This is a genomic window from Brachybacterium phenoliresistens, from assembly GCF_039530785.1.
Classification (GTDB): domain Bacteria; phylum Actinomycetota; class Actinomycetes; order Actinomycetales; family Dermabacteraceae; genus Brachybacterium; species Brachybacterium phenoliresistens.
Map to the genome: position 1 here is coordinate 565,207 of NZ_BAAAOW010000001.1, position 55,764 is coordinate 620,970.

General features: G+C 73.5%; 49 protein-coding genes and 1 pseudogene (2 of these 50 cut by a window edge). 20 read left to right on the forward strand and 30 right to left on the reverse strand.

What is annotated here, in order from left to right; genetic code table 11:
• Positions 1–344, forward strand: the 3' portion of a protein-coding gene (locus tag ABD234_RS02605; protein WP_038369998.1) for a hypothetical protein. The gene continues 178 nt to the left of window position 1, outside the view; the window shows 344 of its 522 coding nt (coding positions 179–522); its start codon lies beyond the left edge, outside the window; its stop codon occupies positions 342–344.
• 84 nt (positions 345–428) lie between these two features.
• Complete coding sequence (locus ABD234_RS02610) at positions 429–2,987, forward strand: DEAD/DEAH box helicase (protein ID WP_344353834.1); 2,559 nt, start codon at positions 429–431, stop codon at positions 2,985–2,987.
• A gap of 15 nt (positions 2,988–3,002) precedes the next feature.
• Here the strand turns inward: ABD234_RS02610 and ABD234_RS02615 are convergent, their stop codons facing one another.
• Both ABD234_RS02615 and ABD234_RS02620 read right to left on the reverse strand, forming a co-directional pair.
• Positions 3,003–4,265: an MFS transporter gene (locus tag ABD234_RS02615; RefSeq protein ID WP_344353837.1), complete on the reverse strand. Its 1,263-nt coding sequence runs from the start codon at positions 4,263–4,265 to the stop codon at positions 3,003–3,005.
• Between the two features lie 135 nt (positions 4,266–4,400).
• Positions 4,401–4,958: a glycine cleavage system transcriptional repressor gene (locus ABD234_RS02620; protein ID WP_038369997.1), complete on the reverse strand. Its 558-nt coding sequence runs from the start codon at positions 4,956–4,958 to the stop codon at positions 4,401–4,403.
• Between the two features lie 78 nt (positions 4,959–5,036).
• Here ABD234_RS02620 and ABD234_RS02625 point away from each other — a divergent pair, with 78 nt between their 5' ends.
• Complete coding sequence (locus ABD234_RS02625; RefSeq protein ID WP_038369996.1) at positions 5,037–5,354, forward strand: putative quinol monooxygenase; 318 nt, start codon at positions 5,037–5,039, stop codon at positions 5,352–5,354.
• A gap of 210 nt (positions 5,355–5,564) precedes the next feature.
• Here ABD234_RS02625 and cimA read toward each other — a convergent pair whose 3' ends face one another.
• From cimA to ABD234_RS02650, 5 genes are all read right to left on the reverse strand, one after another.
• Positions 5,565–7,220 carry a citramalate synthase gene (gene cimA / locus ABD234_RS02630; RefSeq protein ID WP_344353842.1) on the reverse strand — a complete coding sequence of 552 codons (1,656 nt, stop codon included), beginning with the start codon at positions 7,218–7,220 and terminating at the stop codon, positions 5,565–5,567.
• Between the two features lie 57 nt (positions 7,221–7,277).
• Positions 7,278–8,378 (reverse strand): branched-chain amino acid aminotransferase, encoded by a 1,101-nt coding sequence (locus ABD234_RS02635; protein ID WP_038369995.1) that lies wholly within the window; start codon positions 8,376–8,378, stop codon positions 7,278–7,280.
• Between the two features lie 73 nt (positions 8,379–8,451).
• A complete protein-coding gene (locus tag ABD234_RS02640) occupies positions 8,452–9,501 on the reverse strand; it encodes a 3-isopropylmalate dehydrogenase (protein ID WP_344353845.1) in 1,050 nt (349 codons plus the stop codon).
• A 19-nt stretch (positions 9,502–9,520) separates the two neighbouring features.
• Positions 9,521–11,125: a phosphoglycerate dehydrogenase gene (gene serA, locus ABD234_RS02645; RefSeq protein WP_038369993.1), complete on the reverse strand. Its 1,605-nt coding sequence runs from the start codon at positions 11,123–11,125 to the stop codon at positions 9,521–9,523.
• A gap of 90 nt (positions 11,126–11,215) precedes the next feature.
• Positions 11,216–12,178 carry a TetR/AcrR family transcriptional regulator gene (locus tag ABD234_RS02650; protein ID WP_344353850.1) on the reverse strand — a complete coding sequence of 321 codons (963 nt, stop codon included), beginning with the start codon at positions 12,176–12,178 and terminating at the stop codon, positions 11,216–11,218.
• Between the two features lie 105 nt (positions 12,179–12,283).
• On the opposite strand from ABD234_RS02650, the gene ABD234_RS02655 reads away from it, so the two are divergent.
• Complete coding sequence (locus tag ABD234_RS02655; RefSeq protein ID WP_038369992.1) at positions 12,284–13,153, forward strand: ABC transporter ATP-binding protein; 870 nt, start codon at positions 12,284–12,286, stop codon at positions 13,151–13,153.
• Positions 13,150–13,932, forward strand: coding sequence for an ABC transporter permease (locus ABD234_RS02660; protein ID WP_344353855.1), 783 nt, complete (start codon positions 13,150–13,152; stop codon positions 13,930–13,932). The genes ABD234_RS02655 and ABD234_RS02660 overlap by 4 nt, the downstream gene beginning before the upstream one ends.
• Positions 13,933–13,998: 66 nt before the next feature.
• Here the strand turns inward: ABD234_RS02660 and ilvC are convergent, their stop codons facing one another.
• From ilvC to ABD234_RS02675, 3 genes are all read right to left on the reverse strand, one after another.
• Entirely contained in the window at positions 13,999–15,030 is a 1,032-nt protein-coding gene (gene ilvC, locus ABD234_RS02665) for a ketol-acid reductoisomerase (RefSeq protein ID WP_038369989.1), read from the reverse strand.
• A gap of 126 nt (positions 15,031–15,156) precedes the next feature.
• Positions 15,157–15,690, reverse strand: a complete 534-nt coding sequence (gene ilvN, locus ABD234_RS02670) for an acetolactate synthase small subunit (protein ID WP_051486339.1) — start codon at positions 15,688–15,690, stop codon at positions 15,157–15,159.
• A gap of 2 nt (positions 15,691–15,692) precedes the next feature.
• Positions 15,693–17,456, reverse strand: a complete 1,764-nt coding sequence (locus tag ABD234_RS02675) for an acetolactate synthase large subunit (RefSeq protein ID WP_038369988.1) — start codon at positions 17,454–17,456, stop codon at positions 15,693–15,695.
• A 319-nt stretch (positions 17,457–17,775) separates the two neighbouring features.
• On the opposite strand from ABD234_RS02675, the gene ABD234_RS02680 reads away from it, so the two are divergent.
• The 7 genes from ABD234_RS02680 (at position 17,776) to ABD234_RS02710 (ending at position 26,418) form a co-directional block, all read left to right on the forward strand.
• Complete coding sequence (locus tag ABD234_RS02680; RefSeq protein WP_038369987.1) at positions 17,776–19,512, forward strand: nitrite/sulfite reductase; 1,737 nt, start codon at positions 17,776–17,778, stop codon at positions 19,510–19,512.
• Complete coding sequence (locus tag ABD234_RS02685; RefSeq protein ID WP_038369986.1) at positions 19,509–20,351, forward strand: phosphoadenylyl-sulfate reductase; 843 nt, start codon at positions 19,509–19,511, stop codon at positions 20,349–20,351. Before ABD234_RS02680 ends, ABD234_RS02685 begins: the two co-directional genes overlap by 4 nt.
• Positions 20,348–21,277 carry a sulfate adenylyltransferase subunit CysD gene (gene cysD / locus ABD234_RS02690; protein WP_344353866.1) on the forward strand — a complete coding sequence of 310 codons (930 nt, stop codon included), beginning with the start codon at positions 20,348–20,350 and terminating at the stop codon, positions 21,275–21,277. The genes ABD234_RS02685 and cysD overlap by 4 nt, the downstream gene beginning before the upstream one ends.
• Complete coding sequence (locus ABD234_RS02695) at positions 21,277–22,599, forward strand: sulfate adenylyltransferase subunit 1 (RefSeq protein ID WP_051486338.1); 1,323 nt, start codon at positions 21,277–21,279, stop codon at positions 22,597–22,599. The genes cysD and ABD234_RS02695 overlap by 1 nt, the downstream gene beginning before the upstream one ends.
• Before the next feature lies 1 nt (position 22,600).
• Positions 22,601–23,521: a sulfite exporter TauE/SafE family protein gene (locus ABD234_RS02700; RefSeq protein WP_344353869.1), complete on the forward strand. Its 921-nt coding sequence runs from the start codon at positions 22,601–22,603 to the stop codon at positions 23,519–23,521.
• Between the two features lie 102 nt (positions 23,522–23,623).
• On the forward strand, positions 23,624–25,207 hold the full coding sequence (gene cobA / locus ABD234_RS02705; RefSeq protein ID WP_232226137.1) for a uroporphyrinogen-III C-methyltransferase: 1,584 nt from the start codon (positions 23,624–23,626) through the stop codon (positions 25,205–25,207).
• Positions 25,208–25,230: 23 nt separating this feature from the next.
• Positions 25,231–26,418, forward strand: coding sequence for an epoxide hydrolase family protein (locus ABD234_RS02710; RefSeq protein ID WP_038369984.1), 1,188 nt, complete (start codon positions 25,231–25,233; stop codon positions 26,416–26,418).
• On the opposite strand, the gene ilvD is transcribed toward ABD234_RS02710, so the two are convergent.
• Positions 26,388–28,220, reverse strand: coding sequence for a dihydroxy-acid dehydratase (gene ilvD / locus ABD234_RS02715; protein ID WP_038370416.1), 1,833 nt, complete (start codon positions 28,218–28,220; stop codon positions 26,388–26,390). The two genes, ABD234_RS02710 and ilvD, sit on opposite strands and share 31 nt — an antisense overlap.
• Positions 28,221–28,298: 78 nt before the next feature.
• Here ilvD and ABD234_RS02720 point away from each other — a divergent pair, with 78 nt between their 5' ends.
• The gene (locus ABD234_RS02720; RefSeq protein ID WP_038369983.1) at positions 28,299–29,159 is read left to right on the forward strand and encodes a helix-turn-helix transcriptional regulator; all 861 of its coding nucleotides are present in this window, start codon (positions 28,299–28,301) and stop codon (positions 29,157–29,159) included.
• On the opposite strand, the gene ABD234_RS02725 is transcribed toward ABD234_RS02720, so the two are convergent.
• From ABD234_RS02725 to ABD234_RS02735, 3 genes are read right to left on the reverse strand one after another with little or no spacing between them, the layout of a single operon-like run.
• Positions 29,075–31,438 (reverse strand): GNAT family N-acetyltransferase, encoded by a 2,364-nt coding sequence (locus tag ABD234_RS02725; RefSeq protein ID WP_051486336.1) that lies wholly within the window; start codon positions 31,436–31,438, stop codon positions 29,075–29,077. The two genes, ABD234_RS02720 and ABD234_RS02725, sit on opposite strands and share 85 nt — an antisense overlap.
• A complete protein-coding gene (locus tag ABD234_RS02730; protein ID WP_038369982.1) occupies positions 31,435–32,757 on the reverse strand; it encodes a lysine N(6)-hydroxylase/L-ornithine N(5)-oxygenase family protein in 1,323 nt (440 codons plus the stop codon). The genes ABD234_RS02725 and ABD234_RS02730 overlap by 4 nt, the downstream gene beginning before the upstream one ends.
• Positions 32,754–34,277, reverse strand: coding sequence for a pyridoxal phosphate-dependent decarboxylase family protein (locus ABD234_RS02735; RefSeq protein ID WP_051486335.1), 1,524 nt, complete (start codon positions 34,275–34,277; stop codon positions 32,754–32,756). The genes ABD234_RS02730 and ABD234_RS02735 overlap by 4 nt, the downstream gene beginning before the upstream one ends.
• A gap of 127 nt (positions 34,278–34,404) precedes the next feature.
• Between ABD234_RS02735 and ABD234_RS02740 the strand changes: the two genes are divergently transcribed.
• Positions 34,405–35,208: a carbon-nitrogen hydrolase family protein gene (locus ABD234_RS02740; protein WP_038369981.1), complete on the forward strand. Its 804-nt coding sequence runs from the start codon at positions 34,405–34,407 to the stop codon at positions 35,206–35,208.
• On the opposite strand, the gene ABD234_RS02745 is transcribed toward ABD234_RS02740, so the two are convergent.
• Both ABD234_RS02745 and ABD234_RS02750 read right to left on the reverse strand, forming a co-directional pair.
• Positions 35,187–36,401, reverse strand: coding sequence for an aminotransferase class I/II-fold pyridoxal phosphate-dependent enzyme (locus tag ABD234_RS02745; protein ID WP_038369980.1), 1,215 nt, complete (start codon positions 36,399–36,401; stop codon positions 35,187–35,189). The two genes, ABD234_RS02740 and ABD234_RS02745, sit on opposite strands and share 22 nt — an antisense overlap.
• Positions 36,402–36,411: 10 nt before the next feature.
• Positions 36,412–37,980: a DHA2 family efflux MFS transporter permease subunit gene (locus ABD234_RS02750; protein ID WP_232226136.1), complete on the reverse strand. Its 1,569-nt coding sequence runs from the start codon at positions 37,978–37,980 to the stop codon at positions 36,412–36,414.
• Between the two features lie 85 nt (positions 37,981–38,065).
• On the opposite strand from ABD234_RS02750, the gene ABD234_RS02755 reads away from it, so the two are divergent.
• Entirely contained in the window at positions 38,066–38,659 is a 594-nt protein-coding gene (locus tag ABD234_RS02755; RefSeq protein WP_198025311.1) for a TetR-like C-terminal domain-containing protein, read from the forward strand.
• A gap of 116 nt (positions 38,660–38,775) precedes the next feature.
• Here the strand turns inward: ABD234_RS02755 and gatB are convergent, their stop codons facing one another.
• Genes gatB through ABD234_RS02775 form a run of 4 tightly spaced genes read right to left on the reverse strand, consistent with a single transcriptional unit; the run spans position 38,776 to position 42,894 of the window.
• A complete protein-coding gene (gene gatB / locus ABD234_RS02760; RefSeq protein ID WP_038369979.1) occupies positions 38,776–40,284 on the reverse strand; it encodes an Asp-tRNA(Asn)/Glu-tRNA(Gln) amidotransferase subunit GatB in 1,509 nt (502 codons plus the stop codon).
• Positions 40,281–41,795, reverse strand: coding sequence for an Asp-tRNA(Asn)/Glu-tRNA(Gln) amidotransferase subunit GatA (gatA, locus tag ABD234_RS02765; RefSeq protein ID WP_038369978.1), 1,515 nt, complete (start codon positions 41,793–41,795; stop codon positions 40,281–40,283). Before gatA ends, gatB begins: the two co-directional genes overlap by 4 nt.
• A gap of 4 nt (positions 41,796–41,799) precedes the next feature.
• Positions 41,800–42,096, reverse strand: a complete 297-nt coding sequence (gene gatC, locus ABD234_RS02770; RefSeq protein ID WP_038369977.1) for an Asp-tRNA(Asn)/Glu-tRNA(Gln) amidotransferase subunit GatC — start codon at positions 42,094–42,096, stop codon at positions 41,800–41,802.
• 9 nt (positions 42,097–42,105) lie between these two features.
• Positions 42,106–42,894 (reverse strand): GNAT family N-acetyltransferase, encoded by a 789-nt coding sequence (locus ABD234_RS02775; protein WP_051486332.1) that lies wholly within the window; start codon positions 42,892–42,894, stop codon positions 42,106–42,108.
• 36 nt (positions 42,895–42,930) lie between these two features.
• On the opposite strand from ABD234_RS02775, the gene ABD234_RS02780 reads away from it, so the two are divergent.
• On the forward strand, positions 42,931–43,305 hold the full coding sequence (locus ABD234_RS02780) for a nuclear transport factor 2 family protein (RefSeq protein WP_038369976.1): 375 nt from the start codon (positions 42,931–42,933) through the stop codon (positions 43,303–43,305).
• A gap of 12 nt (positions 43,306–43,317) precedes the next feature.
• Here the strand turns inward: ABD234_RS02780 and map are convergent, their stop codons facing one another.
• A complete protein-coding gene (map, locus tag ABD234_RS02785) occupies positions 43,318–44,094 on the reverse strand; it encodes a type I methionyl aminopeptidase (protein WP_344353891.1) in 777 nt (258 codons plus the stop codon).
• A 57-nt stretch (positions 44,095–44,151) separates the two neighbouring features.
• Here map and ABD234_RS02790 point away from each other — a divergent pair, with 57 nt between their 5' ends.
• Complete coding sequence (locus tag ABD234_RS02790) at positions 44,152–44,415, forward strand: helix-turn-helix domain-containing protein (RefSeq protein ID WP_038369973.1); 264 nt, start codon at positions 44,152–44,154, stop codon at positions 44,413–44,415.
• Here the strand turns inward: ABD234_RS02790 and ABD234_RS02795 are convergent.
• Complete coding sequence (locus tag ABD234_RS02795; protein ID WP_038369972.1) at positions 44,384–44,944, reverse strand: zeta toxin family protein; 561 nt, start codon at positions 44,942–44,944, stop codon at positions 44,384–44,386. The two genes, ABD234_RS02790 and ABD234_RS02795, sit on opposite strands and share 32 nt — an antisense overlap.
• A complete protein-coding gene (locus ABD234_RS02800; RefSeq protein WP_038369970.1) occupies positions 44,934–47,405 on the reverse strand; it encodes an NAD-dependent DNA ligase LigA in 2,472 nt (823 codons plus the stop codon). The genes ABD234_RS02795 and ABD234_RS02800 overlap by 11 nt, the downstream gene beginning before the upstream one ends.
• Positions 47,406–47,438: 33 nt before the next feature.
• On the opposite strand from ABD234_RS02800, the gene ABD234_RS02805 reads away from it, so the two are divergent.
• Positions 47,439–48,074 carry a GNAT family N-acetyltransferase gene (locus ABD234_RS02805; RefSeq protein ID WP_344353897.1) on the forward strand — a complete coding sequence of 212 codons (636 nt, stop codon included), beginning with the start codon at positions 47,439–47,441 and terminating at the stop codon, positions 48,072–48,074.
• A gap of 38 nt (positions 48,075–48,112) precedes the next feature.
• On the opposite strand, the pseudogene ABD234_RS19155 reads toward ABD234_RS02805, so the two are convergent.
• A pseudogene (locus ABD234_RS19155) lies at positions 48,113–48,301 on the reverse strand (MerR family transcriptional regulator); the annotation flags it as partial.
• A gap of 59 nt (positions 48,302–48,360) precedes the next feature.
• Here ABD234_RS19155 and ABD234_RS02810 point away from each other — a divergent pair.
• Complete coding sequence (locus tag ABD234_RS02810) at positions 48,361–48,963, forward strand: RBBP9/YdeN family alpha/beta hydrolase (protein WP_344353899.1); 603 nt, start codon at positions 48,361–48,363, stop codon at positions 48,961–48,963.
• Here the strand turns inward: ABD234_RS02810 and ABD234_RS02815 are convergent, their stop codons facing one another.
• Positions 48,964–49,878: a LysR family transcriptional regulator gene (locus tag ABD234_RS02815; protein ID WP_038369964.1), complete on the reverse strand. Its 915-nt coding sequence runs from the start codon at positions 49,876–49,878 to the stop codon at positions 48,964–48,966.
• A 70-nt stretch (positions 49,879–49,948) separates the two neighbouring features.
• Between ABD234_RS02815 and ABD234_RS02820 the strand changes: the two genes are divergently transcribed.
• Entirely contained in the window at positions 49,949–51,007 is a 1,059-nt protein-coding gene (locus ABD234_RS02820) for a YeiH family protein (protein ID WP_344353902.1), read from the forward strand.
• Positions 51,008–51,115: 108 nt separating this feature from the next.
• Here ABD234_RS02820 and ABD234_RS02825 read toward each other — a convergent pair whose 3' ends face one another.
• The 5 genes in view from ABD234_RS02825 to ABD234_RS02845 are tightly spaced (at most 42 nt apart) and all read right to left on the reverse strand, a layout consistent with a single transcriptional unit that may run on beyond the window.
• The gene (locus ABD234_RS02825) at positions 51,116–52,195 is read right to left on the reverse strand and encodes a hypothetical protein (RefSeq protein ID WP_038369963.1); all 1,080 of its coding nucleotides are present in this window, start codon (positions 52,193–52,195) and stop codon (positions 51,116–51,118) included.
• Positions 52,192–53,277, reverse strand: coding sequence for a tRNA 2-thiouridine(34) synthase MnmA (gene mnmA, locus ABD234_RS02830; RefSeq protein ID WP_038369961.1), 1,086 nt, complete (start codon positions 53,275–53,277; stop codon positions 52,192–52,194). Before mnmA ends, ABD234_RS02825 begins: the two co-directional genes overlap by 4 nt.
• A gap of 42 nt (positions 53,278–53,319) precedes the next feature.
• Positions 53,320–54,486, reverse strand: coding sequence for a cysteine desulfurase family protein (locus ABD234_RS02835; RefSeq protein WP_038370409.1), 1,167 nt, complete (start codon positions 54,484–54,486; stop codon positions 53,320–53,322).
• Positions 54,483–55,388 carry a hypothetical protein gene (locus tag ABD234_RS02840; RefSeq protein WP_038369960.1) on the reverse strand — a complete coding sequence of 302 codons (906 nt, stop codon included), beginning with the start codon at positions 55,386–55,388 and terminating at the stop codon, positions 54,483–54,485. The genes ABD234_RS02835 and ABD234_RS02840 overlap by 4 nt, the downstream gene beginning before the upstream one ends.
• Positions 55,389–55,421: 33 nt before the next feature.
• A protein-coding gene (locus tag ABD234_RS02845; RefSeq protein WP_038369959.1) for a vWA domain-containing protein crosses the window boundary here: on the reverse strand, positions 55,422–55,764 show its 3' portion. The gene runs 656 nt beyond the window's last position; 343 of the gene's 999 nt are visible here — the last part of the coding sequence; the start codon falls outside the window, past its right edge — the gene reads right to left on this strand; its stop codon occupies positions 55,422–55,424.

Below are 55,764 nucleotides of genomic sequence, written 5' to 3' on the forward strand. Positions count from 1 at the left end.
GGGGTCTCACCGGGGTCGCCATCACCCTCCTGCTGCGCCCGGCCTTCGAGGTGCGCGCCGACGGGATCGTCGACCGCCGGTATCTGGGCGGGCGGCGCATCCCCTGGGAGGAGATCACGGTGATCGAGGTGGACCGCTCGCTCATGAACCGCGGAGGAACCGTGGTGGTCCTCCACGACGGCCGCCGGCTGCGCCCGGCGATCACGAACGCGCGCTTCGCGATGAGCCGCGGCGAGTCGACCTCCGACCACGGGCCGGACCTCCTGCAGCCGGCCCGGCCCGCCCGGGCGGCGATCGACGGCCACCGCCGCTGGCTGCGCGGGGAGCGCCCGCCGCACGGATGAGCCGCCGGCGGCCAGCCCGGGCGGCGGGACCGGCGGACCGCTGAGCGTCCGCGGGCGTCGCCGCCCCCTGGCAGACTGGACCCCATGCCTGCCCTCTCCCCCTTCCTGCCCGAGCCCGATGCCGATCAGTCCCCGGACGCGATCATCGACGCGTTCATCGCGGCGCAGGCGGAGCTGGGGCGCAGCCTGTACCCCCATCAGGAGGAGGCGCTGCTGGCGATCGCCGCCGGCGACCACGTGATCGCCGCGACGCCCACCGGTTCCGGCAAGACCACGATCGCCTATGCCGCGCTGTTCGCGGCGCTGTCCCGCGGGCAGCGCGCGTACTACACCGCGCCGATCAAGGCGCTGGTCAGCGAGAAGTTCTTCGAGATCGTGTCGATGTTCGGCGCCCAGAGCGTGGGCATGATGACCGGCGACGCGGCCGTCAACCATGAGGCCCCGATCATCGTGTGCACCGCGGAGATCCTCGCCCAGCACGCCCTGCGCGAGGGGCCCACCAGCGATGTGGGCCTGGTGGTGATGGACGAGTTCCACTTCTACGGCGACTCCCAGCGCGGCTGGGCCTGGCAGGTGCCGCTGATCGAGCTGCCGCGCACCCAGTTCGTGCTCATGAGCGCGACCCTGGGCGATGTGTCGTTCTTCGAGGAGGACCTCGCCGAGCGCACCGGGCGGCCGGTGAGCACGATCGCCGATGCCCCGCGCCCCGTGCCGCTGGACTTCCGCTGGTCCGACGTGGCCCTCGAGGACACCCTGCAGGAGATCCTCGAGGACCGCGACGCGCCCGTCTACGTCGTCCACTTCACCCAGAAGGACGCGCTCGAGCACGCCCAGGCGCTGCAGGGCAGCAAGATCCTCACCGCCGAGGAGAAGGAGAAGGTCCGTGAGCTGATCGGCGACTTCCGCTTCTCGAAGGGATTCGGCACGGTGCTCTCGCGCCTGGTGCGCCAGGGCATCGGCGTCCACCACGCCGGGATGCTGCCGAAGTACCGGCGCCTGGTGGAGCGCCTGGCCCAGTCGGGCCTGCTGAAGATCGTCTGCGGCACCGACACCCTGGGCGTCGGCATCAACGTGCCGATCCGCACCGTGCTGCTGACGGGCCTGGCGAAGTTCGACGGCCGCCGCCAGCGCCTGCTGAACTCCCGCGAGTTCCACCAGATCGCCGGGCGTGCGGGCCGCGCCGGATTCGACACGGTCGGGCACGTGGTGGTGCAGGCTCCGCCGTGGACGGTCGAGTTCGTCAAGGAGCAGGCCCGGGCCGCCGCCCGGGCGAAGACGGGCCAGGCCCCCAACAATGCGAAGAAGCGCAAGAAGGAGCCCAAGCCCCGGATCCCCGACGGCGCCGTGAACTGGTCCGAGGCGAACCTGACCAAGCTCGTGGAGAACGCCCCGGAGGCGCTGCGCCCCCATCTGCGGATCACCGTGTCGATGGAGCTGGCGCTGATCGCCCGTCCCGGCAGCGCGATCGCCGCCGCGCGCCACCTCATCATGACCAGCCATCAGACCCGCACCCAGAAGCTCAGGCTCGTCAAGGACGCGGTGGAGATCTTCCGCAACCTGCTCGAGGCGGAGATCGTCGAGGTCCGGGCGGAGCCCGACCACCTGGGCCGGCGCATCGGCCTGGTGGACGACCTGCAGCTGGACTTCACCATGAACCAGCCGCTGGCCCCGTTCGCGATCGCCATGATCGACTCCCTCGACGAGGAGTCCGAGACCCTGGCGATGGACACCGTCTCCATCATCGAGGCGATCCTCGAGGACCCGATGCAGGTGCTGCTGGCCCAGCAGAACGCCGCCCGCGGGGAGCTGGTGGCCGAGCTCAAGGCCGACGGCGTCGAGTACACCGAGCGCATGAAGCTGCTCGAGGAGGTCACCTGGCCCAAGCCGCTGGCGGAGGACCTCGAGGCGGCCCTGGCGATCTACCGGGCGAAGAACCCGTGGGTGCGCGAGAGCGACCTCTCCCCCAAGTCGATCGTCCGGGAGATCTACGAGACCGGGCAGACCTTCAGCGAGTTCGTCCAGCGCTACCAGCTGACGCGCTCCGAGGGCATCGTCCTGCGCTACCTCTCCGACGCCTACCGGGCCATGCGCCGCACGATCCCCCAGGACCTGCGCACCGAGGGCCTCGACGACGTCATCGAATGGCTGGGGGTGCTGGTGCGCGGCATCGACTCCTCCCTGCTGGACGAATGGGAGTCCCTCACCCATCCCGAGGATCTCGGGCCGGACACGGCCACCGAGGTGCGGCCCACCACGCCGCGCGGCCTGTCCGCGCAGACGAAGGTGCTGCGCACGATGGTCCGCGCCGCCATGTGGCAGCGGGTCGAGCACTTCGCCTTCGAGCGGGAGGCGCGCCTGGCGGAGCTCGACGGCGCCTCGGGCTGGGACACGGCCCGCTGGGCGGAGGCCATGGACGCCTACTACGACGAGTACGACGAGGTCGGCATCGACGGGCCCGCCCGCTCCCCTCAGCTGCTGCACATCTCCGAGGAGTCCAAGGTCTGGCGGATCCGCCAGGTGCTGGACGATCCCGAGGGCAACCACGACTGGGCCATCGAGGCGGAGCTGGACCTCGAGGCGACCGACGAGGCGGGAGAGCCCGTCCTGGCCGTCACCCGCGTCGGCGAGATCGGCGGGCGCTGACCGGGACGGACCGTCTCAGGCAGCCGCCGGCCGATCCCGCCGCCCCACGTGGGCGGTCAGCGCGAGGGCGCCGACGGCCGCGGCGAGCAGCGCTGCGAGCGCCGGACCGTAGGTGCCGAAGGACTCCATCGAAGCCGCCATCAGCAGCGGCGGGACGAAGCCGCCCAGCCCGCCCGCGGCGCCGACCACGCCGGTCACCGCGCCGATGGACTGCGGCGGCGCGACCCGGGCGACCAGCGCGAACACGGCTCCGGCTCCGAGGCCCAGCCCGCCGGCGGCCAGCAGGAACGCGGCCGTCCCCCAGGGGGCCAGCGGCGGATGCACCATGAGCACGCCGGCGGCGAGGGCGAGAGCCGCATAGGAGACCAGCAGCGTCCGGGCGGCGGTGAAGCGATCCGCGAGCACCCCGCCGAAGGGACGCAGGATCACGGCGACCACCACGAACCCGGCGGTGCGCAGGGCGGCGTCCCCGGGAGAGAGCTCGTACCAGCCCACCAGCAGGGTGGGCAGGAACACGGTGAAGGCGACGTACCCGCCGAAGGACAGGGCGTACAGCGCCCCGGTCTGCCAGGTGATCGGCAGGCGCAGGGCGCCGGCCGTCTGCCGCAGCGGGTTCGCGGTCGAGGGGCGCCAGCCGGGCGCGGGGCGCATCAGCACGGCCGCCACCCCGGCGTACAGGACCAGCGCCGCGGCGGAGGCGAGGAACGGGGCGGCCGGTCCGGCCGCGCTGACCAGCGGGACGGTGGTGAAGGCGGCGATGGCCGTGCCGCCCATGCTCGCCCCGTAGATGCCGGTGGCCATGCCGCGCCGCTCCGGAGGGAACCAGGAGTTCACGAACGGGATGCCGATCGCGAAGATGGTGCCGGCGATGCCCAGCAGCAGTCCGCCCAGCAGCAGGCCGGCCAGGGAGTCCTGGCCGACCAGGCCCAGGAACAGCACCGGGACGACGGCGGCGAGGGATACGGCGGGGAACATGATCCGCCCGCCGAAGCGGTCGGTCAGCGCGCCGATCGGGATCCGGCCGACGGCCCCGACGAGCACGGGGATCGCCACGACGAGGGAGGCGTCGGCCACGGTCCCCCGCTGGACGAGGACCGGGCCCAGCGGGCTCAGCAGCGCCCAGGCCCAGCAGCTCACGCCGAAGCCGAGGGTCGCGAGCACCAGGGCGCGCACCGCCCCGGCGGGCAGGGGACGTGCGGCGGGGAGCGTTCCCGTGGGAAGGCTCCCGGTGCGCGGAGCGGTGGTAGGGGCGGGGGGCGCGAGCGGATCTGCGGTCATGAGGGGCCTCTGCTCTCCCGAGGAACGGCAGGTGAGCCCTCAGAATCTGCGAGACCCCGGTCTCCTTCCACCCTGCGGTCCGCCGGCAAGACCGAACATCACGGTTCGGTCACGGCGGGCCGCCGCGGCGGCGTCTCAGGCCTGCTCGTCCAGCTCCAGATCGACCATCAGCTCGTCGGCGATCGGCTCGAGCGCGGCACGCACGACCTCGATCTCCAGCCCGGCGGGGACGCTCACCACGGACTCCGCCTCGAACAGCACGCCGCCGCCCTGCGGCGCGCTCGAGGTCCAGGACCGGAAGCTGCCGATGCTCACCCGCTGCTCGGCCAGCGCCGTGGAGATCTGACGGACCAGCCCGGGGCGGTCCAGGCCCACCAGGCGCACGGCCACCGCCCGGGCGGCCTGCGCATCGGCGGCCGATGCCGGAGCCTCCGCGGCCTCCGGGGATTGGGCCCGGCCCTGCGTCACCTCGACCGCGAGGCCGACCTCGCCCTCGAGCGCGGCGGCGGCCGCGGTGAGCTCCTGGACCCCGGAGGCCGGGATCTCGATCAGGACGATGCCGGCGAACTTCCCTGCCAGGTGGGAGAACTGGCTGTCCAGCCAGTTCCCGCCATGGGACTCGACGGTCCGCGACAGCGCGGAGACCAGTCCTTCCCGGTCGTCGCCGATGGCCGTGAGCACGAGATGGGTCATGGCCGTCACAGTAGCCGACCGGCTTCTGGAATGCTGGTCGGGACCGCACATTCCCGATCCCTGCCAGGAGGAGCCCTGATGTACGTCATCGTCGTCAAGTACGCCGTCAAGCCCGAGAGCGCCGAGGCGTTCCCCGAGGCCGTCCGCGAGTTCACCGAGGCGACGCGGGCGGAGGAGGGCAACCTCTTCTTCGAATGGTCCCGCAGCCTCGAGGACCCGCTCGAGTTCGTCCTGGTCGAGGCGTTCACCGACGAGGGCGCCGCACCGCACGTGAACAGCGACCACTTCGCGAAGGGGCTGGAGGCGATGCGCCCGCACCTGCGCGAGACCCCGAGGATCATCTCGCGGCAGGTCGAGGGCGAGGGCTGGGACACGATGGGCGAGCTGCAGATCTGAGCTCGGCCCGGGCTCCCGCGGCCCCGGCTCTCGCGGCTCCCGCGCCGGTCCACGAGCCGGTTCCCCGGCGCGGACAGTCACCCGGACTTCCCCCTGCGAGGCGCAGAGGGAAGCCCGGGTGACCGTTCGTCGCGGAGGCGCCGGATTCAGGGGGGGCGGCCGGCGACTGACCGTCGCGGACCAGGCGGGGTCAGGGGCGCGGCCCGGCGCTCAGATCCCGGCCTTGTGGAATCCGTACGTGTAGGCGTCGGTGATGGCCTCCCAGGAGGCCTCGATGAGGTTCGGGCCGATGCCGACCGTCTGGAACTCCAGCCCCAGCCCGGCGGTGCGCACGAGCACACGGGTGGTGGCGTCGGTGCCGTGGTGCGCATCGAGGATGCGGACCTTGAAGTCGATCAGCTCGAAGTCGTCCACCTGCGGGAAGCGCGAGCGCAGCGCGGCCCGCAGGGCGGTGTCCAGCGCATTGACCGGTCCGTTGCCCTCGGCGATGGTGACGGTGCGCCGGCCCGCGGCGTCGTCGTCGCCGGCCGTCGGGGACGGGGCGAGCTTGACGGTCGCCTCCGTCTCGAGGCCGCCGTCGCGCAGCTGGTGGGAGGTGGTGCGCCAGGACTCGACCTCGAAGTAGCGCGGCACGCGGCCCATCTCGTCCAGCAGGAGCAGCTCGAAGGAGGCATCGGCCGCCTCGTAGGAGTAGCCCTCCGCCTCGCGCTGCTTGACGCGCGCGGCGAGGCGGGCCAGCAGGGCCTTCTCGCCCGTGAGGTCGAAGCCGAGCTCGCGGCCCTTCAGCTCGATGGAGGCGCGCCCGGCCATCTCGGAGATGATCATGCGCATGTCGTTGCCGACCAGGCGCGGGTCGATGTGCTGGTAGAGATCCGGGTCCACCCGGATCGCGGAGGCGTGCAGGCCCGCCTTGTGGGCGAAGGCGCTGGCGCCGACGTACGGCGCGCGCGGGGAGGCCGCCATGTTGACGATCTCGCCGATGGCGTGGGCGATGCGGGTCGCCTCGCCCAGCGACTCCGCGGGGACGAGCTCCACGCCCATCCGCAGCTGGAGGTCCGCCAGCATGGTCACGAGGTCCGCGTTGCCGGTGCGCTCCCCGTAGCCGTTCACGCATCCCTGCACGTGGGTGATCCCGCCGCGCACCGCGGTGAGGGCGTTGGCGACCGCGCAGCCCGAGTCGTTGTGGGTGTGCACGCCCAGGCGGCCCTCGCCGGCGCCCGCGGCCTCGAGACGGGAGCGCAGCTCCGCGACGATCTCGGCTACGTCATGGGGCAGCATCCCGCCGTTGGTGTCGCACAGGACCACGGCCGCGGCGCCCGCGGCGAAGGCCTCCAGGGCGACGGCCGTGGCGTGCTCGGGATCGGCCCGGAAGCCGTCGAAGAAGTGCTCGGCGTCCACGAACACCTCCCGCCCGAGGCCCACCAGGTGGGCGACGGTGTCGCGGACCATGGCGAGGTTCTCCTCGCCGGTGGTGCGCAGGGCGCCGTGGACGTGGCGGATGTCCGACTTCGCCACCAGGGTGATGGTGGGGGTGCTCGCCTCGACCAGCGCGCGGACCTGCTCGTCCTCCTCCACGCGGACCCCGGCGCGGCGCGTCGCGCCGAAGGCGGCCAGGCGGGCGCTGTGCAGGGTCAGCTCGTGCTGGGCCCGGCGGAAGAACTCGGTGTCCTTGGGGACGGCGCCGGGCCATCCGCCTTCGATGTAGGTCACGCCCAGCTCGTCGAGCAGGCGGGCGACGGCCAGCTTGTCGGCGACCGACAGCGTCAGGCCCTCCTGCTGGGAGCCGTCGCGCAGCGTGGTGTCGTACAGGTGGAAGGCGTGGTCCTGCCGGGGCGGGGTCACGGGTGCGGGATGCGGGGCGGACATCCTCGGCCTCCTAGGGGTCTCGGTCTCGCGTGCGCGGGGCGAGCGCACGCCATCGGCTCAGACGAGCCGGGTCAGCCAGCCGTAGCGGTCCTCGGCACGGCCGTACTGGATGTCGGTCAGCTCCGAGCGCAGCGCGAGGGTGAGCTCGCCGGAGCCGCCGTCGCCGACGGTCCACGCGCCCTGCGGGGAGCGGAACTCGCCGATGGGGGTGATCACGGCCGCGGTGCCGCAGGCGAACATCTCGGTGATCTCGCCGGAGGCGACGCGGGCGAGGACGTCCTCGGCGACCATCCGCGTCTCGACGACCTCGAGGCCGCGGTCGGCGGCCAGGCGCAGCAGCGAGTCCCGGGTGACGCCCTCGAGGATCGACCCGGTCAGGGTCGGGGTCTCGATCCGGCCGTCCCGGGTGAGCGCGAAGACGTTCATGCCGGAGAGCTCGTCGATGGCGGTGTGCGTCTCGGAGTCCAGGAAGAGGACCTCGTCGGCCCCGTTCTGGGCGGCCTCGCGCTTGCCCAGCAGGGAGGAGGCGTAGTTGCCGCCGCACTTGGCGGCGCCCGTGCCCCCGGCGCCGGCGCGGGCGAAGGCGTCGGTGATCCACACGACCAGCGGCTGCACCCCGCGGGGGAAGTAGTTCCCCGCCGGGGAGGCGATGACGTAGTAGTCGACCTGCTGGGCGGCGCGCACGCCGAGGAACTCCTCGGAGGCGAACATGAACGGGCGCAGGTACAGCGAGGCCTCCCCCGCCTCGCCCCCGGCGGTCGGCACCCACGGCTCGTCGGCCGCGACCAGCTCCCGCACCGAGGCGAGGAAGTCCTCGGTGGGCAGCTCCGGCAGCGCCAGGCGGCGGGCGGAGCGCTGCAGGCGCTCGGCGTTCTTCTCGGGGCGGAACGTCCACACCGAGCCGTCGGCGTGGCGGAACGCCTTCATCCCCTCGAAGATCTCCTGGGCGTAGTGGAGGACCGCGGTGGCGGGCGAGAGGCTGATCGGCCCGAAGGGGATCAGCTCTCCCCCGTGCCAGCCTCCGTCGATGCTCCAGCGGGCGTGGGCCATGAAGTCGGTGAAGTGCTGTCCGAAGCCGGGGGCGGCCAGGACGGCATCGCGCTCCTCCTGCGAGATGCGACGTGCAGCATCGGCCAGCGGGAAGGTGAGCGCGGTCATCGGGACTCCTCGGAGGGCGTAGGGGTGGCGGGGCGGGGTGCCGGGACGGGCCCGGCACCCCGGGATGGGGGCGTCAGGCCGATCGTACGGCCGCGACGAGGGCGTCGCCGACCTCGCTCGTGGAGCGGGCGCCGAGGTCCGCGCGGACGGCGAGGTCCGCGTCGACCGCGGCGCGCACGCGGCCGGCCGCCTCGGCGTGGCCGAGGTGGTCCAGCAGCAGCGCGACCGAGAGCACCGTCGCGGTGGGATCGGCGAGGCCCTGGCCGGCGATGTCCGGGGCCGAGCCGTGCACGGGCTCGAACATCGACGGGAAGTCGCCGGTGGGGTTGATGTTGGCGCTCGCGGCCAGGCCGATGCCTCCGCCGATGGCGGCGGCCAGGTCGGTGAGGATGTCGCCGAAGAGGTTGTCGGTGACGATCACGTCGAAGCGCGAGGGATCGGTGACCATGTAGATGGTGGCCGCGTCCACGTGCGCGTAGTCGACCGCGACGTCCGGGTGCTCGGCGCCGACGCGCTCGACGATGCGGCGCCACAGGTGGCCGGCGTGGACGAGCACGTTGTGCTTGTGCACGAGCGTCAGCTTCTTCCGGCGGCGCTCCGCCTGCGCGAAGGCGTAGCGGACCACGCGCTCGACGCCGACGGCGGTGTTCAGCGACACCTCGGTGGCGACCTCGAGGTCGGTGCCCACGCGCATGGCGCCGCCGTTGCCGACGTAGGGGCCCTCGGTGCCCTCGCGGACGACGAGGAAGTCGACCTCGCCGGGATCGGCCAGCGGCGAGGAGACGCCCGGCACCAGGCGGGTCGGGCGGAGGTTGACGAAGTGGTCGAAGCCGAAGCGGAGCTTCAGCAGGAGGCCGCGCTCCAGGACGCCGGAGGGGACGTCGGGGTCGCCGACGGCGCCGAGCACGATCGCGTCGTGCTGGGCGAGGGCCTCCATGTCCTGGTCGGTGAGGGTCTCCCCGGTGCGGTGCCAGCGGCCCGCGCCCAGGTCGTAGCCGGTGGTGCGGACCTCGATGCCGGATCCCTCGAGGGCGGCCTCGAGGACCCGCAGGCCCTGGGGGACGACCTCGTGGCCGATGCCGTCGCCCTCGATGACGGCGAGGTCGAGAACGGTGCTGCTCATGGGGTGGATCTCCTCGTGCTCAGTAGCTGACGTCGACGGCGCGGCAGGACACGGCGCCGATCTCGGCACCGATCGCCTCGGCAAGCTCGTGCGGGACGGCCTCGTCCAGGTTCAGGACCACGAGGGCCTCGGATCCCGAGTCCCCCGCGCGGGAGACCTGCATGCCGGCGATGTTCACATCGTTCTCGCCCAGCAGCGCGCCGTAGCGGCCCACCAGTCCGGGGCGGTCCTCGTAGCGGATCACCAGCAGGTGGTCCGACAGCGGGGTGTCCAGGGCGTGCCCGCCGAGCTCGACGAGCTTGTGGACCTGGCTGACGCCGGACAGGGTGCCGGAGACGGAGACGACCTCGCCGTCGCGCAGGGTGCCGCGCACCTGGACGACGTTGCGGAAGGTGTCCGAGTCCTCCTCGGTGACGAGGTCGACGCGGATCCCGCGCTCCTCGGCCAGCACCGGGGCGTTCACGTAGCTGACCTGGTCGGTGACGATGTTGCGGAAGACGCCGCGCAGCGCGGAGAGCTTGATCGCGGTGACGTCGCGGGAGGCGATCTCTCCGCGCACGACGATCTCGAGCAGCTCCGGCCCGGAGTCGGCGAGGGCGGTGAAGATCTGGCCCAGGCGGTCGGCGAGGGCGATGCCGGGGCGGACCTCGTCGTCGATCGCGCCGCCGGCGACGTTGACCGCGTCGGGCACGAGCTCGCCGGCCAGCGCCAGGCGCACCGAGTGGGCGACGGCCACGCCGGCCTTCTCCTGCGCCTCGGCGGTGGAGGCGCCCAGGTGCGGGGTGAGGGTGACCGAGTCCAGCTCGAGGAGCTTCGCGGCGGTCGGCGAGGTCGAGGGCGGCTCGGAGGTGTACACGTCCAGGGCCGCGCCGGCGATCTTCTTCTCGACGAGGGCCTGGTAGAGGGCCTCCTCGTCGATGAGCCCGCCGCGGGCGGCGTTGACGACGTGGAGGTTCGGCTTGGCGAGGTCGAACTCCTCCGCCCCGATGAGGCCGGTGGTCTCCGGGGTCTTGGGCATGTGGACGGTGACCACGTCGGCCTCGCGCATGAGCTCGTCGAGCTCGACGACGCGGGCGCCGAGCTCCGCGGCGCGGGTGTGGTTGACGTAGGGGTCGTAGGCGAGCAGGTGCACGCCGAAGGGGCGCAGGCGCTCGGCGACCAGCTGGCCGATACGGCCGAAGCCGACCACGCCGACGGTCTTTCCCAGCAGCTCGACGCCGGTGAGCTGCTTGCGCTCCCACTTCCCGGACTTCACCGAGGCGTCCGCGCGCGAGATGTTGCGCAGCGAGGCGAGGATCAGCGACACCGCGAGCTCCGCCGCGGAGACGATGTTGGAGGTCGGGGCGTTGATGACCATGGTGCCGTTGGCCGTGGCGGCGGGCACGTCGACATTGTCGAGGCCCACGCCCGCGCGGGCGACGACGGAGAGGTTCCGGGCGGCCGCGAAGACCTCCGCGTCCACGGAGGTCGCCGAGCGCACCAGGAGGGCGTCGGCCTCGGCCACCGCGGCGAGCAGGGCAGGGCGGTCGGTGCCGTCGACATGGCGGATGTCGACGCCGCTGCCGAGCACGTCGAGGGTGGCGGGCGAGAGCTCCTCGGCGAGGAGAACGACGGGACGCGTCACAGGTGTTACCTCCGGGTGGGGTGCGGCTCGCGGAAGCCGGTCTGGGTCCGCGCACAGGATACGTCGGTGTCCGCCATGCGGATACCGGGGTCAGGATCCGAGACTGCTCCCGTCGGCACGGGCGGCGGCACGGGCCGCGGCCTTCGCGGCGGCGCGCGCCTCGTCCCGGGCTCGACGCGCCCGGTCCTCACGCTTCTCGAGCTCGCGGACACGGCGCTGGGTGGCCTTGCGCAGGGCGGTGACGGCGGCGAGCTCTTCCTGTGCGGCGGTGAGGCGCGCCGCGGGATCGTCGAGCGGCGCGGGCGGGTCGGCACCGGTCGAGGAGCTGTCGAGGACGGCCTCGATGCCGGGCATCAGCAGCTGCAGGGCCACGCCCAGATCGTCGTCGCCCCCGGCCTCCAGGCCCGCCTCCCCGAAGAAGAGACCCGAGTCGATGACGGCGCGGGCGTCGGGGAACCGCCCCTGGGCCACGATCTCGCGCAGCAGGCGCCGCGTGGGCTCCGCCACGGCGCCTCCGTCGCCGGAGACGTCGCGCCCCAGCGCGGCGAAGCCCCGCACCTGCACCGCGACCGCCATGAGCACGCCGAGCTTGGCCTCCGGCGGGGCGGTCAGGGTGCGCAGGGCCCGCATCCCCTGGTCCACAGCATGGACCTGGCCCGGCATGAGGAGCGTCTCCGAGGACAGGGGCAGATCCAGCGCCCAGGGATGGCGCGCGTAGCCGGCGGCGATGGTGCGGGCCCACTGCTCGAGCCCGGTGCGCCAGTCCTCGTCCTCTACCGCCCAGTCGTCCCCGACCACGGCGTCGAGCATGAGCTGGTGCAGATCGTCCTTGGAGGAGACGTAGCGGTACAGGGCCATCGTGGTGAACCCGAAGGTCTTCGCGACGCGCTGCATGGTCACCGCCGCGAGCCCCTCGGCATCGGCGATCGCGATCGCGGCCTCGACGATCCGCTCGTGGCTGAGCTCCCGGCGGGGCCCGCGCTGCGGCGCGGTCGCCACCCCCCAGGCCATGGCGACCAGACGGGAGACCCCGTCGTGCTGCTCCTCGGACATGCGCACAGCGTACGACATACGCAGTGGGCGTTGCGCGGCTTCTGCGTGCGATACATACTGTGTATGTCGCATACCGTGTGCGACGCAGACAGAAGGGGGACGGCCATGGACGCCGCCATCGAGATCGACGACATCTCCAAGAGCTATGCGCACCCCGTGCTGCGCGGGGTGGACCTCACCCACGAGGCCGGCGTGCTCGCGCTGCTCGGCGCGAACGGAGCCGGCAAGACGACCCTCGTGTCGATCCTCACCACCCTGGTGCGCCCGGACGGCGGACGCGCACGGATCGGCGGGGTCGACGTGCTCCGCGACCCGGCCGGGGCCCGGAGGCTGTTCGCGGTCACCGGCCAGGAGACGACGCTGGACGAGCTGCTCACGGGGCGGGAGAACCTCGTGATGATCGGCCGTCTGCTGGGCCTGGGCCGCGACGCGGGCCGACGCGCGGATGCCCTGCTCGAGCAGATGGATCTCGCATCGGCCGGTCGGCGACGGGTCGCGACCTACTCCGGCGGCATGCGCAGGCGCCTGGACCTGGCGGCCTCGCTGCTCTCGCGCCCCGCCGTGCTGTTCCTCGACGAGCCGACCACCGGGTTGGACCCGGTGAGCCGCCGCCGCGTCTGGGACGATGTGCGGGCCCTGGCCGCCGCCGGGACGACGGTGCTGCTGACCACGCAGACGCTCGACGAGGCGGAGGCCCTCGCCGACCGGATCGCGATCCTGCGCGACGGGCGGATCGTCGCCGACGGCACCGCCGCGGAGCTCACCGCCGCCGTCGGCGGGCAGCGCCTGGTGCTGCAGGACGCCACGGGAGCCGAGGTCCGCAGTGCCGACACCGACGGCACCGCGGCGTCCCTGACCCGCGCCCTGGCCCAGCTCGGCCCCGCGGATCAGGACCTGACCGTCGCCCTGCGCTCCCCCACCCTCGACGACGCCTTCCTCGCCCTCGCCCACGGCACCCCGGAGGTGGCCGCATGACCGCCCTGGACGCGCCGCGCGTGCGCGGCACCGGCCCGCTGCGCTCGGGCACCGTCCTCATCGGCCGCAGCCTGCGTCACAGCCTGCGCGACGGGGAAGGGCTGGTGATGGCCGTCGCCCTGCCGGTGATGATGCTCCTGCTGTTCACCTACGTCTTCGGCGGCGCGATCCTCGACGACGGCTACATCGACTTCGTGGTGCCCGGGGTGATCCTCACCTGCGCGGGCTTCGGCGCCTCCTCGGTGGCGGTCGCCGTGAACCGCGATCTGCACCTGGGGGCGATGCGGCGGTTCCGCACCCTGCCGATCCGCTCCTGGACCGTCCTGGTCGGACATGTGGCCGCGAGCGTGCTGCGCAACCTGCTGGCCACCGCGATCGTGATCGCGGTCGCCCTCGCGCTGGGATTCCGACCCACCGCCGGGCCCGGTCGCTGGGCGCTCGTGGTCATCCTGGTGGCCCTGTGGATCCTCGCGATCACCGCGCTGTTCGCCGGCATCGGCATGATCGCCGGCAGCCCCGAGGCCGCCAGCGGCTACGGCTTCGTGCTGCTGTTCCTGCCCTACCTCTCGAGCGCCTTCGTCCCCACGGAGACGATGCCCTCCTGGCTGCGACCGGTGGCCGAGCACCAGCCGATGGGCCCGCTCGTGGACGCCCTGCGGGCCCTGCTGATCGGCGGCGCCGTCGTCCAGCTGCTGCCCCCGATCCTGTGGAGCCTCGGTATCACCGCAGCGGCGGGCGTTCTGGTCACCCAGGTGCTGCGTCGCAGCCAGGACCGCTGAGGACGGCGCAGAGCCCCGCACCGAGCGATCTGCTCGGGGCGGGGCTCTGCGCTGCGGGGCCGGGGATCAGCGCGCGGCGCTGCCCTCGGTGTAGTCCTCGTCCACGGACTGCGCGCTCCAGGAGAACATCTTGCGCAGGTCCTTGCCGACGGTCTCGATCGGGTGCTGCGCCTCCTTCTCGCGCAGCTCCTGGAACTCGACGGCGCCGTTGTCCTGGTCGTCGATGAACCGCTTGGCGAAGGCGCCGGACTGGATGTCCGCGAGGATGGCCTTCATGTTCGCCTTGGTCTCGTCGGTGACCACGCGCGGGCCGGAGACGTAGTCGCCGAACTCGGCGGTGTCGGAGATCGACCAGCGCTGCTTGGCGATGCCGCCCTCCCACATGAGGTCGACGATGAGCTTGAGCTCGTGCAGCACCTCGAAGTAGGCGATCTCCGGCTGGTAGCCGGCCTCGCTGAGGGTCTCGAAGCCGGCCTGCACCAGGTGGCTCATGCCGCCGCACAGCACGGCCTGCTCGCCGAAGAGGTCGGTCTCGGTCTCCTCGGTGAAGGTGGTCTTGATGACGCCGGCGCGGGTGCCGCCGATGCCCTTGGCGTAGGACAGGGCCACGTCCCAGGCCTGGCCGGTGGCGTCCTGCTCGACGGCGACGATGTCCGGGATGCCGCGGCCGGCGACGAACTCGCGGCGCACGGTGTGGCCAGGGGCCTTGGGCGCGATGAGCAGCACGTCGACGCCCGCGGGGACCTCGATGTAGCCGAAGCGGATGTTGAAGCCGTGGGCGAAGGCGAGCGCCTTGCCCTCGCTGAGGTGGGGGGCGATCGACTCGGCGAAGACCTTCCGCTGGTCCTGGTCCGGGGTGAGGATCATGATGAGGTCGGCCCACTCGGAGACCTCGGCGGGGGTGCCCACGCCCAGGCCCTGCTCCTCGACCTTGGCGCGGGACTTCGAGCCCTCGCGCAGGCCCACGCGCACCTCGACGCCGCTGTCGCGCAGGTTCAGCGCGTGGGCGTGGCCCTGCGAGCCGAAGCCGATGATGGCGACCTTCTTGCCCTGGATGATCGAGAGGTCGGCGTTGTCGTCGTAGAACATCTCTGCCACGGTGTGGCTCCTTCGTCTGGTCGGTGCTGGTCAGGTGCCGCAGGGCGGCACCGGCGATGGGAGGGATCCTATCGCTGTGCGTCTTACGTTCTGAGAGGACGTCTCCGGATGCGAGACGCCGCGGTGTCAGGACAGGAGGGTCCGATCGGTGATGGACCGCCCGCCGCGGGAGATCGCCACCGCGCCGGACTTCACGATCTCGCGGATGCCGAAGGGTTCCAGCATCGAGAGCATCGCGGTGATCTTGTCGTCCACGCCGGTGGCCTCGATGGTGACCGCGTCCGGGGAGGCGTCCACCACCTTCGCACGGAACATCTGGACGATCTCCAGCACGGAGGTCCGGGTGGTGTTGTCCGTGCGGACCTTCACCAGCAGCAGCTCGCGCTGGACGGACTGGCGCGGCTCGAGCTGGACGATCTTGAGCACGTTGACGAGCTTGTTGAGCTGCTTGGTGATCTGCTCGAGCGGGTGCTCGGCGACGTCCACGACGACCGTGATCCGGGAGATCTCGGGGTGCTCGGTCGGCCCGACCGCGAGGGAGGCGATGTTGTACCCGCGCCGCGCGAAGAGGGCCGAGACGCGCATGAGCACGCCGGGCTTGTTCTCGACGAGCACCGAGAGGGTCTGGGTGGTCTCGGGGTTGGTGGTGCTGTGGTCCATGGTCAGATGTCCCTCTCCCACTCGGGGCTCATGCCCTGGGCGATCTGGATCTCGTCGTTGGAGACGCCGGCGGGCACCATCGGCCACACCATCGCGTCGGCGCTGACCGTGAAGTCCACGACCACGGGGCGGTCGTCGATCTCCATGGCGGCCTCGATCGTCGCATCGATGTCCTCGTCGCGCTCGCAGCGCAGCCCCGCGCAGCCGTAGGCGTCCGCGAGCTTGACGAAGTCGGGCACCCGCACGGTGCCGTGACCGGTGTTGAGGTCGGTGTTCGAGTAGCGCTTGTCGTAGAACAGGTTCTGCCACTGGCGCACCATGCCGAGGCTCGAGTTGTTGATGACCGCGACCTTGATCGGGATGTTGTTGATGACGCAGGTAGCGAGCTCCTGGTTGGTCATCTGGAAGCATCCGTCGCCGTCGATCGCCCACACCGTCTTCCCGGGCTGTCCGACCTGCGCGCCCATGGCGGCGGGCACGGAGTAGCCCATCGTGCCCAGTCCCCCGGAGTTGATCCAGGTGAAGGGGTTCTCGAAGCGCAGGAACTGGCTGGACCACATCTGGTGCTGGCCGACGCCGGCGACGAAGATCGACTCCGGGCCGGAGATCTCGCCGATCCGGGAGATCACGTGCTGGGGGGCGGAGTGGCCGTCGGCCGTGGCCGTCCAGCCCAGCGGGTACGTGTCCCGCAGCATCCGCAGCGTGCTCCACCAGGCCTCGTAGTCGCGCGGATCGGACTCGGCCTCGGCCAGGCGGGCGCGCACCTCGGCGGCGAGCGAGGCGGCGACCTCGCGGGCCTCGCCGACGATCGGCACATCGGCCTCGATGTTCTTGGAGATCTCCGCCGGGTCCACGTCGGCGTGGACGATCTTCGCGCCGGGCGCGAAGGAGTCCAGCCGGCCGGTGACCCGGTCGTCGAAGCGGGCGCCGATGGCCACGATGAGGTCCGCGCGCTGCAGCGCGGAGACCGCGGAGACGGTGCCGTGCATGCCGGGCATCCCCAGGTGGGAGGGGTGCGAGTCGGGCAGGGCGCCGCGGGCCATGAGGGTGGTGACGAAGGGGGCGCCGGAGACGTCCACCAGCTCGGCGACCTCCTGGGAGGCCCGCCCGCGCAGCACGCCGCCGCCGAGGAGGAACACGGGGCGCTTCGCCTCGAGCAGCATCTGCGCCGCCTCGCGGATCTGCTTGTGGTGGGGCGAGGGCGCCGGGCGGTAGCCGGGCAGGTCCAGGCCCTCGGGCCAGGAGAACTCCGTCATCGCCTGCTGGGCGTCCTTGGTGACGTCCACGAGCACGGCGCCGGGCCGGCCGGTGGAGGCGATGTGGAAGGCCTGCTTGATCACGGAGGGGATCTCCGCGGCGTCGCGCACGAGGAAGTTGTGCTTCGTCACCGGCATCGTCATGCCGACGATGTCCGCCTCCTGGAAGGCGTCGGTGCCGATGAAGGTCGAGCCGACCTGGCCGGTGATCGCGACCATCGGGATGGAGTCCATCTGCGCGTCGGCGATCGCGGTGATGAGGTTGGTCGCGCCCGGGCCCGAGGTGGCCAGGCACACGCCGACCTTGCCGGTCGCGTGGGCGTAGCCGCTGGCGGCGTGCCCGGCGCCCTGCTCGTGGCGCACCAGGATGTGACGGAGCTTCTTGGCGTCCATCAGCGGGTCGTAGGTGGGCAGGATCGCGCCGCCGGGAAGGCCGAAGACGACCTCGGCCCCAGCATGCTCGAGGGACTCGACCAGCGACTGCGCGCCGGTCATCTGCTGTCCGGTCATCGGAACTCCTTCGTCGTCTCGGGACGGGGTGCATGGGCGGCCGTGCCCGGGAGCCCCTCCGTCCCGCGCCCGGATTCGGACACGAAAAAGCCCCTCGGCCTGGGGCTCCTGAGGGGCGCGCGGATGACGAGCTCGAAGTACCGAGAGGGCGTCAGCCGCGCTCGGGAACTACGAGGAGGATCATCTGCATGCCGCAACCATACGGCGGCCGCCCCGTGCCGCACCGTCCGTCCGGATCGCGAGACGCACATCGCATCCGTGTTCACGCAGGGACATAACGACTTGTGCCCCAGGCACATAACGCCGCATTATGGCCAGCATGGTCGACACCGCCCCATCGACGAACCCGTCCGCCGACGTCCCCGCGCCGCCCCGCGTCCGCCCTTCCCGCTCCGGGAAGCCGCAGGGCCAGTGGCTCGTGGACGGCACCGATCCGCTCAACCACAACGAGGAGTTCAAGGCCGAGGACAACGGCCTGAACGTGCGCGAGCGCATCGAGAAGATCTACTCCCGCGAGGGATTCGACTCCATCTCCGGGGACGACCTGCACGGTCGCTTCCGCTGGTGGGGCCTGTACACCCAGCGCCGCCCTGGCATCGACGGAGGGCGCACCGCGCAGCTCGAGCCGCACGAGCTCGAGGACCGCTACTTCATGCTCCGCGTGCGCAGCGACGGCGAGCTGCTGTCCGCCCGCGCCCTGCGCGTCCTGGGAGGCATCTCCACCGACTTCGGCCGCGGCAGCGCGGACATCACCGATCGCCAGAACATCCAGTACCACTGGATCCGGGTCGAGGACGTCCCCGCCATCTGGGACCGCCTGGACACCGTGGGCCTGTCCACGACCACCGCCTGCGGCGACACGCCCCGCGGCTTCCTCGGCAGCCCCGTCGCCGGCGTCGCCGCCGACGAGATCATCGACCCCACCCCGGTGATCGCGGAGATCAAGCGCCGCTACATCGGCGATCCGGAGCTGGCGAACCTGCCCCGCAAGTTCAAGACCGCGATCACCGGCCACCCGAGCCTGGACGTCGTCCACGAGATCAACGACATCTCCCTGGTCGGCGTCGTCCACCCCGAGCTCGGCCCCGGCTACGACCTGTGGGTCGGCGGCGCGCTGTCGACCACCCCGCGCCTCGGCGAGCGCCTGGGCGCCTTCGTCCGGGAGGACCAGGCCGCCGACGTCTGGCACGGCGTGGTGCGGATCTTCCGCGACTACGGCTTCCGCCGCCTGCGCAACAAGGCCCGTCTGAAGTTCCTGCTGGAGGCCTGGGGCACCGAGAAGTTCCGCGAGGTGCTGGAGACCGAGTACCTCGGCTACGCCCTGGCCGACGGGCCGGCGCCGGAGCGCTCCTCCTCCCCGGGCGACCACGTCGGGGTGCACCTGCAGAAGGACGGCCGCTCGTACATCGGCGCCTCCCCCACCGTCGGCCGCGTCGGCGGCGGGCTGCTGACCCGCCTGGGCGACCTCGTCGAGGAGCTCGGCGCGGACGGCGTGCGCCTGACCGCCCACCAGAAGCTCGTGCTCCTGGGCGTACCCGCGGACCGCGTCGAGGACGCCGTCGCCGGCCTCGAGGAGCTGGGGCTGTCCACCCGGCCCGGCCCGTTCCGCCGCTCGACCATCGCCTGCACCGGCATCGAGTACTGCAAGCTGGCCATCGTGGACACCAAGGACACCGCGGCCCGCGTGATCGACCGCCTCGAGGAGCGCCTGGCGGACCTCACCCCGCAGCTGGACCAGCCGCTGAGCCTCCACGTCAACGGCTGCCCCAACTCCTGCGCCCGGATCCAGACCGCGGACATCGGCTTCAAGGGCCAGATCGTCACCACCGACGACGGCCAGCAGGTCCCCGGCTTCCAGGTCCACCTGGGCGGATCCCTCGCCTCGACCGACACGGAGGAGGCGCAGCTGGGACGCACCCTGCGGCGCCACAAGGTCACCGCGACCGACCTTCCGGACTACATCGAGCGCGTTGTGCGACGCTTCGTGGAGAAGCGAGAGCCGGCGGAGTCGTTCGCCGCCTGGACGCACCGCGCCGATGAGGAGGATCTGCGATGACCACCGAGCCGACGACCGAGACCCCCGAGGAGCGCACGGCCCGCCTGCGCGCCCTCGCCGAGGACGCCTCCGCGCGCTTCGCGCGCCTGGAGGACGAGCTGGACCCCGAGGAGCTGGCCCTGGCCGTCTCCGCCTGGGCTGCCGAGACCTTCGGATCCTCCCTCGCGGTGGCCTGCTCGATGGCCGACGCCGTGCTCCCCCACGTCGTCTCCCGTCGCGCCCCCGGCGTGGACGTGCTGTTCCTGGAGACCGGCTACCACTTCCCGGAGACCCTCGCCACCCGCCACCGGGTCGCGAAGGAGCTGGACGTGAACGTCGTGGACGTGATGCCCGAGCGCACCGTCGCCGAGCAGGACGCCGCCTTCGGGGCCCGCCTGCACGCCCGCGACGCGGCCGCCTGCTGCGCCATGCGCAAGGTGGACCCGCTGCGCAAGGCCCTGTCCGGCTACGACGCCTGGGTGACCGGCGTGCGCCGCGAGGAGGCGCCCACCCGCGCCAACGCCCCGCTCGTCACCTACGACGAAGCCTTCGGCCTGGTGAAGATCAACCCGCTGGTGCTGTGGTCGTTCGAGCGCCTGATGGCGTACTCGCGCGAGCACGCGCTGCCGGAGAACCCGCTCATCCACCAGGGCTACCCGAGCATCGGCTGCGCGCCCTGCACGCGGCCCGTCGCCCCCGGCGAGGACCCGCGCGCGGGCCGCTGGGCCGGCTCGGCCAAGACCGAGTGCGGCCTCCACCCGGGGGACTCCCCCGCCCAGACAGCCACCCCGGCGAGCGGCGCCGCCCCCATCGCCGCGCTCTCCCTCGTCTCCGTGACCCCCGACCAGGAGGACCGATGACCGCGACCGCCCAGCACCCGGGCGTCTCCACGGAGCACGCCTCGCTCCTCGACGCCCTCGAGAGCGAGGCCATCCACATCATCCGCGATGTGGTGGCCGAGCTCGAGCGGCCCGTGATGCTCTTCTCCGGCGGCAAGGACTCCGTGGTGATGCTGCATCTGGCGGCCAAGGCCCTGTGGCCCGCCCCCGTCCCCTTCCCCGTCCTCCACGTCGACACGGGCCACAACTTCCCGGAGGTGCTCGAGTTCCGGGACCGGACCGTCGAGAAGCTCAGGATCGAGCTGGTGGTCGCCTCCGTGCAGGACTACATCGACGACGGCCGGCTCCAGGAGCGGGCCGACGGCACCCGCAACCCGCTGCAGACCGTCCCGCTGCTGGACGCCATCGAGGCCGGGCGCTTCGACGCCGTCTTCGGCGGCGGCCGCCGCGACGAGGACAAGGCCCGGGCCAAGGAGCGCATCTTCAGCCTGCGCAACGCCTTCGGCCACTGGGACCCCAAGAACCAGCGCCCCGAGCTGTGGCACCTGTACAACACGCGCCACCGCCCCGGGGAGCACGTGCGGGTCTTCCCGCTGTCGAACTGGACCGAGCTGGACGTGTGGCGCTACATCGCCCGGGAGGGCATCGAGCTGCCGCCGCTGTACTACGCGCACCAGCGCGAGGTCATCGAGCGCGACGGCATGCTGCTGCACCCCGGCGAGCACGTCGAGGTGCGCGAGGGCGAGGTCCCGCAGATCCGCTCGGTGCGCTACCGCACCGTCGGGGACATGTCCTGCACCGGAGCCGTCCTCTCGGACGCGGCCGATGTCCAGGCCGTGATCGCCGAGGTCGCCGCCACCACCGTCACCGAGCGCGGGGCCACCCGCGCCGATGACCGCCTCTCCGAGGCCGCCATGGAGGACCGCAAGAAGGAGGGCTACTTCTGATGACCACCGCCGACATCCTCCCGGGTCGCCTCGAGGACCGTCCCGCCCGCACCTCGACCCTGCTGCGCCTGGCCACGGCCGGCAGCGTCGACGACGGCAAGTCCACGCTCATCGGCCGCCTGCTGCACGACACCAAGTCCGTGCTGGCCGATCAGCTCGCCTCCGTCGAGGCCGCCAGCCGCAAGCGCGGCTGGAAGGGCGAGCTCGCCGATCTGGCGCTGCTCACCGACGGCCTGCGCGCCGAGCGCGAGCAGGGCATCACCATCGACGTCGCCTACCGCTACTTCGCGACGGCCGACCGCTCCTACGTCCTGGCGGACACGCCGGGCCACGTGCAGTACACCCGCAACACCGTCACCGGCGCCTCCACGGCCGATGTCGTGGTCGTGCTGGTGGACGCCCGCAACGGCGTGGTCGAGCAGACCCGTCGCCACCTGGCCATCGCGGCGCTGCTGCGGGTCCCGCACGTGGTCGTCGCGCTGAACAAGATCGACCTCGTCGAGCAGCCGGAGGCCGTGCATGCGCAGGTCCTCCGCGACCTCGAGGCCGTGGGCGAGGCCACCGGCCTGCGCGACCTGCACGTCGTGCCGGTCTCGGCGCTGCTGGGCGACAACGTGGTCACGCCGTCCGAGCGGACCCCGTGGTACTCGGGCCCCACCCTGCTGGAGCTGCTGGAGACCCTGGAGCCGTCCGAGGACCTCCTCGAGGGCCCCTTCCGCATGCCCGTGCAGCTGGTCATCCGGCCGCAGCAGGGCGCCGTGGACCCGCTGCTGGTGGACTACCGCGGCTACGCCGGGATGATCGCCTCGGGCGCCGTCTCGGTCGGCGACGAGGTGAGCGTGGCCTCCTCCGGCATGCGCAGCACCGTGGTCGGCATCGACCGCGCCGGCACCAGCGTCGACCGCGCCGAGGCCGGGCTCTCGGTCACGCTGCGCCTGGCCGACGAGCTGGACATCTCCCGCGGCGACCTGCTCGCCGGGGGCGACGCCCCGCGGGAGACCGACCAGTCCTCCGCGGTGCTGTGCTGGCTCTCCCCCCAGGCCCTGCGCCCCGGTGCACGGCTGCTGGTCAAGCACGGCACCCGGACGGTGCAGGCCCGGGCGCTGGGCATCCGCGAGCGCCTGGACGTCTCCTCCCTGACGGTGGAGCCGGCGGAGATCGCCGAGCTCAACGACCTGGTGCAGGTGGATCTCGCCTTCGCGCAGCCCCTGCCGCTGGAGCCGTACGGACTCACCCGCGAGGGCGGCTCCTTCATCGTCATCGATCCGCACGACGGCACCACCCTGGCCGCCGGCATGGTCGGCGCCGAGCTGCGAGCCTGAGGTGCCCCTGGAGCTGCTGCTGACCGGCCTGGCCGGTCTGCTGGCGCAGACGGTCGACGGCGCCCTGGGGATGGGCTTCGGCATCACCTCCGCCTCGCTGCTGCTGGCCACGGGCATGGCTCCGGCGCTGGTCAGCGCCTCGGTCAAGGTCGCACAGCTCGGCACGACCCTGGCCTCCGGGGCGAGCCACTGGCGGGCTGGGAACGTGGACCCGCGCATCGTGCTGCGCCTGGCCGTCCCCGGCGGGATCGGGGCGCTGACGGGCGCGCTGCTGCTGTCGTACCTGTCGACCGCGGCGGCCGCGCCCGTCATGTCCCTGCTGCTGCTGGTGCTCGGCGTCCTGGTGATCATCCGCTTCGTGCGGCGCCGTGCGGCGGCCGCCTCGGAGGCCGCCGCCGCGCCCCGCTCCCGCCTGCTGGTGCCGCTGGGCATGGTGGGCGGGCTGGTGGACGCCACCGGCGGGGGCGGCTGGGGCCCGGTGGTCACCTCCACCCTCCTCACCACCGGCGCCGCCGCGCCGCGGCGCGTGATCGGCTCGGTGTGCACGGCGGAGTTCGTCGTCACCGCGAGCGCGAGCATCGGCTTCGTGCTGGGGCTGGGCGTCGGCGGGTTCCCGCTGGGCATGATCCTCGCCCTGATGGCCGGCGGCGTGATCGCCGCGCCCTTCGCCGCACGCCTGGCCGGGCGCCTGCCCGCACCGGTCCTCGGCGTGTGCGTCGGCACCCTGATCATCTCCCTGAACGCCGGGACCGTGCTCGCCGCGGCCGGGCTGCCCGGCGGCGCCGCCGCCCTGGCGCACGCCGGGATCGTCATCGCCTGCCTGGGCGTGCTGGCCCGCACCGTCCTGCGCCACCGGCGCGCGGCGCGGTCGCCCGAGAGCGCGCCCGCCGCCCCCGCCCCGGTGCCGGCCGAGATCGCCTGACCCAGGTCACGATCAGGGTCCTCCCCCTGATCCGGGGCGCGGCCGAGCGCCGAGCCCGGATACTGTTCCCCCACCCGGCCCCCGACCCCTGCGAGGACACCCGTGACCGCATCGCCCCGCCCCGACGCCCTCGACCCGCTGGACCCCGCCGCCCTCAGCGGCGCCCGCCTCGGGGACGGCGAGGTCGCCCTCGTCGGCGGCGGGCCGGGCGCCCTGGACCTCATCACCGTGCGCGGCCTCGCCCTGCTGCGCCAGGCCGATGTCGTCGTGGTCGACCGTCTCGGGCCGCGGGACCTCGCCGACATGCTGGGAGAGGGCGTCGAGGTGATCGAGGTCGGCAAGGCCCCCGGCCGCCATTCGCTGCCGCAGCGGGCCATCGGCGAGCTGCTGGTGCGCACGGCATCGGCCGGGCACCGCGTGGTGCGCCTCAAGGGCGGGGACCCCTTCGTGCTGGGCCGCGGAGGCGAGGAGGTCCTCGCCTGCCGCGCGGCCGGGATCCCGGTGCAGGTCGTGCCCGGGGTGACCTCGGCGATCGCCGGCCCCGCCGCCGGGGACGTGCCCCTGACGCATCGCGGCACCGCCGTCGCCGCCCACATCGTCAACGCCCACGGGGACCTGGGACCCGCCGATCTCGCCGCCCTGGCGGACCCGGGCACCACCACCGTGCTCATGATGGGCGTCGAGTGGCTGCCCCGGCTCGTGTCGCAGGCGCTGCTGAGCGGCATCGACCCGCACACCCCGGTCGCCATCGTGCAGGAGGCGACGCTGCCCGGCCAGCGCGAGGCCCGCGGGACCCTCGGCACCATCGTCGAGGTCGCCCGCCGCGAGGGCATCGCCTCCCCCGCCGTGATCGTGGTGGGCCGCACCGCGGCGGCCGGCTTCCTCGCACCCCACGAGGAACCCGGGCCGTCGCACGGCTCGGGCCGCGAGGCGGTCGAGCCCGGGCCCGCCGCCCCCGGCGCGCCCGAGGTCCCGAGCGCCCCCTATCTCATCGCCTGCGCGCACGGCACCCGCTCCCGGGAAGGACGCGACGTGGTGCGCGCGCTCATGATGCGGGTGCGCGAGCAGCTGCCGGACGTCCCCCTGCGCGAGGCCTACGTGGACGTGCAGTCGCCCGACCTCGTGGACGTCGTGCGCTCCCTCGCCCCGCCGCGCGGCGAGATCCGCACCCGGGAGTCCGAGGGCATCGCCGCCGCGGTGGTGGTGCCGCTGCTGCTGTCCACCGGGATCCACGTGGGCCATGACATCGCCGACGCCGTCGCCGGCCGCGATGCGGTCGCCGCCGCGCCGATGGGCCCGGACCGGCGCCTCGCCGAGGTGATGGGCCAGCGCCTGCAGGAGGCGGGGGCCCGCGCCGGGGACGCCGTGGTGATGGCCGCGGCCGGCACCCGCGACCCGGCCGGCCAGGCGATGGCCGAGGAGATGGCCGCGCTGCTCTCCGAGCACCTCGAGCGGCCGGTGACCCTCGCCCACATCGCCGCGGCGAGCCCCTCGGTCCCCGAGGCCGTGGCCGCCGCCAGGGCGGAGGGCCGCCGCGTCGCGCTCGCGAACTACCTCCTGGCCCCCGGCTACTTCCACGGACTGCTCGAGCACGCCGGGGCCGATGTCCTGGCCGGCCCCCTGGGCGATCATCCGCTGGTGGCCGAGGTCGTCGTGGACCGCTACCAGGCGGTGCTCGGAGCCTGACGCGCCGGGTACGGTCGAGTGCCATGGACGCCGCCGTGCACCCCTTCTCCTTCCGCGCCCCCGAGGCGGACCTCGAGGACCTGCGCTCCCGGCTCGCCGCAGCGCGTCTGCCCGAGCCCGAGACGGTGGCCGGTGCCCCGCCCGGACCGGGACGCTGGAGCCAGGGAGTCCCCCTCGCCGATCTCACCGCCCTGGTCGAGCATTGGCGCACCGGCTACGACTGGCGGGCCTTCGAGGACCGCCTGGACCGGATCGGCCAGTTCCGCACGATCATCGACGGCCTGGGGATCCACGTCCTGCACCGCCGGTCATCCCATGCGGACGCCGTGCCGCTGATCCTGACCCACGGCTGGCCGGGCAGCATCGCGGAGTTCGCGCACCTCGTGGAGGAGCTGGCGCAGCCCCGCGATCCGGACGCCCCGGCCTTCCATGTCGTCGTCCCGTCGCTGCCGGGCTTCGGCTTCAGCGACCGGCCCGCCGCCCCGGGCTGGGGGACGGAGAGGATCGCCGCGGCCTGGGTCGAGCTGATGGGCCGCCTCGGCTACGACCGCTTCCTCGCCCATGGCGGCGACTGGGGCGGGAACATCACCACGGTTCTGGCCGGGCGGTTCCCCGAGCATGTCCTGGGCATCCACACCACCTTCGCCGACGCCCCGCCCGGGCTGTCCCTCGACGGGCTGACGCGCGAGGAGCGGGACTGGGCGCAGCAGACCCGGGACTTCTACCGTGGTCCGCGGGGCGCGTACGCGAAGCAGCAGGCGGCCCGTCCTCAGACCATCGGATATGCGCTCGTGGACTCGCCGGTGGGTCTGCTCGCCTGGCTCCTCGATAAATTCGCCGAATGGTCCGACACCCACGACAGCCCGTTCGAGACGATGTCTCGCGACCGTCTCCTGGACGACGTGACCCTGTACTGGCTGACGCGCACCGGCGCATCGGCCGCACGCATCTACGCCGAGAGCCACAGCGCGATGGACCCGGAGCTGCGCGTGCACGTCCCGGCCGCGATCACGATGTACCCGGCAGACATCGAGAAGTGCCCCCGGCCGTGGGCGGAGGTGCGCTGCCGGAGGATCGTCCGCTGGTGCACGCCCGAGGCCGGAGGGCACTTCCCCTCGCTCGAGGTTCCCGAGCACTTCGTCTCGGACCTCCGGGAGGGCCTTGCGGCGGTGCTGGCCGCTCAGTCCAGCGGCCGGCGGGTGGCGCCGTAGGTCGCCGAGCGCACCAGATGGGCGTAGACCTTCAGCGCCTGGCTGACCTGGCGCTCGCGGTTCTTCGGACGCCAGGGCAGGGGTCCCCGGGCCGCGCGGCGGCGGTCCAGCTCCTCCTGCGGCACGTCCAGCTGGAGCAGGCGCTTGTCGACGTCGAGGATGATGCGGTCCCCGTCCTCGACGAGGCCGATGGTGCCGCCCTCGGAGGCCTCCGGGGAGATGTGGCCGATGGACACGCCGCTGGTGCCGCCGGAGAAGCGGCCGTCGGTGATGAGGGCGCACGCCTTGCCCAGGCCCCGCCCCTTGAGGAAGGACGTCGGGTAGAGCATCTCCTGCATGCCGGGGCCGCCCTGGGGGCCCTCGAAGCGGATCACGACGATGTCCCCCGCCTTGACGGTCTTGTCGAGGATCTTCTGGACCGCCTCCTCCTGGGACTCGCAGACCACGGCGGTGCCCTCGAAGTGGAACAGGTCCTCGGTGATGCCGGCGGTCTTGATGATCGCGCCGTCCTCGGCGAGGTTGCCCTTGAGCACGCACAGCCCGCCGTCCTTGGTGAAGGCGTTCGGGACCGAGCGGATCACGCCGTTCTCGCCGTCGACGTCCAGCTCCTCCCACATGTTCGTGGTCGAGAACGCCTGCGTGGTGCGCACGCCGCCGGGGGCCGCGTGGAAGAAGGCGCGGGCCTCCTTCGTGACGCTGCCGCCGCGGATGTCCCAGTCGGCGAGCCAGCTCTGCAGGTCCGGGGAGTGCACGGAGTGGACGGAGTGGTCCAGCAGACCGGCGCGGTCCAGCTCGCCGAGGATGGCGGGGATGCCTCCGGCGCGGTGGACGTCCTCGATGTGGGCGGTGCCGTTGGGCGCGACCTTGGACAGGCACGGCACCGAGCGGGAGAGCCGGTCGATGTCCTCCAGGCCGAAGTCGATCTCGCCCTCGATGGCGGCGGCGAGGATGTGCAGCACCGTGTTGGTGGAGCCGCCCATGGCGACGTCCAGGCTCATGGCGTTGGTGAACGCGGCCTTGGTGGCGATGTTGCGCGGCAGCACGGACTCGTCGTCCTCGCCGTAGTAGCGCCGGCACATCTCGACGATGGTGCGGCCCGCGCGCAGGAACAGCTCCTTGCGCAGGGCGTGGGTGGCCAGCGTCGTGCCGTTGCCCGGCAGGGACAGGCCCAGCGCCTCGGTGAGGCAGTTCATGGAGTTCGCGGTGAACATGCCCGAGCAGGAGCCGCAGGTCGGGCAGGCGTTGTCCTCGATCTCGGCGAGCTGGGCGTCGGTGACCGAGTCGTCCACCGACAGGGCGATCGCGTCCACGAGGTCCAGGCGGTGGTCGACCACGCCCTCGACGGGCTTGCCGGACTCCATCGGCCCGCCCGAGACGAAGATGACCGGGATGTTCAGGCGCATGCCGGCCATGAGCATGCCGGGGGTGATCTTGTCGCAGTTGGAGATGCACACGATCGCATCGGCGCAGTGGGCGTTGACCATGTACTCCACGCTGTCGGCGATGACATCGCGGCTGGGCAGCGAGTAGAGCATGCCGCCGTGGCCCATGGCGATCCCGTCGTCCACGGCGATGGTGTTGAACTCGCGGGCGATGCCGCCCGCCTCCTTCACCGCTCCGGCGACGAGGTCGCCCATGTTCTTGAGGTGGACGTGGCCGGGGACGAACTGGGTGTACGAGTTGGCGATCGCGATGATCGGCTTCCCGAAGTCCGAGGTCTCCATGCCGGTGGCGCGCCACAGGGCGCGGGCGCCGGCCATGTTGCGGCCGTGGGTCGAGGTGCGGGAGCGAAGCTGGGGCATGGTGACCATTAGGCCACGCCCGCGCGCGCGGCACCAAGAGCCTGCCACTACTAGTGGTGAAGGTGATAGTTTTCAGGCATGTCGATGGACCAGGCGCGGCGCTCGGAGCTGGGGACCTTCCTGCGCGACCGGCGGGGTGCCGCCGTGCGCGCGGACTACGACCTGCCGCCGGTGGGCCGCGGGCGCACCACCGGGCTGCGGCGCGAGGAGATCGCGTTCCTCTCCGGCGTCTCGGTCACCTGGTACACCTGGCTCGAGCAGGGCCGGGACATCAACCCCTCCCGGCAGGTGATCGACGCGATCGCGGTGAACCTCCACCTCACCGAGGCGGAGCACGACTACGTGCTGGGCCTGGCCGGATTCGCCCCGAACCCCCGGCCGGAGCTCAGCGAGCCGGAGCCGGTCCCCGCGCATGTGCAGCTCCTGCTGGACGCCCTGGACCCGGCGCCCGCCTTCGCCCTCACCCCGCACTGGGACGTGGCGGCGTGGAACACCGCCTACCAGGGTCTGTTCCCCGGAGTGCTGGACACTCCGCCGACGGAGCGGAACCTGCTGCTGCTGATCTTCCTGGACGAGCGCGTGCGCGCCATGCTCCCCCAGTGGGAGCTGACCAGCGCGCAGTTCCTCGCGGAGTACCGCGCCGAGTCCGGCGGCCGCATCGGCGGCCCGCAGCACGTGCGCCTGGTCCAGCACCTGCGCGCGACGAGTCCCGAGTTCGCGCGCGCCTGGGATGCGCACGCCGTCGAGCGCTTCACCTCCCGCCGCCGCCAGTTCGAGCATCCCGTGGCCGGGCACCTCGAGTTCGAGCAGGTCAACGTGCTCCCTCAGGACGTGCCCGAGCTGCGGATCATCAGCTACCTCCCGGCGGCGGGCACGGACACCTCCGATCGCGTCGCAGCGCTCTCCCGCGCCACCGGGTTCGGCATCTCCCCCGCGTAGAGCAGCGACTCCGCCTGGTTGCCGAGGTCGACCATCTGGAGGGTGTTGCGCAGCTGGAGACGGTTCAGGCAGGAGTGGGCGAAGGTCTGCCCGCGCAGGTCCACGTCCCCGGCGAGTCCTCGGGCGAGGCTCGGGTGGTCGGACTCGTAGGCGTCCAGCGTCTGGGCGACCAGGCCCCAGAAGGCATCGGCCCGGATCAGGCCGTCGGCCTCGAGGATCCCGCAGAGATGGCGCAGCACGCCGTCGAAGACGTCGGTCTGGATGGACAGTGCCTTCTCCGCGCCGGTGCTCAGCGCGCGGATCCGGCCGATGACCTCCGGCAGCGGGCGGCGGCCCACGACGGCGACCTCCTCGCCGATGTCCTTGAGGAAGGCGCCCACCACGCGGTGGTCGCGCAGCCTCAGGATGAGGTTCTCGCCGTGCGGCATGAACACCACCTCGTGGGCGAGCAGGGCATGCACCAGCGGGCGCAGGTAGGCGTCGAGGAAGGCGGCGACCCAGGTGCAGGCGTCCAGGCCGGAGGCGCGGATCAGCTCGCCGACGAGGGAGCGGCCGGTGTGGTCGCGGTGCAGGAGGGCGGCCATGGTCATGGCCTGCTCCCCCGGGCCGAGCAGCGGCACCGGGCTCTCCCGCCACAGCGCCGCGAGCATCTTGCGGTGGGGGTTGGGTTCGCGGGTGCGGTGGTAGACGTCCCCGGTGTACCCCAGGGCGGAGCGCTCGCGCAGCACCGAGAAGCCGCGGGCGGCGAACTCCGCGTCCCCGCGCACCAGCTCGGCGACCCAGTCGTTGATGGCGGGCGTGTCGCGCATGTAGCGCGGGGAGAGCCCGCGCAGGAAGCCCATGTTCTGGATCGCGAGGGCGACCTTCACGTACGGCGCCCCCGGCCGGGTGCGGTTGAAGAAGGTGCGCAGGGACTGCTGGGGCTGGTGCTCGTCCCCGCCGGGCCCCAGCGGCACGAGATCGCCCCGGGCGATGTCGGCCGCGAAGGTGATGGGCAGGCGATGCTCGGCCTGCCAGGGGTGCAGCGGCAGCAGGTGGTAGTCGTCCGGGTCCAGCCCGCGCCGGGCCAGACGCCCGGCGAAGGCATCCTGCTCCTCGGGGCTGAGGGCGGTGGCCCGGTGCGCCGGCTCGTCGAGCCCCTCGCCGAGGGACAGGTGGCTGAGCGCGCGACGGGCGGCGACCCACACGAGCCGGGTGCGCCGTCCCTCCTCGGGGGCGTAGGCACGGTAGTCGGACAGCCCGTAGCCGATCCGGCCGTTGCCGGCGAGGAAGCCCGGATGCCCCTCGGTCATGGCCGCCTCGACCGTCTGCAGGTCCGCGTCCACCAGCTGCGGGGAGGTGGGGCGGTTCCCGGCGCGGGCGGCATGGAGCTTCGCGCAGGTGCTCGCGAAGGTGGAGGCGAGCTCTTCGAGGTAGGTCGAGGCGAGGGCGTCGGGCAGGCCCAGCAGGTCCTGGGCCTCGCGGACGAACTCGAGCACGTCCAGCGGCAGGTCCCGGTCCCCGTCGTGCCGGGTGAGGGAGGCCTCCTCGATCAGCCAGTGCTCCAGCGGCAGCAGCCGGGCGCGGAAGCGGTAGCGGGAGGCCGCGCCCGGCAGCTCCAGCTCGTAGCGCCCCTCGCCCAGGTGCCGCGGGGCGAGCATGCGCTCGTGGCTGAACTCGGCGATGGCCTTGGCCAGCAGATGCCGGTGGGCGGTCGCGGCGACATCGGCCGCGAGGTGGGCATGGGGGTCCGTGCCCTCCCCCAGCGGGGAGGCCGCGAAGTCCTCCCGGGTGCACACGCTGAGGACGGCGCGCTTGTCGCCGAGCTCGATCTCCCCCAGGACCCGGAAGCCGGCCGCGGCGTTCTTGGCGAGGATCGCGGTGTTGCGCGCATCGGGCTCGACCACCACGCGCTGGGCGCCGAGCCCGCCCTCGGCGACGGGGCCGAGGCAGAACCGCAGCACGGCCTGCATGACGCGGGCGGTGAACCCGTGGACGGGGTCGCCCTGCGGCGGGCCGATGAGCAGGTGCATGCCGAGATCCCCGGGCCGGGGCGCGAGATGCTCGGCGGGGATGAGGATCGCGGGGTCGTACGTCTCGACGTAGGCCTGCTCGGCGCCGTCCACGGCGAGGATCCACCCGTCCTGACGGGGATCGGCGTCGACCGCCTCGAGGTACTCGCGCACCTCGGGCGGGCGGTGGCGGGTCATCTGCCAGAACACGGCGCGGTCCTCGGCCAGCCAGCGGTGCACCTGCTCGGCGTGGCGGGCGGGGTCGACGGGGGTGAGGTCGATCGTCATGAGAGCTCCTCCTGGAGGACGCCGGCGGGCAGGCCGAAGGTCTGGAAGGCGATGCGCCGTTCGATGGGATACGGTTCGCGCCCGGTGATCGCGGCGAGGACCACGCTCGCGCGCCACGGGCCGAAGCCCAGGTCGGGGGCGGTGACGCCGTGGGTGTGCTCCTCGATGCCGAGGGCGTGGATGCGGCCGGCCGCATCGACGGTGTAGTCGCGGGCCACGTCCAGCCGTCCCTGCGCGTCGCGGCGGATCCGCTCCCCCATCGGCCCCAGCAGATCGGGGACGCCGGCGCGGTAGCCGGTCGCGGCGACCACGGCGCGGGTGCGGTGCTCGGCCCGGGTGCCCAGCAGGCCGTGCTCGAGGGTGAGCACCTGCTCGCCGGTGTCCGCGTCGTGCCGGGCGTCGGTGACGGCCACGTCGCTGAGCAGGGTCGTCGCCGGCGTCCGGCCATCCTGGGAAAGGCGGTACAGCAGGTCGTGGATCTCGTCGATCAGATCTCCGCTGATGCCCTTGTACAGCGAGCGCTGCTCGCGCCCGAGCGCCGCCCGCCGCTCCGGCGGCAGCGAGCGGTACAGGTCGGTGTACTCCGGCGAGGTCATCTCGAGGGTGAGCTTCGTGTACTCCATCGGGAAGAAGCGCGGGGAGCGGGTCACCCAGTCCACGCGGACGCCCCTCGCATCGGCCTCCTCGAGCAGGTCGCGGTAGATCTCCGCGGCGGACTGCCCGCTGCCGACGACGGTCACCGAGCCCGCGGCGAGCAGCTCCTCGCGGTGCTCGAGGTAGCGGGAGCTGTGGACCGCCCCCGCGCCCAGGGACGCCAGCGCCTCGGGCAGCACCGGCGCGGTGCCCAGCCCCAGGGCGACGTGCCGGGCCCGATGCTGCTCGATGCCGGTGGTCGAGCCGTCGGCGCCCAGCACCTCCGCGGTCACCAGCAGATGGTCCTCGCACTCCTGGACCGCGACGACGCGCCGGCGCCAGCGCAGGGTGTCCAGCTGCTCGGCGACCCATCGGCAGTAGGCGTCGTACTCCGAGCGCAGCGGGTAGAAGGACTCGCGGATGTAGAAGGGGTACAGCCGCCCGGTCGCCTTGAGGAAGGCCAGGAAGGAGTAGCGCGAGGTGGGGTCGGCCATGGTCACCAGGTCGGCGAGGAAGGGCACCTGGATGGTGGCGCCCTCGATCATCATCCCGGGGTGCCAGCGGAAGCCGTCCGCCTGGTCGAGGAAGAGCGCGTCGACGTCCTCGAGGGGGTCCGCGAGGGCGGCGAGCCCCAGCCCGAAGGGCCCGATGCCGATGCCGACGAGGTCATGGATGCGCTCGCTCATCGGCGGCCTCCCTCGGCGGCGAGGTCCGCGCCGGCGAGCAGCCCGCGGCCGGTGGCGCGCACCAGGTCCAGGACCGCGGCGACGTCGGCGAGCGTGGCCTCGGGGTTGAGCAGGGTGAGCTTGAGCCAGGGCCTGCCGTCGACCACGGTGCGGGCGACCATCGCCCGCCCGGACTGGAACAGGATCCGGCGGATCAGCGCCACGTGGGCATCGGCGGTCCCGTCGGCCACGTGCGGCGGCTGGAAGCGGAACAGGACGGTGCTGAGGTCGGTGCGCCCCAGCACGGTGAAGTCGCGGTCCTGCGCGAGCAGGTCGTGGACGGCGGCGGCCAGGTCGCAGACCTCGTCGACCATCTCGCCGAGGCGGTCCGCGCCGAGCGCTCGCAGGGTGGTCCACAGCTTGAGCGCGTCGAAGCGGCGGGTGGTCTGCAGCGACTTGTCGACCTGGTTGGGCTCGGCATCGGCCGATGCCGCCTCGGCGGCGGGGTTGAGGTAGTCGGCGTGCCAGGCGGTCGCCGCGAGATCCGCGGGACGGCGCACGATCACGGCGCTCGAGGACACGGGCTGGAAGAAGGTCTTGTGGAAGTCGACGGTCACCGAGTCGGCCCGGTCGATCCCCTCGAGCAGGTGGCGGCGGCGCGCGGAGAGCATCAGCCCTCCGCCGTAGGCGGCGTCCACGTGCAGCCAGGTGCCGCAGGGCGCGCAGGCCTCGGCGATGGCGGGCAGCGGGTCGATGAGGCCGCGGTCCGTGGTGCCGGCGGTCGCGACGACGGCCATCGGCGTGCGCCCCTCGGCGGCGAGGCGGTCCAGGGCCTCGCGCAGCGCGGCGGGGTCCATGCGCCCGCTCGCATCGGCCGCGACGGGGACCACGGCCTGCTCGCCGAGCCCCAGCAGGAGCGCCGAGCGGGCGATGGAGAAGTGGCTCGCCCCGGTGGTCAGGACCCGCAGGTCCGCGGCCGCCTCGAGGCGCGGCCGCGGATCGGCGCGCAGCGCCCGCTCCCGGGCGATGAACAGGGCCTGGAGGTTCGACTGGGTGCCGCCGGAGGTGAACACGCCGTCCCCGCCGGCCAGTCCCAGGCGGTCCGCGGTCCAGCCGATGAGCCGCTGCTCCATGAGCGTGCCGACGAGGGACTGGTCGTAGGTGTCCACGGAGGTGTTGATGGCGGCGAGCATGGCCTCGGCGGCGACGGCGGGCACGGCCACGGGGCAGTTCAGGTGGGCGAGATAGCTGGGGTGGTGGAACCACACCGCGTGGGCGGCGTAGAGCTCGTCGGCCTCGAGCAGGGCGGCGCGGGCCCCGATGCTCCGCTCCCCCAGGGGCACGGCGGCGACGAGCTCCTCGAGGGCGGCGCGGTCCATGCCGGAGGACGGGGCGTTGATCGTCCGGAAGCGATCGGCGAGGCGGTCGACGACCTCGTGCAGCAGGGCGGAGTAGTCACCGGCGGTGCGGGCGCCGAGCAGGGCGCCGGGAGGCGCGGCGGGGTCGCTCGGGTCGGCGACCTGCTGGAGCAGCTCTGACATCGACGAGGTCCTTTCGTTCCGGCCTTAGGGTTGCCTCACCTAAGATCACAGATCGGTCTCGCCGCAACCCCCGGATCCATCGGGATGAGATTCACCACGCCGCCGTCACCTCCCGTAACCTCGGGCCATGGAGACTCCGACCGTCCTGCGCACGGCCGCGGTGCAGCTCGCCCCGGCCGACGACCTCGCCGAGAACCGCCGCGCCGCCGCCGAGGCGATCGCCCGCGCGGCCGATGCCGGGGCGGGGCTCGTGGTGCTGCCCGAGTACGCCCAGTTCTTCGCCCCCGACCTCGCGCGCCGGGCCCCTGATGCCGCGGAGCCGCAGGAGGGCCCCTTCGTCACCGCCCTGGTCGAGGCGGCGCAGCGGCACGGCACGGCGGCCGTCGCCGGCCTCCTCGAGCGCGACGGCCGGCAGGTGCGCAACACCGTCGTCGCCGTGGACGGCACGGGAGTGCTCGCCGCCTACCGGAAGGTGCACCTCTACGACGCCTTCGGCATGCGCGAGTCCGACTGGCTGGCGGCCGGTGCGCCGGAGCAGTCCCCGGTCTTCACCGCGGGAGGGATGACCTGCGGCCTCCAGACCTGCTACGACCTGCGGTTCCCCGAGTCCTCGCGGCGCCTGGTCGATGCCGGGGCCGAGGTGCTGGTCGTGCCGGCGCAATGGGTGCGCGGGCCGCAGAAGGAGCACCACTGGCGCACCCTGCTCACGGCGCGCGCCATCGAGAACACGGTGCACGTGGTCGCCGCCGACCATGCCCCGCCGATCGGCGCCGGCTGCTCGATGATCCTGGACCCGATGGGCGTGACCCTCGCGAGCCTCGGCGAGCAGCACGGCACCGCGATCGCCGACCTCGACCCGGAGCGGACCGCCGCGGTGCGGCGCATCAACCCGGGCCTGGAGAACCGCCGCTACCGGGTGCTGCCCCGCTGAGCCCCGAGGTCGCGCAAACGCCCGGCGGCGTCCTCGAGCAGGGCGTCGGACTTGCAGAAGGCGAAGCGGACGATGCTGCGCAGGTCCTCGCGCTCGGGGCGGGCGAAGGCACCCAGCGGCACCGCGACCACACCGGCCATGCCCGGCAGCTCCCGCACCGCGGTGCGGGCGTCCGCCAGACCCAGGGGTGCGGCATCGGCCAGGGCGAAGTAGCCCGCCGCGGGCGGGGACACCGCGAACCCGGCCTCGGTCAGCGCCCCGACCAGCAGGTCGCGCTTGGCGCGGTAGCGCGTGCGGAGACCCTCGAAGAAGGCATCGGGCAGACGCAGCCCGACGGCGACCGCCGGCTGGAAGGGTGCGCCGCTGACGAAGGTCAGGTACTGCTTGATCGCCATCACCTGCTCGATCAGCGCGGCCGGCCCGCTCACCCAGCCGATCTTCCAGCCCGTGACGCTGAAGACCTTCCCCGCCGAGGAGATCGACAGGGTCCGCTCGAAGCCGCCCGGCCGCGCGGCGATCGGCACGTGCGGGGCCTCGTAGGTGAGGTGCTCGTAGACCTCGTCGGTGACGATCAGCGCGTCGTGGCGGTGCGCGAGGGCGATGATCGCGTCCAGCGCCTCCGGCGCGAGCACGGCGCCGGTGGGGTTGTGCGGGCTGTTGACGAGGATGACCGCGGTGCGGTCGGTCACCGCCGTGCGCAGGCGCTCGAGGTCCAGCCGGTAGTCGGGGCCGTGCAGCTCCACGGGGACGATCTGCGCCCCGGCCAGCGCCGCGAGGGCGACGTACGCGTCGTAGTACGGCTCGAGCACGACGATCTCGTCCCCGGGGTTCAGCTGCGAGAGCAGGGTCGCCGCGAGCGCCTCGGTCGCCCCGGCCGTGACGAGGATCTGCGGGTCCTCGAGGGAGATGCCGTGGAACCGGCGCTGATGCTCGGCGATCGCCGCGATCAGGTCCGGCTCGCCGCGGCCGGGCGAGTACTGGTTCACCCCGTCGCGGATCGCTCGGATCGCCGCCTCGGTGACCTCGGGCGGACCGGGCTCGTCGGGGAAGCCCTGGCCGAGGTTCAGCGCCCCGGTCCGCCGGGCGAGCGCCGTCATCTCGGCGAAGATCGTCGGTGCCGGGGCCCCGTCCGGGCCCAGCAGTCCGGCGGCCGCGGCGGCGCGGCGCCAGGGAGCATCGGGAGCGTCGTTCACCTGCGTCAGGCTACGCGATGCCCGCGGCGGATCGGGCGCGCGGCGTCGCGGGGCGCGGCGTGAGGGCGGTGGCGGCGACGACCGCGCCGAGGAGGGCCACGCCGGCGCCGACGAGCGAGGAGGCGTGGAAGCCGGCGACGAAGGCGTCGTCGGAGGCGGCGGAGATCGCCGCGGCATCGGGGATGCTCGCGCCGAGGGCGTCGAGGACGGCCTGCGTCGCCTGGAGGGAGGCGGCGGCGGTGTCGCGGATCCCGGCGGGGAGCCCGTCGAGGTGGCCGTCGATCCGGGCACGGTAGACGCCGGTGAGGACCGCGCCGAGCAGGGCGGTCCCGAGCGCGCCTCCGACCTGCCGGAAGGCGTTGCTCGTCGCGGAGGCGGTACCGGCGCGCTCCCGAGGGACGGAGGCCATGATGGCGGCCGACGCGGAGGGCATGATGAGCGCGATGCCGACGCCGATGAGGAACAGCGCGACCTCTGCGATCCAGAGCGGGCTGGCGATGCCCAGGGTGGCCAGCAGCAGCATCGCCGCGGCGAGGGCGAGCATCCCCAGCGCCCCCGTGGTGCGGGCGCCGACGCGTGCGGCGAGCCGCGGGGTCCGCGCGGACAGCACGAGCTGGGCCAGGGCGAGGGGCAGCATGAGCAGACCGGTGGTGAGCACGTCGAGCCGGCGGAGCCCGAGCAGGTAGAACGCGACGGTGAACGTGACGCCGAGCAGGGCGAGGAACGCGAGCATCATGACGACGATGGAGCCGGAGAACTCGCGCGCCCGGAACCAGTCGAGCGGGAGCAGCGGCGCCGCGGCGTGACGCTCCCGGACGACGAACCCCGCGAGCACGAGGGCTCCGGCGAGCACGACCGCCCAGACGCGAGCGCTCGTCCACTCGCCGGTGTCGCCGCCCTCGATGATGCCGTCGACGAGCAGCACCATGCCCAGCAGCGAGAGCGCGACGCCGGGGATGTCGAGCCGTCCCGGGCGAGGATGGCGCGATTCGGGCACGACCAGGGCCATCGCCACGAGGGCGATCGCGACCAGGGGGACGTTGACGAGGAAGATCGACCCCCACCACAGGTGGTCGAGCAGCAGGCCTCCGAGGATCGGACCGGCCGCGACGGCGACGCCGACGCCGCCGGACCAGATGCCGATCGCCGTGGGCCGCTCGCGGGGGCTGAAGGTGTGCGCGATGATCGCGAGGGTCGTGGGGGTGATCAGGGCGGCTGCGAGGCCGAGCACGGAGCGCCCGGCGATGAGCATCGGGCCGCTGGTCGACAGCGCGCACCCCGCGGACGCGAGCCCGAACAGCACCATCCCGGCCAGGAGGACGCGCTTGCGGCCCAGTCGGTCGGCGAGGGCCCCGGCGGTGAGCAGCCCTCCGGCCATGACCAGGGTGTAGGAGTTGATCGCCCACAGCAGCTCGCCCTGCGTCAGGCCGAGCCCTGCTGGGGCGGGCCGGGAGAGGCGCTGCACGGCCACCCCGAGGATCGTCGTGTCCAGCTGCACCACGAGCAGGCTCAGCACGAGCGTGCCCAGCACCCACCACCGCCGCGGCGAGCCGTCCCATGAGGTGTTCTCCGTCGACATCCGCATCTCCTAACGCATCATATGTTGCGATTACGGTAGGGCGGATGGGGCAACGATGCAACACGTGATGCGTTAGCATGTGGGGGTGCACACCGATGCCGTCACCGAACGAACCGGCGGGCGCAGCGCCCGCATCCGAGCCGCTGCGCTCGGCGCGCTCGCCGAGCTGCTCGACGAGCAGCCGGCCGATGCCATCACGACGTCGGAGGTCGCACGACGTTCCGAGGTGAACCGGACGACGCTGCATCGGCGCTGGGGCGGGATGCCGGGGCTCCTCGCCGACCTGGCCGTCGAGGAGCTCAACGTGCACAGTCCGCTCCCGGAGGACGCCGGCGACCTGCGCACCGAGCTGCGGCAGTGGGCGGAGCGCGTCATCACCGCGCTCAATCGGCACCAGGCCGGGCGCTCGCCCTTCGTCGCCGCCCTGCTGCGCGCCGTCCAGGACGGTCACGCGCCCGGCGAGCTCCTCCAGGGGCGCCTCGACGTCCTCGATCAGATGCTCGCGCGCGCCGCCGAGCGCGGCGAGCAGGTGAGGCTGACCGCGTACGACCTCGTGGAGATCGTCCTCCTGCCGATCTACGCCGCCCGGCTCCTCGCGCCCGAGCCCCTCGCGCCCGAGCTCGCGGACCGTCTCGTCGACCGCTTCCTGACGCTCAACGCGTCGTCCCCTGGGACGTGACGCGTCGCGGGGCTCCGTCGGGTCGTCGCGGATCACCGACCTGACGGCGCCCGGACGGAACGCGGGGTGCGATCGAGACGAGCTCGATCGCACCCCGCGTCGGTGCAGCGGTGACGTCAGCCGTCGACGCCCAGCTTCTCCAGGATGATCTCGCGGACACGGCCGGCATCGGCCTGGCCGCGGGTCGCCTTCATGATCGGGCCGATCAGCGCGCCGATCGCCTGGACCTTGCCGCCGCGGATCTTCTCCACGACGCCGGGGTTGTCGGCGATCGACTGGTCGACGGCGGCGGAGAGCACCGAGTCGTCGGAGACGACCGCGAGGCCCTCCTCCTCCACGATCGCGGCGGGATCGCCCGCACCCTCGAGGACCTTGCCCAGGACCTGCTTGGCGATCTTGTCGTTGATCTTCCTGCCGTCCACGAGGCCCTGCAGCTCGGCGACCTGCGCGGGGGTGACGCCGAGGCCGTCCAGCTCCACCTCGCGCTCGTTGGCCACGCGCGCCAGCTCACCGGTCCACCACTTGCGGGCGGCCTGCGCCGGCGCACCGGCGGCGACGGTCTGCTCGATGAGGTCGAGGGCGCCGGCGTTGAGGACGTCGCGCATCTCGAGGTCGCTGAAGCCCCACTCGCCCAGCAGGCGACGACGACGCGCCGCCGGCAGCTCGGGCAGGGTGGCCCGCAGCTCCTCGACCCACTCGCGGCTGGGCGCGACGGGCACCAGATCGGGCTCCGGGAAGTAGCGGTAGTCCTCCGCATCGGACTTCACGCGGCCCGAGGACGTCGATCCGGTGTCCTCGTGGAAATGCCGGGTCTCCTGGATGACGGTGCCGCCCTGATCGAGGATCGCCGCCTGGCGGGAGATCTCGAAGCGCACCGTCCGCTCGATGGAGCGGAAGGAGTTGACGTTCTTCGTCTCGGTGCGGGTGCCCAGCGGCGCATCGGGCGAGGTGCGCAGGGAGACGTTGATGTCCGCACGCACGTTGCCGCGCTCCATGCGCGCCTCGGAGACCTCCAGCGTCCGGAAGATGTCGCGCAGGGTGCGCACGTACGCGGCGGCGACCTCCGCGGCCCGCTTCCCGGTGCCGGGGATCGGGCGGGTGACGATCTCCACCAGCGGGACGCCCGCACGGTTGTAGTCGACCAGGGAGTGCGTCGCCCCATGGATGCGCCCGGTCGAGCCGCCGACGTGGGTGTTTTTGCCGGCGTCCTCCTCCATATGGGCGCGCTCGATCTCCACGCGGACGATCTCGCCGTCCTCCAGCTCCACGTCGACCCAGCCGTCGTGGGCGATCGGCTCGTCGTACTGGGAGGTCTGGAAGTTCTTGGTGAGGTCCGGGTAGAAGTACTGCTTGCGCGCGAAGCGGCACGACTCGGCGATCTCGCAGTTCAGCGCGAGACCGATCTTGATCGCGTACTCCACGGCCTTGCGGTTGACCACCGGCAGCGTGCCGGGCAGGCCCAGGGAGACCGGGGTGATCGCCGTGTTCGGCTCGGCGGCGAAGATGTTCGGCGCACCGTCGAACATCTTGGTGGCGGTGCCCAGCTCCACGTGCACCTCGATGCCGAGCACCGGGTCGTAGCGCTCCAGGGCGGTGTCGAAGTCGACCAGGTCCACAGCGCTCATCGCGCGATCCCTCCACTCAGTTCCGGGGCCTGGGCCAGCAGCGGCCCGCCCCACGAGTCCTCGAGCAGCGCCTCGAGCGCGCCGCCCACGCGGTACAGGCGGTCATCGGCGCGCACCGGGGCGAGGAACTGGATGCCCGCGGGCAGCCCGTCCTCCGCGAGACCGCTGGGCAGCGAGATGCCCGGGGTCCCGGCGAGGTTCGCCGGGATGGTCGCCACGTCGTTGAGGTACATCGCCAGCGGGTCCGAGGTCTTCTCGCCGAGGCGGAAGGCGACGGTCGGCGCGGTCGGCGAGGCGAGCACGTCGACGCTCTCGAAGGCCGCGGCGAAGTCGCTCTGGACCAGCGTGCGCACCTTCTGGGCGCTGCCGTAGTAGGCGTCGTAGTAGCCGGCCGAGAGCGCGTACGTCCCCAGCAGGATGCGGCGCTTGACCTCGTCGCCGAAGCCGGCGCCGCGGGTGGCCTTCATGACCGCCTCGGCCGTCGGGCTCTCCTCGGGCACGACTCGCAGGCCGAAGCGCATGCCGTCGAACTTCGCGAGGTTGCTCGAGGCCTCCGAGGGCATGATCAGGTAGTAGGCGCCCAGCGCGTACTGGAAGTTCGGGCAGGAGACCCGGACGATCTCCGCGCCGGCGCCCTCGAGCGCGGCGAGGGACTCCTCGAAGCGGGCCCGCACCAGCGGGTCGAAGCCCTCCCCCTCGAGCTCCTCGATGACGCCGATCCGCAGGCCCTTCACGTCCTGCGCGCGGGCCGCCTCGGTGAAGGAGCCGAAGCCGCCCTCCAGCGAGGTCGAGTCGCGGGGATCGTGCCCGCCGATCAGCTCGTGCAGCGCCGCGGCGTCCTGCACGGTGCGGGTGACGGGGCCGGCCTGGTCCAGGGAGCTGGCCATCGCGATCAGTCCATAGCGGGAGACCGAGCCGTAGGTGGGCTTCACGCCGACGGTGCCGGTGACCGATGCCGGCTGGCGGATCGAGCCGCCGGTGTCGGTGCCGATCGCCAGCGGCGCCTCGTAGGCGCCGACGGCCACGGCGGAGCCGCCGCCGGAGCCGCCGGGGATGCGCTCGCGGTCCCACTGGTTGCGCGTGGGGCCGAAGGCGCTGTTCTCGGTGGAGGAGCCCATGGCGAACTCGTCCATGTTGGTCTTGCCGAGGATCGGCAGGCGCGCCGCGCGCAGGGACTGCACGAGCGTCGCGTCGTACGGCGGGATCCAGCCCTCGAGGATCTTCGAGGCGGCGGTCGTGGGCATGCCCTGCGTGACCACGACGTCCTTCACGGCGACGGGAACGCCGGCCAGCTCGTGCAGCTCCTCGCCGGCCGCGCGGGCGGCATCGACCTCACGGGCGGTGGCCAGGGCCTCCGCCTCGCTGACGTGCAGGAAGGCGTTGAGGTCGCCGTCGACGGCGGCGATGCGATCGAGGTGGGCGCGCGTGAGCTCCTCGGAGGACAGCTCGCCCTCGCGCAGCGCGCGCGCCTGGTCGATCGCGGACAGGCGGATCGGATCGGTGGTGCTCATCGGGTCACTCCTCCCCCAGGATCTGCGGGACGCCGAAGCGCCCGTCCTCGGCATCGGGGGCGGCGGCGAGCGCGGCCTCCTGCGTGAGGGTGTCGGTGACGACGTCCTCGCGGAAGACGTTCGTCATGGGGATGGGGTGGCTGGTGGCGGGCACGTCCGAGGTGGCGACCTCCGACACGGATGCGACAGCGTCCATGATGGCGTCGAACTCCCCGGCGAAGCGGGAGATCTCGTCATCGGTCAGCTGGATCCGTGCGAGGTCGGCGAGGCGTGCGACGTCGTCTCGTCCGATCGTTGGCATGGGTCCATCCTAGGTCGCCCGGCCGGGAGGCCGCGCATCGGGCCCGATGCGGTAGTGGTACCCGGCGAAGCGGGCGAACCCGAGGCGGCGGTACAGCCGCAGCGCGGCGGGATTGTCGGTCTCCACCTCGAGCAGCGCCTGCTCGGCCCCGGCCGCGGCGGCCGATGCCAGCAGCGACTGCGTCACCGCGCGGCCGAGCCCTCGGCGCCGGTGCGCCGGATCGGTGGCCACGCAGTTCACCACGGCCGTGCGGCGCCGGCCCTGGTCCACGAGCGCGGCGCGGCCGACGGCCGTGTCGGACACGGCGACGTGCACGGCCGGCGTCCCCGCCAGGATGTCGCGCACGGTCTCGCGGGCATGCTCGCCCTCGCGGGGGCTGAGCCGCCACAGCGTCTCGAACCAGTCCTCGGGAAGGGGGCCGACGTCGATGCGGGCCGCCGGGTCCGGGGTGTGCGCGCCGGTCAGGGGCAGGGCCAGCAGGTCGCAGACCGGGCCGATGCGGTAGCCCCGCGCCGCCAGCAGGTCGTCGAGCGCATCGGGTCCGTGCCCGGGCAGGACGCGGAACAGGGGACGCTCCCCGGTGAGGGCGCAGAGCTGCTCGATGCGGTCGACGGCGCCGGCGGGGTCCGCCGGGGCGTCCAGGGCCACGGCGCTGTTGGCCCGGCGGGTGACGCCGCGCGATCGGAGCAGGGCGAAGCCCTCCACGTCGATCCGCGCGAGCGGGCGCCACCCTCCCAGGAGCGTCTCGACCAGGCCGGATCCGGAGGGCGGGGCGATGCGGGGGCGGCGCGGCGTCATCGGCCGATCGTATCGCCGGCGTGGCAGTCTGGAACCATGAGCACCCTCACCCTGGATGAGGTCCTGCCCCTCGAGCGCGCCGGCTGGGACGCCCTGTGCGCCTCCCGCGGCGGTGCGTTCTACGGCGGGATGATGACCGACGACGCCGTGTTCGTGCTGGTCGACGGCTCGGCCCTGACGCGCGACGAGGTGGTCGCCTCCTTGGACGGCGCCCCGGCCTGGGACGGGTACGAGATCTCCGGGGCCCGGCTCGTGCAGGTCGGGCAGGATGCGGCCGCGATCGTCTATCGGGCGCGCGCCGTCCGCGACGACCTGCCTGCCCCCTTCGAGGCCCTCATGTCCAGCATCTACACGGTGCGCGACGGGCGCCCGCGCCTGGCGCTGTACCAGCAGACGGCGCTGCCGCGCTGAGGCCCCCCGCGCTCAGGCGGACGGCGGCAGGGTGAGGACCTCGGCCTCGCCCTCGGTGATGAGCACGGTGTGCTCGGTGTGGGCGGCGCGGGATCCGGTGGCGCTGCGCAGCGTCCAGCCGTCGGGGTCCGTGATCAGACGGTCGGTGTCCTCCATCACCCACTGCTCGAGCGCGAGCATCAGCCCGGGCCGCAGGCGCAGGCCGCGGCCGGGCCGGCCGATGTTCGCCACGTGCGGGTCCTGGTGCATGGTCGAGCCGATGCCGTGCCCGCCGAACTCCCGGTTGATCCGGTACCCGGCGGCGGAGAGCTCCCGTCCGATCGCGTGCGAGATGTCCCCGATGCGCGCGCCCCCGGTGGCGGCCGCGATGCCGGCGGCGAGGGCCGTGCGGGTGGCGGCGATCATGTGCTCGTCCTCGGGGCGGCCCGCGCCTCCGACGACCATGCTGAGGGCGGCATCGGCCGCGACTCCCTCGAGGGTGAGGGCGAGGTCGAGGGTGAGCAGGTCGCCCTCGACGAGCTCGAGGTCCCGGGGCATGCCGTGCAGCACGGCATCGTTCACGGCGGTGCAGATCCAGTGGCCGAAGGGGCCGGACCCGAAGGAGGCCTCGTAGTCCACGTAGCAGGAGCGCGCCCCGGCGCCGAGGATCATCTCCCGGGCCCAGCGGTCGATGTCCAGGAGGTTCGTCCCGGGGACGGCGCGGGTGCGCAGCGTCGCGAGGATCTCGCCGACCAGCGCTCCGCTGCGGCGGGCGCGGGCGATCTCGGCAGGGGTCAGGATCTCGATCACGGCGTACCTCCGGTATTCCTATCCCGGTAAGACTATCCCGGTATTAGAATCGGCGCCATGGTCCGTCTCCCTCTCACCCCCGACGAGGTCGCACGCGGCGAACGGCTGGGCGCGCTGCTGCGCCGGGCCCGCGGCAGGCGCACGATCCTCGAGGTCGCGCTCGCGGCCGGCATCTCGCCGGAGACGCTGCGCAAGATCGAGTCGGGCCGCGTCGCGACCCCGGCGTTCTCGACCGTCGCCTCGCTCGCGGGCGTGCTCGGCCTCTCCCTCGACGCGGTGTGGGCGGAGATCAGCGCGGCGGCGCAGGAGGGCGCCGCGTAGCCGACCAGCCGGCTTCGGCCAGCACGTGCTGGGCCACCTCCCGCGGCGCCCGGCCCCGGACGTCCACGGTGAGGTCGGCGGCGGCCTCGGCCTCGAGGATCGCGTCGAGCTCGCCGCTGCGCTCGAGGTGCCAGTCGCGCTCGGCACCCTCCTCGTGGCGGCCGTGCAGGCGGCGCCGGACCTCGGCGAGGTCGACCCGCAGCCGGCACACGAGCACGGGGCCGCCGACGGCCTCCTCGTACCCCTCCCGCGCGCCGGGGCCCTCCACCACGCCGGCGAGCACGAGGCGCTGCGCCCCGGCCCGGCGGTAGGTCGCGGCGAGGGCCCGGAGGTTCTCGAGCTCGAGGGCCGTGTGGAAGGGGTCGTCCTCGGGAGCGGGCCACATGCGCCGGATCTCGTCGAGGTCGATCACCGCATGGGGCGTCCCCGCCGCGGCCAGGAGGTCCCCGATCGCGTAGGCGGTCGTCGTCTTCCCGGCGCCGACGGTGCCGCTGAGCAGCAGCACCTCGGCGCGCGGCTCAGGCGTCATCGGCCGGGGCCTCGGGCAGCGCCTCGATGCCGCCCTCGAGGACGGCGCGGAAGCCGGCCTCGTCGGTGATCGGGACGCCGAGGTCGCGGGCCTTGTCCGCCTTGGAGCCGGCGTTCTCCCCCACCACCACGAGATGCGTCTTCTTGGAGACGGAGCCGGAGGCCTTGCCGCCGCGCGCGATGATCGCCTCCTTGGCTCCGTCACGGCTGAAGCCCTCCAGGCCGCCGGTGACCACGATCGTCACGCCCTCGAGGGTGCGCACGAAGCCCTCCTCGACGTCGTCGACCATGCGCACCCCGCTGCGCTCCCAGCCGCGCACGAGCTCCTCGTGCCAGTCCACGGAGAACCACTCGCGCACGGACTCGGCGATGATCCCGCCCACGCCGTCGGTGTCGGCGAGCTGCTCGACGCTCGCCTCGCGGATCGCATCCATCGAGCCGTACGCGGTGGCCAGCGAGCGGGCCGCCGTGGGGCCGACGTGCCGGATCGACAGCGCCACCAGCACCCGCCACAGGGGCTGCGTCTTCGCCTTCTCGAGCTCGGCGAGGAGGGTCTCGGTGTTCTTCGACGGGCGGGCGGGGGTGCGCAGGCGCCATTCCTGCTCGCGCTTGTAGAAGTGCCAGTCGTCCTTGGACCAGAAGGCCCGCGAGACCCGCCAGGTGCCGGTGGGCTCCCCGTTCCTGCGCTCGGGCTGCCAGATGTGCACGTCGCGGAGGTCCTCCGCGGTGAGGTCGAAGAGGTTCGCGCCGGTGCGGACGACGGGCTCCTGCAGCCCGGGCAGGCGGGGATCGTCCTCCTCGCGGATCTCGACCGTCTCGGCATGCTCCCCGTGGTCCACCAGGATCGGGTGGCCGGCGCGCAGCGCGGCGAGGGCCTCGGGGCGGCGCCGGTCCGGGTCGGTGAGCGCGAGGGCGCTCTCGTCGCCCAGGGACTCGATGTCGAAGGCCCCGCGGGAGGCGGCGTGGGCGATGCGGCCGGTGACCTGGCTGGGGCAGTCCCGGGTGTTGGGGCAGCGCCAGTCCTTGTCCCCCTCCTTCTCGGGACGGATCTCCGTCCCGCAGGACGGGCAGGCCGTCGGCATGATGAAGGGCCGCTCGGTGCCGTCGCGCAGCGCCTCGACGGGGCCGACGATCTCCGGGATCACGTCCCCGGCCTTGCGCAGCACGATCATGTCGCCGATGAGCACGCCCTTGCGCTCGACGTCGAACTGGTTGTGCAGGGTCGCGAACTCGACCGTGGACCCGGCCACCGCCACCGGCTCCATCACGCCGAAGGGGGTGACGCGCCCGGTGCGGCCCACCTCGACCTGGATGTCGAGCAGCCGCGTGGTGACCTCCTCCGGCGGGTACTTGTAGGCGATCGCCCAGCGGGGGGCGCGGGAGGTCGAGCCCAGGCGGCGCTGGTCGGCGAAGGCGTCGATCTTGATGACGATGCCGTCGATCTCGTGCTCGACGTCGTGGCGGTGCTCGCCGTAGCGCTCGACGTAGGCCAGGACGTCGTCGACCTCGTCGACGACGGTCATGTACGCGCTGGTGGGCAGGCCCCATTCCGCCAGCAGCGCATAGACCCCGCTCTGCGAGGCGACGGGCGGGTCCGGCCACGCGCCCACGCCGTGGACGGTCAGCGACAGGGCCTCCAGGCGGGCCATCCCGGCCTCCAGCTCGAGGCCGTCCTTCTTGTCCACGCGCTGGCGCAGCCCGCCGCTGGCGGCGTTGCGCGGATTGGCGAAGGCGGGGAAGCGCCGCTCGGCCCGCACCCGCTCGAGGGACTCGTCGAAGTCCTTCCGACCGGCGGTGGTACGCGCCTCCCAGCGGGCGCGGGCATCGGCCACGGCGCGCTCGCGCAGCTCGACCTGCAGCTCGTTCAGCCGCGCGAAGGCCGCGGTGGAGATGAAGACCTCCCCGCGCACCTCGACGATCGGGGGGTGCCCGGTGCCCGCGAGACGCTGCGGGATCTGGGCGATGTGGGCGACGTTGAAGGTGACATCCTCCCCGGTGCGGCCGTCCCCGCGGGTCGCGGCGGAGGTGAGGACGCCGTCCTCGTACCGCAGGGAGATCGCGAGCCCGTCGATCTTCAGCTCGGTCAGCCACGCGGTCCCATGGCCGAGCTCCTCGCGGGTCTTCTCGCACCACTCGCGCAGCTCCTCGCGGGAGAACACGTTGTCCAGGCTCAGCATGCGCTCGGCGTGGTCCACCGGCTGCAGCTCGCTGCCGATCCCGCCGCCGACCGTCTGCGTCGGGGAGTCCTCCTTGGCCAGCTGGGGGTTCTCCGCCTCGAGGGTGCGCAGCTCCTTCTCGAGCTCGTCGTACTGCGCGTCCGTGAGGGACGGCGCCTCGTGGACGTAGTACTCCTCGCGCGCCTGCTCGATGCGCGCGGTCAGCTCGGCGATGCGCTGCTGGGCGCTGCGGTCCGGGGTCTCCTGCGGGTCCTGGCTCTGGCTCACCGGACCATTCTCGCCCATCGCACCGACAGCCGCAGGATCTACGCTGGGCCGATGATCTCCCGCAGCATCCGCCGCGCCTCCCCCGCCGACATCCGTGCCCTGCAGGGCATCGAGGCCGCGGCCGACGAGCTCTTCGCGCCCTTGTTCGGCCCGCAGCCCTTCGGCCCGGATTCCGCGGCCGACGGCGCGGCCCGGGCGACGGAGCCCGGGTTCGTCCTCGTCGTCGCGGAGGCCGAGGACGGGCCCGCGATCGGCTTCGCGCACGTGCTGTGGCCCTTCACGGCGGGGGACGCCCATCTCGAGCAGCTCGCGGTGCTCCCCGCGCACCTGCGGCGCGGCCACGGGAGGGCGCTGGTCGAGGCGGCGGTGCGCGAGGCCTCCGGGCACGGGGCCCGGCGCATGACGCTGCGGACCTTCGCGCAGGTGCCCTGGAACGGTCCGTTCTACGCGGCCTGCGGCTTCGCGCCCATCGCACCGATCCCGCACCCCGCCCACCGCGCCATGGTCGCCGTCGAGGAGCGCCTGGGGGCTGGCGGAGCTGGGCGAGCGCGTCCTCATGGCGCGGGATCTGGGCTCTCCAGCGCTCTGAGCGCTCCGCGCGTCCGCGCGATCCGGTCCTGCTCCCGGTCCAGCCGGGCCTCGATGCGGTCCAGCTCCGCCCGCAGGTCCGGGCACATCACCAGATGATGCGCATCCGTGCCGTCGCGCACGCAGTCGAGGTAGAGCCGGACGGCGCGGGTGCCGAGCCCCGCGGCGAGCATGACCCGGATGCGGGCGACGGCGGCGAGATCCTCCGCCGCGTACTCGCGGTACCCGCCGGAGGTGCGACGGGGCTCCAGCAGCCCCGCCTGCTCGTAGTGGCGCAGCGACCGCGGGCTCACCCCGGCGGCCCGCGCGAACTCCCCGATCAGCACCCGTCCTCCTCCTGCCCTGCTTGAGCTTCACCCTAGCGGCAGGCCCTACCGTCCCGGCCATGACCTCTCGCACCCCGCACCGGATCGTCCTCGTCCACGGCTACGGCGCCACCCCGCAGGACCACTGGTTCCCGTGGCTCTCCCGGCTCGGCATCCCCGTGGACGCCCCTGCCCTCCCCGATCCCACGGCGCCGCGCGCGCAGGAATGGATCCCGCGCGCCGCCGCCGCGATCGGCCGCACCGATTCCCGCACGGTCGTGGTCACGCACAGCCTGGGCGGCATCACCGCACTCCAGGCCCTCGCGCGGCTGCTTCGGGACGGCCGGGCCCGGGAGCCGCTGGCAGGGTTCCTCGCCGTCGCCCCGTTCGTCGATCCGCTCCCGGCCGTCGGCGACCCGCAGCTGGACGCGTTCCTGGACCGCGGACTGGGCGGGTTCCTCGAGGGCTTCGCGCCGGAGGCGATCCGCGAGCTGCTGGGACCGGTGACGGTCCTGCGCTCCGACGACGACGCGATCGTCCCCGCCGCGCACAGCGACCGGACCGCCGAGGCCCTGCGGGCCGAGACCGTGATCGTCCCCGGGGCCGGGCACTTCCTCGCCGAGGACGGCGTCCGGGAGCTCCCGGCTCTGGGCGCCTTGCTGGCCACCCTGCTGGGCGGCTGATCAGCGCTGCGCGTCGAGGAGGGCCTGCAGGGCCCCGTCCAGCCGCGCGGGGCGCGGGCCGTTCCAGACGACGCGCAGCAGGCGATGCAGCGCGACGCCGCGCACGGGGATGCTCACGAGCGTGCCCTCGCGCAGGTCCGCGTCGACGATCAGCTCGCTGAGCACGGCGGGGCCGGCGCCGCCGGCGACGGCGGTGCGCACGGCGGCGTTGGAGTGCAGCACCAGCGCGGGCTCGGCGAGCGGACGCGGCGCGAGCGCCTGGCGCAGCACCTCCCGCGTCCCGGACCCCTCCTCGCGCACCACCAGCGGCGTCGCGGCGAGCTGCGCGGCGTCGACCCCGTCGCGCCGCCGCTGCGGGTCCCGGGCCCAGGCGTGGGTGGGCGCGACCACGGCGACCAGGCGGTCCCGGCCGATGACGAGGGACCCCAGCCCGGCGGGCTCCTCGGCGCCCTCGACGAAGCCGATGTCGGCACGGCCGCGCCGCACCGCCGCGAGGACGCCGCTGGAGTTGTCGACCTCGAAGGACGCCGGGACCCCGGGGAGGTCCGCCGCGAGCGCGGCGAGGAAGACCGGCATGAGGCGCTCGGCGACGGTCTGCGAGGCGATGATGCGCACGCGCCCCTCCCCGGCGGCGGTGCGGACCTGCTCGACGAGATCGTCCGTCGCGTCCAGGACGCGCCGGGCGTGCTCGAGGGCGACGCGGCCGGCGGCCGTGGGCTCGGATCCCCGGGAGCCGCGGTCGATCAGCCGCGCGCCCAGCCGCCGCTCGAGGCGGGACAGGGTGCGCGAGGCGTTGGGCTGCGCGATCCCGAGGGCGCCGGCCGCGGCGGAGAGGCTGCCGAGGTCGCCGACGGCCACCAGCAGCTCGAGGGCGTCGAGGTCCGGGCGGGCGGCATGCACGGGCAGGGCAGGCATATCGCTGATGATATGGGTCCTGGTCGATCGAGGGCTACCCCTGCGTCCCCGCGGAGGGGACCGTGGAGGCATGTCCCCGCGCTCCGCCCTCCGTCCCGTCCCCGCCCTCCCCGCGCCCCCGCAGCGGCGCCGGCTGCTGCCCGGCCTCGGGCTGGGCCTCGGGGCCGGGGCGATCGCGGTCGCGGCGGGCGCGGCGGTGCCCGCCGCCTCCCCCGCCCTGGTGGCGATCGTGCTGGGGGCGGGCCTGGCCAACACCGGGGTGCTCGGGCCGGCCGTCCGACCGGGCCTGGACGCGACCGCGACGACGGTGCTGCGCGCGGGCATCGTGCTGCTGGGCCTGCAGCTCGCGCTCGGCGACGTGCTCGCCCTCGGGCCGGCGGTGCTCGGGGTGATGGCCGCGGTGGTGGCCCTCGGCATCGGCGCCGGGCTGCTGCTGGGCCGCCTGCTGCGCCTGCCGCCGATGCTGACGATCCTCATCAGCTGCGGATTCTCCATCTGCGGGGCCGCGGCGGTCGCAGCGACCGCCGGGACCCTCGCCGCGCAGGGATCCGAGCGGGAGCGGCTGCGCGCGCACACCGCGACCGCGGTCGCGCTCGTGGTCGTCGTCGGCACGGCGATGATCCCGCTGCTGCCCCTCGCCGCGGGCGCGCTGGGGCTCGCGCCGCAGACCGCGGGGACCTGGGCGGGAGCCTCGATCCTCGAGGTCGCGCAGGTGGTGGCGGCCGGGAGCCTGCTGGGGCCGGAGGCGCTGGACGCGGCGGTGCTGGTGAAGCTGGGCCGCGTCCTGCTGCTCGCCCCGGTGATCGCGGCGCTCACCCTCGCGCTGCGCTCCCGCAGCGCCGCGCCGGGCGCCGCGGAGGGCGGGGCCCGGCCGCCGCTGGTGCCCGTCTTCGTGATCGGGTTCCTGCTCGCGGTGCTGGTGCGCTCGAGCGGGCTCGTGCCCCCGGCGGTGCTCGGCGCCGCGCAGCTCGTGCAGTCCGTGCTGCTGGCCGCGGCGATGTTCGCGCTCGGCACGGGCGTGCGGTGGGCGCTGCTGCGCCAGGTGGGCGGGCGGCCCGTGGCCCTCGCGCTCGCGCTGGGCGTGATCGTCACCGGCACGGGGCTGCTCGGGGCCGTGCTCACGGCCTGATCTCGAGGACCGGGCGCCCTTCCGAGGGACGCCCCGCGGCCGTAGCCTGGACGGGACGCCGGGATCAGGTCTCGATGGGGCGACCCGATCTCGACGTCGCCGCCGCGGTCAGCCCTGAACCCGCTCCGCCCACGCCGGGGCGGCCCGCAGCAACCGCTGCAGGTCCCCCTCGGTGAGCAGGGTGTCGCGGGAGGGCTCGGCGGCGGGATCCTCGCCCGCACGCCCGCGCGGGCGATGCGCCAGCAGCGTGAACCCGGCGAGCTCCCGCCGCCCGTACCCCAGCCGCCCCCAGACCTCCGCGAGCGCCTCGAGGGTCGGCTCCGCCCGCGCCGGATCCACCACGAGCGCCAGGTCGATGCCGTCCTCGCGGGCGCCGGCGAGGGCCTCCCACAGGCGGCGCCCCGACGCCCCGGACAGCGGGCCGATGCTCGCGGGGGCGATCGCGAGGGAGCGCGCGCCGGCGCTGATCGCGGCCTGGAGCAGCTCCGCATCGGCGGGGACCTGCAGGCGCACCTGCGAGGCCTCGGCGCCGGCCGAGGCCAGGGCCTCCAGCAGCCCCCGCCACAGCACGCCGATCTCCGCGGCGGGCAGCGCCGGGTAGCGCCGATACCCGGAGGGGGTGGGCAGGGAGCCGCCGTGCACCGCACGGGCGGCGTCCTCGCGCAGCAGGACCGAGGGCGCCGCGCCCGGCACATGGGAGGCCACGGCCCGCAGGTGCTCGAGGATCCCCTCGGCCAGCAGGATCGGCACGTCCCGCACGGCGCCGCGGTCGGCGAGGGTGCGCTCCCCCGAGGCGAGGTGGGTGGCGGCGGCCAGGGTGATCGGCCCCAGGGTCACCGCCCGCAGCGGACCCTCGTAGCCCAGCAGGGCGATGCGCGCGTCCTCCAGGGTCCGCGCGCGCAGCTCCCGGGCCCGCAGCCAGGCCCGGCCGGCGCCCGGCCCCATGCGCCATCCGTAGGAGGTGAGGTCGCCGCTGGTCCCGGCGAGCAGGGCGAGGGAGGCCGGCAGCAGCTGGTCGGCGCTCTCGGTCCCCAGCGCGGCCGGGAGGTACAGCTCGGTGCCGATCTCATCCTCGAGGTCGTCCCCCAGCAGGGAGCGCAGGGCCACCAGGGCCTCGAGCCGGCTCGCGTCCTGCCCGGGGGCGGAGACGAGGGTGCCGTCCCCGGTGAGGGTGACCAGCGCGCTCACGCCCGGCGCTCCAGGGTCGCCGCGGCGAGCACCCGGTCGCCGTCGTACAGCACGAGGGTCTGACCGGGGGCGACGCCGCGCACGCTCTGCTCGAGCGACACCTCCAGCAGCTCCTCCCCTGCCGGCAGCTGCTCGATCCGGCCCGGGATCGCCTCGCCGTGGGCGCGGATCTGCGCCGTGACGCGCCGCCCGGCGCTCAGCGGCTCGAAGACGACCAGGTCACGGGCCAGCAGGCGGGAGGTGGACAGCAGCTCGGCGGCCCCGACGACGACCTGCCGGGACTCGGGCCGCACGTCCAGCACGTAGCGGGGGCGCCCATCGGCCGCAGGCTGGTGCAGGCCCAGCCCCTTGCGCTGGCCGATGGTGTAGCCGTGGGTGCCCCGGTGGGTGCCGAGCACCGCGCCGTCGGCGTCGACGATCTCGCCGGGCGCCTCGCCGAGGCTGCGCTCGAGGAAGCCCCGGGTGTCGCCGTCGGCGATGAAGCAGATGTCGTAGCTGTCGGGCTTGGTGGACACGCCCAGCCGGCGCGAGCGCGCCTCCTCGCGCACGGCTTGCTTGTCGGCCATGTCGCCGAGCGGGAAGAGGGAGGAGCCGATGGCCTCCGGCCCCATCACCGCGAGCACGTAGGACTGGTCCTTCGCGCTGTTGCGGGAGCGGTGCAGGGAGGGGGCGCCGCCCGGGCCCTCGGCGCGGATCGAGGCGTAGTGGCCCGTGCACACGGCGTCGAAGCCGAGCGCCTTGGCCCGCTCGAGGAGGGAGGCGAACTTGATGCGCTCGTTGCAGCGCACGCAGGGGTTCGGGGTGCGGCCGGCCGCGTACTCGGACAGGAAGTCCTCGACGACGAGGTCGTGGAAGTCGTCGGAGAGGTCCCACACGTAGTACGGGATGCCGATGCGCTCGGCGGCCACCCTGGCGTCCGAGGCGTCCTCCACGGTGCAGCAGCCGCGGGAGCCCACCCGGGTCTGCGAGCGGTCCTTCGACAGCGCCATGTGCACGCCGACCACCTCGTGCCCCGCCTCCGCGGCGCGCGCCGCGGCCACGGCGGAATCGACGCCGCCGCTCATCGCTGCCAGAACCTTCATGCCCCTCCTCCGGTGTTCCTGCCGACCCAGCAGTGTATGCGCTCAGCCGAACAGGGAGCCCACGGCCCGGGCCCGCTGCAGCGCCTCGGGCAGCGCCGCGAGGACGATGTCGACGTCCTCGGCGGTGGAGGTCCATCCCAGGGACAGACGCAGCATGGCGTGGCCGCGGGCGTCCACGCCCATCGCCTCGAGCACGTGGCTGCCCCGCTGGACGCCGGCGCTGCAGGCGGAGCCTCCGGAGGAGTCCACCCCGCGCTCGTCCAGCAGGAACAGCAGCGCGTCCTGATCGGCCCCGGGGAAGGTCGCGTGCACGATGTGCCCGGCCTGCGGGACGTCCTCCGGCGCGGTGAAGCGGACGGAGGGGTCGATGCGGGCGATCCCCTCCCGCAGACGGGCGGCGAGATCGCGCAGGCGCGCGGACTCGGCCTCCGCCTCGGCGAGGACCTCGTGCAGGGCCGCGGCGAGGCTCGCCGCGTGGGCGGCGTCCAGGGTGCCGGAGCGGACCCCGCGCTGCTGACCGCCGCCGGTGGACTGGGCCGTGAGCGGGACGGCCGGATCCGCCACCAGGACGCCGACGCCGACCGGGGCGCCGATCTTGTGGCCGGACAGGGACATGAGGTCGACGGTCCCCGGGGCCGGCAGGGCCGCATGCCCCACGGCCTGGACGGCGTCGGTGTGCACGACGGCGCCGTGGGCGCGGGCCGCCGCGGAGATCGACGCGAGGTCCTGGAGGATGCCGGTCTCGTTGTTGACCAGGGCGGCGCTGACCACGCTCACCGCGCCGTCGGCGAGGGCGCGGTCCAGGGCGTCGGGGTCGACGGCGCCGCGCCCGGTCACGGGCAGCTCGCGGGCCGCGATCCGCGGGGCCAGGGAGCGTGCGGTCTCCAGCACCGCCGCATGGTCGCTCGCGCAGACCGCGACGGCCGAGCGCGCGGGATCCGCCGCCTGCGCGGCCAGGGCCGCGCCGCGCACGGCGAGGTTGTCCGCCTCGGTGCCGCCGGAGGTCAGGATCAGCCAGGACCGCCTCACCCCCAGGTCCGCGGCGATCGACTCGAGCGCCTCGTCGAGGACGGCCCGGGCACGGCGCCCCGAGCCGTGCACCGAGGTGGGGTTGCCCAGCACGTCGGAGGCCGCGAGGAAGGCCTCGCGCGCGGCGGGGCGCAGCGCGGTGGTCGCGGCGTGGTCGAGGTACGCGCGCCCGGCGCTCACCACGGCTTCTCCGGGTCCTGCGCCTCGCCCGGGGAGGAGGACTCGCCGTCGCCCTGGTTGGCGGACTTGTTGCGCTCCTCGAGCTCGTCCTCCTTCGGGTTCCCGGAGGTCTGGCCCTCGGTGGTGGCCTCCTCGGTGGGACCGGTGCCGGAGGGGTCCTCGTGGCGGGGCGAGCCCGGATCGGGGGCTCCGCCCTGCCCCTCCTTCTGGCGGGCGTCGGGGTCGTTGCCGGCCTCCTCGTCGGCCCCGCGCCGCTTCTCCTCGACGCGCTTCTCGTTCTCGTCCGTGGTCTCCTGGTCCTCGTTGCCGGCGCCGCCGCCCCCGCCGCCCTCGCCGTCCTGGCCGCCTCCGCCGCCGGAGGCGCAGACGAACAGCATCTGCTCCGCCTCGAACAGGCGGTCGGCGCGCTCGGCCGGGTCCTCGATGAGGTCGGCCTGCCGCTCGATGGAGATCGCGAGGTTGTTGAGGATCTTGCACTGGGCGTGGATCGGCTGGTTGAGGTCGGAGGATCCCTCCCAGACCTCGAGGGCGGTGCGCAGCTCCGCCTCCGCGGCGGCGTCGTCCCCGGCCTGCAGCAGGTCGGTGCCCTTGGTCAGGTGCGGCAGGTAGGGCTCGAACCAGTTCACGACCCAGACGGGCGCGAGGCGGTCGATGGCGGAGGTGTACTCCTGCTTCTCGTAGGCGGCGCCGTGCCAGGCCTGCGTCACCGGCAGCGAGACGAACTTCAGCGCCAGCAGGCCCAGCAGCAGCAGCGGGATCGCGAGCACGCCGAAGGCGATCAGGCGGATGGTGCGCAGGCGCCGCACGTCCAGGCCGAAGTCCCCCGGCCGGCGCGGCTCGTCCTGCGTCAGGGGCGGACGGTCGGTGCTCCCCTGCTCGGGGACGGTCGTGGTCGGGTTCATCGGGTCCTCCCCCGCGGCGTCGTCATCTCCGGCTCAGCGCTCCTGCACGGAGGGTACATCCGTGCGATCCATCCGCCGGGGCAGGCGGTACGTCATCGCTCCCAGCTCCCAGATGAACAGGCAGGCCAGCGGGATCGCCGCGACCCAGTACCAGTCCTCGTAGGTCGGCACCCGGGAGGTGGACTCCACCGGGACGGGGCGCAGCTCGATCCCCTCCAGCGTCCCCTCGATCGGGGCCTCGGGGTCGGTGCGATGCAGGTACGGCACGCCCATGTCGGCGGCGATCTTCTCCAGCTGCGCCTCGTCGATCATCGACAGTCCCTGCGCCCCCGACGCATCGGTGATGTACTCGCCGTCGCTCTGGCCGCCCTGGGCC

Bases quoted from the DNA above. Each gene is read 5' to 3' on its own strand.
- ABD234_RS02610 (WP_344353834.1), top strand. From the start codon at position 429: ATGCCTGCCCTCTCCCCCTTCCTGCCCGAGCCCGATGCCGATCAGTCC.
- ABD234_RS02615 (WP_344353837.1), bottom strand. From the start codon at position 4,265: ATGACCGCAGATCCGCTCGCGCCCCCCGCCCCTACCACCGCTCCGCGC.
- ABD234_RS02620 (WP_038369997.1), bottom strand. From the start codon at position 4,958: ATGACCCATCTCGTGCTCACGGCCATCGGCGACGACCGGGAAGGACTG.
- ABD234_RS02625 (WP_038369996.1), top strand. From the start codon at position 5,037: ATGTACGTCATCGTCGTCAAGTACGCCGTCAAGCCCGAGAGCGCCGAG.
- cimA (WP_344353842.1), bottom strand. From the start codon at position 7,220: ATGTCCGCCCCGCATCCCGCACCCGTGACCCCGCCCCGGCAGGACCAC.
- ABD234_RS02635 (WP_038369995.1), bottom strand. From the start codon at position 8,378: ATGACCGCGCTCACCTTCCCGCTGGCCGATGCTGCACGTCGCATCTCG.
- ABD234_RS02640 (WP_344353845.1), bottom strand. From the start codon at position 9,501: ATGAGCAGCACCGTTCTCGACCTCGCCGTCATCGAGGGCGACGGCATC.
- ABD234_RS02650 (WP_344353850.1), bottom strand. From the start codon at position 12,178: ATGTCCGAGGAGCAGCACGACGGGGTCTCCCGTCTGGTCGCCATGGCC.
- ABD234_RS02655 (WP_038369992.1), top strand. From the start codon at position 12,284: ATGGACGCCGCCATCGAGATCGACGACATCTCCAAGAGCTATGCGCAC.
- ABD234_RS02660 (WP_344353855.1), top strand. From the start codon at position 13,150: ATGACCGCCCTGGACGCGCCGCGCGTGCGCGGCACCGGCCCGCTGCGC.
- ilvN (WP_051486339.1), bottom strand. From the start codon at position 15,690: ATGGACCACAGCACCACCAACCCCGAGACCACCCAGACCCTCTCGGTG.
- ABD234_RS02675 (WP_038369988.1), bottom strand. From the start codon at position 17,456: ATGACCGGACAGCAGATGACCGGCGCGCAGTCGCTGGTCGAGTCCCTC.
- ABD234_RS02680 (WP_038369987.1), top strand. From the start codon at position 17,776: ATGGTCGACACCGCCCCATCGACGAACCCGTCCGCCGACGTCCCCGCG.
- ABD234_RS02685 (WP_038369986.1), top strand. From the start codon at position 19,509: ATGACCACCGAGCCGACGACCGAGACCCCCGAGGAGCGCACGGCCCGC.
- cysD (WP_344353866.1), top strand. From the start codon at position 20,348: ATGACCGCGACCGCCCAGCACCCGGGCGTCTCCACGGAGCACGCCTCG.
- ABD234_RS02695 (WP_051486338.1), top strand. From the start codon at position 21,277: ATGACCACCGCCGACATCCTCCCGGGTCGCCTCGAGGACCGTCCCGCC.
- ABD234_RS02710 (WP_038369984.1), top strand. From the start codon at position 25,231: ATGGACGCCGCCGTGCACCCCTTCTCCTTCCGCGCCCCCGAGGCGGAC.
- ilvD (WP_038370416.1), bottom strand. From the start codon at position 28,220: ATGCCCCAGCTTCGCTCCCGCACCTCGACCCACGGCCGCAACATGGCC.
- ABD234_RS02720 (WP_038369983.1), top strand. From the start codon at position 28,299: ATGTCGATGGACCAGGCGCGGCGCTCGGAGCTGGGGACCTTCCTGCGC.
- ABD234_RS02725 (WP_051486336.1), bottom strand. From the start codon at position 31,438: ATGACGATCGACCTCACCCCCGTCGACCCCGCCCGCCACGCCGAGCAG.
- ABD234_RS02730 (WP_038369982.1), bottom strand. From the start codon at position 32,757: ATGAGCGAGCGCATCCATGACCTCGTCGGCATCGGCATCGGGCCCTTC.
- ABD234_RS02735 (WP_051486335.1), bottom strand. From the start codon at position 34,277: ATGTCAGAGCTGCTCCAGCAGGTCGCCGACCCGAGCGACCCCGCCGCG.
- ABD234_RS02740 (WP_038369981.1), top strand. From the start codon at position 34,405: ATGGAGACTCCGACCGTCCTGCGCACGGCCGCGGTGCAGCTCGCCCCG.
- ABD234_RS02750 (WP_232226136.1), bottom strand. From the start codon at position 37,980: ATGTCGACGGAGAACACCTCATGGGACGGCTCGCCGCGGCGGTGGTGG.
- gatB (WP_038369979.1), bottom strand. From the start codon at position 40,284: ATGAGCGCTGTGGACCTGGTCGACTTCGACACCGCCCTGGAGCGCTAC.
- gatA (WP_038369978.1), bottom strand. From the start codon at position 41,795: ATGAGCACCACCGATCCGATCCGCCTGTCCGCGATCGACCAGGCGCGC.
- gatC (WP_038369977.1), bottom strand. From the start codon at position 42,096: ATGCCAACGATCGGACGAGACGACGTCGCACGCCTCGCCGACCTCGCA.
- ABD234_RS02775 (WP_051486332.1), bottom strand. From the start codon at position 42,894: ATGACGCCGCGCCGCCCCCGCATCGCCCCGCCCTCCGGATCCGGCCTG.
- ABD234_RS02780 (WP_038369976.1), top strand. From the start codon at position 42,931: ATGAGCACCCTCACCCTGGATGAGGTCCTGCCCCTCGAGCGCGCCGGC.
- ABD234_RS02790 (WP_038369973.1), top strand. From the start codon at position 44,152: ATGGTCCGTCTCCCTCTCACCCCCGACGAGGTCGCACGCGGCGAACGG.
- ABD234_RS02795 (WP_038369972.1), bottom strand. From the start codon at position 44,944: ATGACGCCTGAGCCGCGCGCCGAGGTGCTGCTGCTCAGCGGCACCGTC.
- ABD234_RS02800 (WP_038369970.1), bottom strand. From the start codon at position 47,405: ATGGGCGAGAATGGTCCGGTGAGCCAGAGCCAGGACCCGCAGGAGACC.
- ABD234_RS02805 (WP_344353897.1), top strand. From the start codon at position 47,439: ATGATCTCCCGCAGCATCCGCCGCGCCTCCCCCGCCGACATCCGTGCC.
- ABD234_RS02810 (WP_344353899.1), top strand. From the start codon at position 48,361: ATGACCTCTCGCACCCCGCACCGGATCGTCCTCGTCCACGGCTACGGC.
- ABD234_RS02815 (WP_038369964.1), bottom strand. From the start codon at position 49,878: ATGCCTGCCCTGCCCGTGCATGCCGCCCGCCCGGACCTCGACGCCCTC.
- ABD234_RS02820 (WP_344353902.1), top strand. From the start codon at position 49,949: ATGTCCCCGCGCTCCGCCCTCCGTCCCGTCCCCGCCCTCCCCGCGCCC.
- mnmA (WP_038369961.1), bottom strand. From the start codon at position 53,277: ATGAAGGTTCTGGCAGCGATGAGCGGCGGCGTCGATTCCGCCGTGGCC.
- ABD234_RS02840 (WP_038369960.1), bottom strand. From the start codon at position 55,388: ATGAACCCGACCACGACCGTCCCCGAGCAGGGGAGCACCGACCGTCCG.